The following is a 57,671-nucleotide window of genomic DNA, read 5'->3' on the forward strand; positions in this document are numbered from 1 at the left end:
GCAACCCCACATCCTTTTCCACTTAATAGTTATTTGGGGACCTTAGCTGGTGGTCTGGGCTGTTTCCCTTTCGACTATGGATCTTATCACTCACAGTCTGACTCCCGGATATGAATGAATGGCATTCGGAGTTTATCTGAATTCGGTAACCCGAGATGGGCCCCTAGTCCAAACAGTGCTCTACCTCCATCATTCTCAATTCCGAGGCTAGCCCTAAAGCTATTTCGGAGAGAACCAGCTATCTCCAAGTTCGTTTGGAATTTCTCCGCTACCCACACCTCATCCCCGCACTTTTCAACGTACGTGGGTTCGGTCCTCCAGTGCGTTTTACCGCACCTTCAACCTGGACATGGGTAGATCACATGGTTTCGGGTCTACGACAACATACTCATTCGCCCTATTCAGACTCGCTTTCGCTACGGCTCCGTCTCTTCAACTTAACCTCGCATGCTATCGTAACTCGCCGGTTCATTCTACAAAAGGCACGCTATCACCCATTAACGGGCTCTAACTTGTTGTAGGCACACGGTTTCAGGATCTATTTCACTCCCCTTCCGGGGTGCTTTTCACCTTTCCCTCACGGTACTGGTTCACTATCGGTCACTAGGGAGTATTTAGCCTTGGGAGATGGTCCTCCCGGATTCCGACGGAATTCCTCGTGTTCCGCCGTACTCAGGATCCTCCTAGGTGTTATCCAAATTTCGCCTACGGGGTTTTTACCCTCTTTGACATACTTTTCCAAGTATTTCGACTATCTGAATAGACTACCATATCGGAGTCCTACAACCCCAACAAGCAAGCTTGTTGGTTTGGGCTTTTCCCGTTTCGCTCGCCGCTACTCAGGGAATCGAATTTTCTTTCTCTTCCTGCAGGTACTTAGATGTTTCAGTTCTCTGCGTCTACCTCGACTGCGCTATGTATTTACGCAGACGTAACATCCTATAAAAGATGCTGGGTTCCCCCATTCGGAAATCTCTGGATCATAGCTTACTTACAGCTCCCCAAAGCATATCGGTGTTAGTCCCGTCCTTCATCGGCTCCTAGTGCCAAGGCATCCACCGTGCGCCCTTATTCACTTAACCTTTGACCTTACGGTCGGTTTTGAGTACTTCTTCTAGCGATAGAAGGTTGCTCAAGAAAATAAGCGTTGAACTTATTAAAAAACTCTTTTAACATTTCAACTCGGTGTGTGTTACTTGTTTTGATTATTTCTTCGATATCCAGTTTTCAACGAACAAATTTTGTTTGAGAGTAAACCTCTCAAAACTGAACAAAGGCAAACGATGTGTAGTCTTCCGAAATATTCCTTAGAAAGGAGGTGATCCAGCCGCACCTTCCGATACGGCTACCTTGTTACGACTTCACCCCAATCATCTATCCCACCTTAGGCGGCTGGCTCCAAAAGGTTACCTCACCGACTTCGGGTGTTACAAACTCTCGTGGTGTGACGGGCGGTGTGTACAAGGCCCGGGAACGTATTCACCGCGGCGTGCTGATCCGCGATTACTAGCGATTCCGGCTTCATGTAGGCGAGTTGCAGCCTACAATCCGAACTGAGAGAAGCTTTAAGAGATTAGCTTAGCCTCGCGACTTCGCAACTCGTTGTACTTCCCATTGTAGCACGTGTGTAGCCCAGGTCATAAGGGGCATGATGATTTGACGTCATCCCCACCTTCCTCCGGTTTGTCACCGGCAGTCTCGCTAGAGTGCCCAACTAAATGATGGCAACTAACAATAAGGGTTGCGCTCGTTGCGGGACTTAACCCAACATCTCACGACACGAGCTGACGACAACCATGCACCACCTGTCACTTTGCCCCCGAAGGGGAAGCTCTATCTCTAGAGTGGTCAAAGGATGTCAAGACCTGGTAAGGTTCTTCGCGTTGCTTCGAATTAAACCACATGCTCCACCGCTTGTGCGGGCCCCCGTCAATTCCTTTGAGTTTCAACCTTGCGGTCGTACTCCCCAGGCGGAGTGCTTAATGCGTTTGCTGCAGCACTGAAGGGCGGAAACCCTCCAACACTTAGCACTCATCGTTTACGGCGTGGACTACCAGGGTATCTAATCCTGTTCGCTCCCCACGCTTTCGAGCCTCAGCGTCAGTTACAGACCAGAGAGCCGCCTTCGCCACTGGTGTTCCTCCATATATCTACGCATTTCACCGCTACACATGGAATTCCACTCTCCTCTTCTGCACTCAAGTCTCCCAGTTTCCAATGACCCTCCCCGGTTGAGCCGGGGGCTTTCACATCAGACTTAAGAAACCGCCTGCGCTCGCTTTACGCCCAATAAATCCGGACAACGCTTGCCACCTACGTATTACCGCGGCTGCTGGCACGTAGTTAGCCGTGGCTTTCTGGTTAGATACCGTCAAGGGATGAACATTTCACTCTCATCCTTGTTCTTCTCTAACAACAGAGTTTTACGATCCGAAAACCTTCTTCACTCACGCGGCGTTGCTCGGTCAGACTTTCGTCCATTGCCGAAGATTCCCTACTGCTGCCTCCCGTAGGAGTCTGGGCCGTGTCTCAGTCCCAGTGTGGCCGATCACCCTCTCAGGTCGGCTATGCATCGTTGCCTTGGTGAGCCGTTACCTCACCAACTAGCTAATGCACCGCGGGTCCATCCATCAGTGACGCAAAAGCGCCTTTCAACTTTCTTCCATGCGGAAAATAGTGTTATACGGTATTAGCACCTGTTTCCAAGTGTTATCCCCTTCTGATGGGCAGGTTACCCACGTGTTACTCACCCGTTCGCCACTCTTTTTCTTTCGGTGGAGCAAGCTCCGGTGAAAGAAAAAGCGTTCGACTTGCATGTATTAGGCACGCCGCCAGCGTTCGTCCTGAGCCAGGATCAAACTCTCATAATGATTTGTTTGAATGACCATACGGTCATTAAGCTCATAAAAATTAACTTTGCTAGCTATTGCTTGCATGTATTTGTTTCAATAAATTGAAACGTCCTACACATTGGTTCGTTTGCTTGCTTTGTTCAGTTTTCAAAGGTCTACCGTGCTGTGTTAGCAACTTTTATATCATATCAGAGCGACATTTGATTGTCAACTCTTTTTTAAAAGTTTTTTTCGCTCGTTGTTTTTCAACTTCGTAGCGGCTGTCTCAGCGACTTAATTAGAATAACAAATGATTTGTTATTTGTCAACAACTTTTTTCAATTAATTTCGTTGATGTATCAACATTGATTAACTGTTTTATTATTGCGACTTCGTTATAATATCATCTGTTTCATTTTTGGTCAAGTCTTTTTTGAAGATTTTTCAACTGTTGTTTTGACCCGCTGGCTCAATTGCCAACGTTGAATACTTTATCACTCTATGAATGAAAGAGCAAGCTTTTTTTCTGAAATTTTTCCAATTAACAAAAACAAAGAAAAAAACTACCCAAAAGGTAGTTTAATCAATATCGATCGTACGGAAACGGATTTGATTTTGATCGTCTCGTTTTAAGGTTGTTTCTTCTTTCAAATAAGAGAACTTCTTCTCATCGATCGCTGGATTTTCAAGCATTTCTTCATAACCTGCAAAAATATCATGGATGTATTTTTTATAAGCTTTTTTCTTTTTGATTCTTTTCTTCATTTGGCACCGTCCTTTACGTGCTTATCTTAGCAAGCCGAAAGGATTCTGACAACCATTATCCACATTTTCATACCAAAAATTCACTTTGACACACCTTTTCCATTCTTTCAGCCAAGTGACAAGAATGGAAAAAGAATGTTTAGTTTGTGATCAAACGTTTTTGAAACGCCAATCGCTCTCCATTCGGAAAAGGAAATGTTACCTCTCCTTTATATTGATAGCCAGCTGCTTGGATATTCTTTTGCATCCCAATATTGGCTTTATACGTATCGATACGCAAATCAACGATTCCTTGCTCTAATGCAACCACTTCAAGAGCTTGCAGCAATTTGGCACTTAACTTTTGCCCTTTAAAATGAGAACTGACAACGACGCGATGAATGGATAGATACGGACCGTTTCCATCCCACCCTGCGCCGGTAATTGCGTTGTAGACAGGATCATCACCAGAAACCAGTGCCGCAGACGTTGCGATTTTCCCATCTTTCACTAACACATAGCTTTCGCCTTTTGCAATATCTTCTTTGATTTGAGTTTCTTTTGGGCCATAGCCATTTTGCCATTGTGGTGATCCTTGAGCTTTTAAAAAAGCAATTCCTTCCTCAATCAGCGCCATTAACTCCGTTAAATCGTCCTCAGTTGTTTTACGAAATTTCTCCATTTAACCCCACCTTTCTTCTATCACTTTCTTCTATAAAAAGAAACAGAGGATGATAGAAAGTCGTTTTAATCAATCGTTTTTAGTTTGCCTTGAAATTCACTGATTGATTGATATCCTTTTTCTTTCATGATCGTTTCTAATTCTTTCGTCAATCGTTCAAAGATCGCCGGCCCTTCTTTTTGCAACTCTGTGCCGATCTGCAACATAGAGGCACCACACAACAAATGCTCATACGCATCTTGACCATTACGAATCCCACCTGTACCAATAATTTTGATTTCTGGCTTGAGACGTGTATAGAAAGCCCGCACATTGGCTAATGCCGTTGGTTTCACATATTCGCCTCCGAGACCACCAAAACCACCTTTTGGTTTGATGACTACCGAGTCAGTAGCAGGATCGATGAATAAAGCATTCCCAATACTATTGATTGAATTGATGTAGGTTAACGGATACTTGTTTAATATCTTAGCCATCTCATCAAAGTGAGCCAAATCAAAGTATGGCGGCAATTTGACACCTAAAGGTTTTGTGAAAAAACCAAAGACTGTTTCAAGAATTTGATCGGTCAAAGGAAAATCATAGGCAACTTGTGGTTTTCCTGGCACGTTTGGACAAGAAAGATTCAACTCAGTGATTCCTTCAAAATCACTTTCTTGGATCTTCTTCAATAACTCAATGTTTTCAGCCACACTCATACCAGCGACAGAGAAAAAGAAAGGCGCTTGCTGAGTCATTTCCTGCTGTTTTTTGATGGCATAATCTAAGTAGTAGTCCACCCCTAGATTTGGTAATCCCATCGAATTGATGCTTCCTAAGGGTAAATCGGTATAACGTGGTTCTGGATTTCCGGCACGTGCTTCTAGCGTTGCACTCTTTGTGACAAATGATCCAGCTGCTGATACCGCTAATTCATCTAATTCCTCGATCGTCATACAATGGACTCCTGAGGCGTTCATAAACGGATTTTCGTATGTAAATTTCCCAAAATTCGTAGCTAACATTGATTCATTCCTCCAATCTTTTCAACTAGTTTACCGTTTCATTTCTGAAAATGCAACGGTCCTTTTACAAAGCTCCTCTTTCAATATATTTGTTCATTTTTCGGGATGCTCAGATTGAATGCCTATTTGCAATTCTATTAGTTACACGAGTCGGGTACAGTATCAAACTGTTCGTTACAAATTAAAAACACTTTACTTTTGAGAGTACTTCCATAAATTTGTCTGGTTCATCAATAAATGGCATATGAGCGGAATGAGAAAATGTATAGAAATTTTTTTCATTTGCATCGACACTGTGAAAGAATCGTTTTGCCTCTTTATACGATGTTGAACTATCCAATTCTCCATGAATGATATGAATCGGGATTTCAATATTTCTAACTACCTCTTGAAGTGGTGTATCTAGGATTTGACTGATGAGTTTTTCAGAAGCTTGAAACATTCCTTTAAAGAAGCAGATTTTTTCATTAACAGTATAATACGGAAATAGAAAGACCGCTTTTAACAGCTTACTATTTTGATAGCCTTCACGTGTCACTCCAAATCCATACTTTTCTGTATATTTCATACTGGCACTTCCATAAAGCATACTTTCTTTATTGATTTTATATGTATCGAAAAAGTTGTCTGGCAGATCAAGTTTTTCAAATCGGCGTAACGCTATTTTGTCATTTCTTCTACAAGCCTCTTTTAAAATTGCCTGATATTTTTCTTTTTCTGAATTCCTCATACAATTTATTTGTCCCACACCAATATATGCATAATAATATTCTGGTTTTTCTTGAACAGCGAGACTCGCTATGTAAGATCCCCAAGAATGGCCCAAGACATAAATTTTGTCTTGATTAAACATATACCTCAATTGTTCTGTCACTTTGAGGACATCTGTTGTAAGTATTTCAATATTAAAAGCCGCTTCATCAGGCAAACTACAAGACATCCCTACCCATCTCTGGTCCCAATAGCAAGTATGGAAATCTTGATTGAATTTTACTTGCCGCTTCCATATAAAGGGTAAAATTGGTGCAGTTCCATGAACGAATAATAAAACTGGAGCATTTTTGTTCATATTTCTTTCTACAATTAAGCCTTGCTTCACTCCGTTTATTTCTAAATATATTTTTTCAATCATTAGAACCCCATTTCTCTTTTTCATTTATGAGTACGCTATTTTCGTTTTGATTTTTCCACGCCTTGAATTAAAGTTCTATAAGAACTTATTATAACTGCCTTAGTTCCTACTTTATCATAATTCTAACTATAATATCATTACTTTTTATAAAGTTTAAATACCATAAAATAACTACTAAATTTTCCGATATCCAACTATTCTCTTTTTCATTTTCGTTTATTCACCTTTTTCTGAATAAAAAAAGACACTCAATTTCTTGAGCATCTTCAATGGTTCTTTATTATTTCTATCATTATCATGCTTATTAACGAATCCCCAAAGCAATCCGTGCGTAACGACTCATTTTATCGGTCGTCCAAGCGGGATACCAGACTAATTTTACCTCTGGATTTTTGACTTCTGGAATATCGCTTAGTGCTTCGTGTATCGATTCAGTCAATACGTCGGCTAAGGGACAGCCCATTGTTGTTAAGGTCATTTTGATTACGGTATTGCCTGTTTCTGCATCAAATTCGACTTCATAAACTAAGCCTAGATTCACTATATCAATCCCCAACTCAGGGTCAATCACGGTTTCCAAGGCAGCCAAGACACGCTCTTTGATTGCTTCTGCTTCTACTTCAGTATATGCCACGGTTGAAGACCTCCTTTAATTCTTGTTTCAAATAATACCTTCTTTTGCAAGATTTGTAAATGGACGATCCTTGATTATGGCCGGCTTTTCTTGTGTATTTTCAGTTCTGGGAAGACCCCTGTCGTTTTAAAGGTCCGTTGTTCATCATCTGTCGCAAAACGGCCTGTAATCGATTGGGTCGGCACAAAATTAATAAACGCATTGCCGTCAGCTTCTAAAACGGCTTGTTCTAAATCGTAGATCTCGTAGCGCGTCACGACCATCATGATCATATTGCCAGGTACGCCTGAATACCCTCCGACTGAGGGGAACAAAGTCATGCCGCGAAACACATGCTTAGAAATATTTTTCCCAACAGCTTCCGCATTGGTCGTAATAATCATTGCCGTTACCTTTTGATGACTTGTGTGCAGCATGTCCACAACGTAGCTCATTGCGAAAATCGAAATGATCGTGTACAACGCACTTTCCCAAGAAAAGACGAAACCTGAGACCATGACAATGATGCCGTTTAAAATAAACATATATTTACCGACCGTTTTTCCAGTCGTTTTTGATAATATCAACGAAAGGATGTCCATTCCGCCGGTGGTAAAACCCATTTTCAGTGAAAACGCAACGCCGACGCCTAACAGTACGCCACCTAGCAAAGCGTTAACCAAAATATTGTCAGTGATCGCTCCTTGCGGAAGGATCATCGTTAAGACGGAAACGACTACGACATTGATAAAGCTCAATAGTGTCGATGATTTCCCGAGTTTGATGAACCCGAGAACAAAGATAGGCAAGTTTAAGAGGAAAATAAACAGCCCTGTACTAAGGTGAACGCCAAAATGTTCCAAGGCAAGTGCCACGATCAATTGGGCGACCCCGTTCATCCCAGCAGAAAGAACGTTTGCGGGAATCAAAAAGAAATTTAAAGCAATGGCTGCAGTGATACCTGACAGCAAAATAACCCCTATTTTTTTCAATCGTTCTGATTGTTCGTGCTTCGTTAATAACTTACTCACAATGATCTAGCTCCTTCACTAAAAATCTCCTTCCAAAGAATAGCAGTTTGTGTGAAAAAATGAAACAATTATTTGCAAAAATTTACTTTTCATTCCCGCATCGTTCGCCTCCATGTTAAAATCATAGGTAAGAGATGAGAGGAGTGATTGATTTTGGCAAAAGAAGCAAGTTTTGATGTCGTATCTGAGATCAACACAGAAGAAGTGAAAAACGCCATTCAACAGGCGGAAAAAGAATTGAAAAACCGATTTGATTTTAAAGGCTCCACAGTAGAAATCAAGATGACTGAGGGCAAACTGACGATCGTTGGAGATGACGAATTTAAGCTGGAGCAAATCAAAGATGTGCTCTTTGCGAAGCTGATCAAACGGAATGTACCAACGAAAAATATTCAATTTGGCGAAACGGAGCATGCCTTGGGGGCAAAAGCTCGTCAAACGGCAGAATTGATCAATGGCATCGATAAAGAAAACGCAAAAAAAATAACGACAGCGATCAAAAACGCCAAGCTAAAAGTTAAAACCCAAATTCAAGACAATCAAATTCGGGTAACAGGCAAAAGTCGTGACGATCTGCAAGAGGTGATCCAATTGTTGCGTAAACTGCCCCTGACGATCGATTTACAGTTTACAAATTATCGCTAATCAAAAAAACTAGAACAGAGTTTAACGTGATGGTTAGGCAAAATCAGCTTTATCTACTGATTTTGCGCAACCGCTCTTGAAAGCTCTGCTTCTAGTTTTTTTCTTGCCAAAAATGAGTCAATGCCTTTGATAACTCTTGCGGCCGACGAATCTGCAAGGCATGCTGCCAATGTAGTGGGAAAAGTTCTTGGTAACGCGGTGTCCGAAAGCGCTGATCCAGCAATAACACCACGCCACGATCGCTGACATCCCGAATCACTCGACCGGCTGCTTGCAGGACTTTATTCATCCCTGGCAGCTGATAGGCATACGCAAAGCCAGCTGCCTTTTTCTCATCGTAATATTCCCGAATCAATTCTTGCTCGTGATTGATTTGCGGCAGTCCGACTCCTACCACTGCTGCACCGATCAAGCGATCGCCTTTTAGGTCGATCCCTTCAGAAAAAATTCCTCCAAGGACACAAAATGCCACCAATGTTTTTGGTTGACTCTTTGGTTCGTCTTGACTTTTATCCAGCAAGGATGATTGTTGCGGGTCAAAAGATTGAAACTGCGCAAGAAACGCCTCGCGCTCTGCTTCGTTCATAGCAGTCCCCTGAATCAAGACCTCCACCTCTGGCGCCTGTTGAGAAAATGCTGCCGCCACATCATCCAAGTAACGATAAGATGGGAAAAAGACCATATAGTTTCCCGCTTTCGCTGCCGTCATTTGCTGGATCGCATCAACGATCGCAGGAATGCTGGCTTCACGTTGGCGATACGTCGTTTGGATATAGTCCGCAATAAAAATCCCCTGATTTTTCGGATCAAAAGGACTTGGCAAGCGATAGCGCAAAGCTTCATCGCCGCCACCTAATACTTCTTGATAATACGACAAAGGGGTAAAGCTCGCAGAAAACAACAGGCTGGCCTTGCCCTTATCTAACACGGATTCCAAAAACGGCGCTGGTTCGATGCAAAATTGCCGTAGTTTGATATCATAGCGGTCGATCTCCACCGTCGTTTCGTAGTGATCATCATAAAATTCACTGATCTTCAAATAATGGTTAGCTTCAAAATACACTTGCAGCACTTCTTCTTGCAATTCATGCTCAGGATTTGCCGGCAACCATTCCTTCATCAATTCAGCTAATTTGTATAGCTGATTGACCATTGTTTCATGGGGAGCTGCTTGATGGTGGTATGACCATCCTTCCTCTTTTGCTAATTGGGCTAAAGCCGCAAATTCTTTATCAACTCTGTTTAGTGCGCGTTTTAATTTCTGTTGATCCTTCGGCAGCTTCTTCTTTAATTCCTTAAATGGCTGTCGGGAGATCGTTGCAGAATACATTTCTTTCGAACGGTTGACTAAGTTATGGGCTTCATCCACTAAAAAGAAATACTCTTCGTCTGGCTCTTCAAAAAATCTCCGTAAATAAACGGTTGGATCAAACAAATAATTATAATCACCAATAATGACATCGCAAAAGACACTGACATCCAGTGAAAGCTCAAAGGGACAAACCGTATGCTTCATTCCATAAGTCTCGATTACTTCTCGGGTTATTTGGTTTTCGTGATGCAACAGATCCCACAAAGCTTCGTTGATTCGATTGTAATAACCTTGTGCATAAGGACAATGCTCTGGCGTACAATTTCGTTCATCCAGAAAGCAAATTTTATCTTTGGCAGTGATCGTGACACTCTTGGTTTCACTACCGTTGTCTGCTAACTTGCTCAACGCATCTTCAGCCACTTGTCTGGTGATCGTCTTCGCCGTCAGATAAAAGACCCGATCTGCCCCTTCTTCCCCGAGAACTTTTAATGCGGGAAACAGCGTTGACATGGTTTTTCCAGTTCCCGTTGGCGCTTCCGCAAAAAGTCGCTTGCCATTTTTTAGTGTTTTATACGCCGCTGCTGCTAACTCTCGCTGCCCTTTGCGAAAGGTTTCAAAGGGAAAAGACAGCAGCTGCAAAGACGTATTGCGGACACGGCGCCAATTCTCTTGAAAAACTAACCATTTATGATATTCCTGAAGTAATTCTTCATAAAAAACAGCTAATTCTGAAAACTGAAATGTTCTTCTCGTACGGGTGGTCAGCTTTTCAGTGGTTTGATAATAAGTCAATTGTACGGCGATTCGATCGATGGGTCTCTTCGGATCATTACCTTCAGCAATAGGTTCCGCTTCTGCTTTCTCTTGATTTTCACTGTCACTAAGCGCTGCTTGTTCATTTTCTTGTAGTAAAAACAAATAAGCATAAACCATTCCCTGGGCAAAAAACAAATCGATTTGATCTTCAGGGATATCTTCGAACGCTGGTTCTGAAGTTTTGATCTCATCGATCACCCAAGAATTAAGAGTTGCATCAAAAAAGAGACCATCGGCACGTCCTTCGACAGTGATCGAATCTTTCTCAATTTGGCTTTCTCGTTTGAAAAAGACTTCTTTTTGATACGCATCCCCAGCCTCTTTTTGTAGTTGGCGATGGATACGGGCGCCTTCTTGCGCGGTATGATTACTGACTTTGCGGCTATCAATATCGCCTCGGCGCAAAATAAATTCTACGATTTTTCTAACCGCAACTTTTCCTTTATACACGTGTTCACCTTCTCGTTTGCCATTATAGCGGATAGATTACTTTTGGAAAAGCGAACAGAAACAGCTTTTCATCCTCTGCGGAGAGTATCCTATCCAAACAGGTTTTATCACCATGAAAAAACCACTTGCAACAAAACACCTACTCATCAGATAATTGACTTCATTTTTTCTTCCAGAAAATGGGTTTGGCGAAGGATTTACAAAAAAGCCTACTCTACTCACCTAAGCAAGTAAAGCAGCGCTATTTTTTGAAAGATATTTATTGATCGACTTGAATATCATAACTGACACCATTTTGGTCAAAAGCTTGTTGATTATCTAGATCTAAGGTGAACTCAAAGGTCCGTCCATCTGCTTTGATCGTCAAATGCTTCCCTTCAACCGTGTATGATGCATCTTGATAGGTGATCTCATAAATTTGATAAGGGTCGTTGGACAACTGTACCTCTGAATGGGAAAAATGACGCTGAAAATCACTTTCGATTTGTCCTTCATACAAGGCAACATCACTAGAGCTGGCTGAACTATCTTCTAAGTCTGCCATCGGCAAATACTGCTTAACGATCGTCAACTCATTCTCATGAAAATCATAAACCCCTTGGCTTTGCGGAAAGATGACACTCTCATCTTGGATCAGCATCAAATCAAGGTCGCCATTTTCAACCGTTTTTGAGGCGGAAGTAACAGTTTCAGAAACTTCTTTCGAATCGTTGATGGTTAGCTCCTCTTGGCCACAGCTCACTAAAGCGAGCGCGGCGAAGCATAGAGTGAAAAAAAATTGCAGGGATTTTTTCATAAAAAACACCTTCTTACAAAAAGTTGAGGTATACCAATCAAAACTAACGCAAGATACAGATCACACACTTTCCTCGAAGTTGGTCACGAAGAATGTTCATGCTTTTGTCAAAAACTAGACCCGTTTCAAACGAATCAACGCTTTCTTATTTTAATTAGTATAACAGCAGTTTTTTGCTAATGCGGTTTCTTAGAAAAATTTTCGAATTCCCACAATAATTCTGAGCTTTTCTCTCATCAAACTATTGGTTAGCCTTATCACCTGCCTGCCATAGGGTGGTCACAGCATCTTCACGAAATAAAGCCTATCCGTGCCAAGTACAGGTGTGTCAGAAAGCACAGCAAATTGTTCGAAGCCGACTGCTTGATAGAACTGTGGCGCTTGGTAGTCTTGGGTGGTAACTGTCACGGAACGACACCCCGCTTTTTTACCGTGATCGAAAAGTGCTTCCATCAATTGTTTCCCCACCCCTTGATTCTGATGGTTTGGATCAACTGCAAACAATTGAATATGAATCGTATTACCTGTCCGTTTCCCAATCAACCCACCAAGTTGATCGTGATTGTCAAAAAATGCAAATGAAAGCTGCTCTTGATCGGAAAAGGCACTCACTGCCTCTGTTTTTTTCGTTGAATAATTGAGCCATTGACAGATCGCCTGACGATTGCCTTCTGTGTTCATCGTTTCTATCATTAATTTTTCACTCCTAAAAACCTTTCTTTGTTTCCTCTTATACTTTAAGCTATACTTATAGTCAGACACAAGTATTTGTGATCCTAGGAGGTTTTAGCATGAAAATCATTGGTTTAGTGACAGGACCCGTTCAAGAAAATTGTTACCTTATTTGGAAAGAAGATTTTTTGTTGATTATTGATCCTGGAGCAGAAGCAGCGAGATTGATCGCTGAGATCGAAAAAACAGGCGCAAAACCAGCAGCGATTTTATTGACCCACACTCATTATGACCATATCGGCGCAGTTGACCATTTGCGGGATTATTATCAGATCCCCGTTTACGTTAGTCCACTTGAGCAAGAATGGCTAAGTGATCCTATGAAAAACCTTTCTGGTCGTCATCCTGAATTAGGAACCATCACCGCACGTCCAGCAGAATTCGAGCTAGAATTGAAAGAGTACGAGATAGCTGGCATGTCCTTTAAGGTTGTTGCAACCCCAGGTCATTCCATCGGCAGCGTCAGTTTTATTTTTGACAAGTTTGTCGTTTCTGGAGACGCCTTATTTAAAGGCAGCATCGGTCGGACCGATCTACCAACTGGCAACCTTGAGCAATTGCTGACCAGCATCCAAACGCAACTTTTTGTTTTACCGAATCAGATGGCCGTTTATCCTGGCCACGGGGAACCAACAACGATCGAGATTGAGAAACGGACCAATCCGTTTTTTAACGCATAAACGAATGACGAACCAAAGGAGGAATTACTACTTATGGCAAAAACGGAATTGTATGTCGTGCGTCACGGGAAAACCATGTTCAACACATTGCAGCGTGTGCAAGGCTGGTGCGACACCCCATTGACTCGTACTGGTGAACAAGGCATCCATTATTTAGGACTCGGGTTACGAGATGTGGATTTTGTGGAAGCAGTATCCAGTGACAGCGGCCGCGCGATCGAAACGATGCGTCTGATACTGGGTGAACATGTCAGAGGACCAGAGATCCCTTATCATATCGACAAACGGATTCGTGAATGGTGCTTTGGCTCACTTGAAGGTGCCTATGATGCAGAAATGTGGGGCGTTCTGCCACGGATTCTTGATTTTCCTGATTACGATGATATGATTGCCAATCATGTCTCGTTTGAGGCGATCGCCAATGCGATCTATCACGCAGATACAGCCAATTGGGCGGAAACCTTTGATGTGTTGACCGAACGTGTCAAAACAGGGTTTGAAGATATCGCCTACCGCGTTGAGAAAAAAGGCGGCGGCAATGCGCTAGTTGTGTCTCACGGCTTAACGATCGCTTTTCTTTTGCATCTGATCAATGATGAGAACAATGTTCGCATGGATATTGAAAATGGCTCGGTCACTCGACTGATCTACGAAGATGGCAGCTTTACGATTGCTGAAGTGGGCAGTACCGATTACATCAAAAAAGGCTTAGCACTCTCTCAAGAACTTTTATCCTAAGAGAAACCTTTGGCAGTTGATCAATTTCTTTAAGAAAGGAGCAGTTTTTGTTTTAAAAACTGCCCCCTTTTTTTAGGAAAAAGATTGGTATTCGAATCAGGAAACGGTATACTAAGAGTTGTATTTTGTCATAGAAAGGACTGAACCAATGTTTTTTACAAATTTCATAAAAGCGATTTTATTTGGGATCATTGAAGGGATCACGGAATGGCTGCCAATCAGCAGCACGGGTCACTTGATTCTAGCCAACGAATTTATCGGATTGAATGTAACTCCCGAGTTTATGACGATGTTCAATGTTGTCATACAACTGGGTGCGATTTTAGCAGTCGTCTACTTATATTTCCATAAACTAAACCCTTTTTCACCGCAGAAAAATGAGTTAGAGAAAAAAGATACATGGACGTTATGGTTTAAAGTCGTCGTGGCGGTCTTGCCATCGGTTATTATCGGATTACCGTTAGATGATTGGTTAGATGCGCACTTCTACAACTTTTTCTCCGTTTCGATCGTCTTGATCGTTTATGGGATCGGCTTTATCGTGGTAGAAAAACGCAACAAAAATAAAGCACCAAAATGTACCGATTTGAACAAGTTTACCTACAAAGCGGCATTGATCGTAGGAATGTTCCAAGTATTGGCATTGATCCCAGGAACTTCTCGTTCTGGTGCTACTATCTTAGGTGCTATCATGATCGGCGCTTCTCGTTATGTTGCTGCTGAATTTTCATTTTTCTTAGGTATTCCCACCATGTTTGGTGCCAGTGCCTTGAAAATCTTCAAGTTTTTGAAAGATGGCAATGCCTTTGATTTCCAAGGAACCGTCATCTTATTGACAGGAACCATCGTGTCATTCATCGTTTCGATCATCGCGATCCGTTTCTTGATGAACTACATCAAACGGAATGATTTTACCGTATTTGGATGGTATCGCATCGTTTTAGGAATCATTTTGATCGGCTATTGGCTGATCCAATTATAAGCAAAAAGAGCAACTCTTGGGCAGGTAACTGCCGCAATAGTTGCTCTTTTTTTCGTTTGAATGCTCTCTAGTTCCTCACGTGTTTTTGATCACCATACCATCGATGATATCAACCGCACTTTCGGTGTCGTTGATAATCGATTCAAAGCGATCATAAATATCTTTCCACTTAATAATTTCCAGCACTTCTTTTTCATCCGTAAACAACGCTTTTTTCATTTTTGAATACAAAAGATCTGCTTCTGATTCAATCGTATTTACATCGTTGATCATTTGACGCAATGTTTTTGAATTTTTGAACTTCGGAAACTCTTTTAATGCTGTTTCGACCCCCTGTGTCGCTTGAACGATCATTTCAGCAAATAAGTTCGTCTCAGGGCGAATCTTCGTAATGACCAAATTCTCAAATAAATAAGTCAGTCCCATAATGCCATCCAAAATATCATCTAAACGCTCAGAGATGACCAGGATGTCTTCGCGATCGATCGGTGTGATAAATGAGTCGTACAACTCATTCGTTAACTCAGCGATCACCTGATCGCCTTCCTTTTCTAATCCATGAATCTCAGCTGCCGCTTCACTTAACGCTGTTTCAGAGTAATCATTGATCAACAGCGAAAAACGTTTCGCAGCTAGATGGCCATTTGTTGCCAACTGCTCCATTGCCGCAAAATAATCAAATCCTTTTTTTCGTGCCATTACTTTCTCTCCTCACAAAATTAGCAATAAAATTTTCACCATTAGAAACGCAATCAACCCGCAACCAGGGAACGTTAAAATCCAAGCATAGATCATTTCTTTAACGATGCGCCAATCAACGCTAGAAAAACGTCGAGAAGCCCCTACCCCCATGATGGCAGTCGTTTTTGTATGGGTCGTTGAAACTGGGATACCAAATACGGAAGACAAGAACAAACAGATCGCAGCGGTAACATCTGCAGAAAAGCCCTGGTATTTTTCCAGTTTTACCATATCCATCCCTACTGATTTGATGATTTTCATCCCACCGACAGAAGTACCGATCCCCATGGTCAAGGAACAAAGAACCATCACCCAGAGTGGGATCGAAAAGCCATTGCCGGTCTTTTCAGCAAGATTGTTGTAGAAAAGCCCTAACATGAAGACACCCATAAATTTTTGGCCATCTTGTGCACCATGTAAGAACGCATTGGCACCAGCCGCAATGGCTTGACCAACTGTAAAAATTTTGTTGGCTTTTCGCCGTTGGGTATCGCGAAAGAGCCATACGATCAGTTTCGTGATCAGAAAGCCGCCAATGAAGCCCATCAACGTAGAAACGACAAGACCGATCAAAACTTTCAGCCACTCATCGCCATTGACTGCATGTAACCCACCAAGGGCCATGGCTGCACCAGTCAGTCCTGCGATCAACGCGTGAGATTCACTAGTTGGGATCCCAAAATACCAAGCTGCGACCGTCCAAACAACAATTGAAAACAAGGCAGCGGCTAATGCGATCTGTGAGACCCGAAAACTCCCGCCTGAATCAAAAGTCACAATGTTGCTGATGGTTTCTGCAACTTGTGCATTAAAATACGTCATCACTAGCACACCTAAGAAATTCATGACGACTGCCATGCCAATGGCGATATTCGGGCGTAAGACTCTCGTGGAGACAGCGGTTGCAATAGCATTCGGAGCATCCGTCCAGCCGTTGACGAAAATCACCCCTAATGACAACACAATCGTTAGAAACAAAGCGATATTCACATAGATTCCCCCATTTAAAAATTCCGAAGTAATCATAGCATAGAAAGCTGTTTCTGTGTAAACTTTTTATAACTATTCAGTAAAAAATGTGTAAAGAAGCATTTTTAAAATCCATAAAGCAAAAAATAGCACGGCCAAAAAACAAATTTTTGTGTTAAGTAAAATTTCTTTACAACTTTTATTGCAATCACTCTTGGCATTAGGTATAATGACTAGTGTTGATTTATACGTTTTCTAAACGTAATTGAACTTTTTTTTCGGAGGTGAAATACATGCCAAACATTGAATCTGCAATCAAACGTGTTCGCACAAGCGAAGCGGCTAATGCTAAGAATTCATCTCAAGTAAGCACAATGCGTACAGCAATCAAAAAATTTGATCAAGCTGTTGAAGCTGGTGCTGATAACGTAGATGCGTTATATAAAGATGCTGTTAAAGCAATCGATATGGCTGAGACTAAAGGATTGATCCACAAGAACAAAGCTAGTCGCGACAAATCTCGTTTAAGTAAAAAAATTGCAAAATAAGCAAATTAAGAAAGGCGCAGCAATCATCGATTGCTGCGCCTTTCTTTTTAACTTACTGTTTGCCATGTTTTAAAACAAATAGCTGGAACAAATACTCTTTGTCCATCTGACCACTTTTTACTAAGTAATCATTTTCGATCAATTCACTATATAGTGCCGCTAATTGCTTTTCTCCAAACCCCCGAGCTTGCTGCATCGCTAACTTCACTCGGTACGGATGAATCCCCAACGTTTCTGCTATATTGGCTTGCTGGTAGCCAATTTTCATCAAAATCGCCGCCTGTAACAGCAGACGGACTTGGCTGATCAAGATAGCATTGATCTTGATCGTCTCTTCCCCTTGCAATAATAGATCGTCATACAAGCGCAACGCATCCGATACGTTCCCCTTTAAGACATCGCTGGTTAATTCAAAGACATTGTGTTCCAACGTCTTAGGGATCAACTGCAAGACGATCTCTTTCGTAATTTTATTGCCATTTCCTGCATACAGCCGTAGTTTCTGTAACTCCTGCATCGCTTTTGATAGGTGCAGATCCGTTAACCGTAAAAACAAATCAAACGCCTCTCGGCTCATTTCGATGCCATCATTGGCCAACGACTGTTGGAGATACTGACGCACGTCGGCTTCTTTCATAGGTGCGACATCAATCACAACTGCGGCTTTCTTCAACTGCTTAGTAATTTTTTTCCGTTCATCTAATTTATCGACATCTGCAAAAATCACCATTACCGATGATTCCAATGGGTCTTTGATATAATTCAAAAAATCATCTAGGTCATGCTCAGGTGCATTGCTCTTTTTTTCAGCCGTTAAGAAAAATGGCCGCTCAACGAACAGTAATCGCTGATCGCCAAAAAAAGGCAACGATTGGGCTTCTTGGATCACCATATCAAGGGGATCTTTCTCCATGTCAAAGGAAGCAAAATTCAGATCATCTTTCCCAACGGAAAAACGCTCCAAAAAGGCCGTGCGAACTTGCTCTTGTAAAAACATTTCACTGCCGATGACCAGATAAATCGATTGCAACTCCTTGGTTCGAATTGCTTGCAACGCTTTTTGTAATTCCATCGTTCCCCCCGCTTTCATTCTTATCCTACCATTAGTCAATCGGATAGTCTAGCAGCGTTTTTATCAAAAATGATTGTTGTTTTTCAGACCAAATAAATTGGATCATGCCTTGCTGATCGGTTCGCAAAACGGTCTGATTTACCAACGTTTCAAGCACCTCTTCATGAGGATGCCCGTACCGATTGTTCCGTCCACTTGAAACGATCCCGAATTGGGGATCGATTGCCGCAACAAACTCAGGTGCCATCGAGGTTCGACTGCCATGATGCCCTAGTTTCAATACATCAACCTTTAAATTCGGATAATCATGAATTAACTTTTTTTCCCCTGCCTGTTCGAGATCGCCAGTAAACAAAAATGTTTTATCCCCTACCTTGGTTTTAATCACCAGCGAATCTTCGTTTTGTCCTGCACCTGATTCTGGTGCCAATACTTGCAACTGAAGGAAATCACCCACCACTTGGCCAACCGTCGTCCAAACAACGCTTGTCTGCTTAGGCAGTTCGTTTAAAAGCTTGGCGATGCGGTGATCTTGTTCACTTCCTGGTACAAGATATAACGTTTCAACAGGAATCGCCTTCATCAATGCTAGCGCATCTCCCATATGGTCCGTGTCCCCGTGAGTTAGAAACAAACCAGTAATCTTCCTGACTCCCTCCCCTTTAAAAAAAGGAATCAATGTAGATTCCGCGGCAGCTTGTCGTTTGCGCTCTTGCCAGTTTTCTTTCGGAAAAGATAGAGAACCTCCAGTATCGATCACATAAACTTCGCGATTTTTTTCTGCCTGTAAAACGATACTATCGCCTTGACCAACGTCGACATAACTAATGGTGGGTAAAACGCGATTCTGTTGAAAGACGATTGGTACAACAAGCGAAAAACAGATCACCAGCAGCCACCGTTTCTTTTGGTAACAGAGCAGGCCAAGCAAACAACAACTAGCTGCCAATCCTGCAGGAAGGGCACCCACCGTTATCGATACGCCTCCTACAGCGCCCACGGCAACTTCCATAAGTAATAAAAGCTCTTCAAAAAGGGCAATCAGCCCACTGATTGTTGGGAAAAGCGTCCCAGCAATGAACATTAAGAAACAGGCTGGCAGCAAAACCAATTGAAAAAACGGTAAAAAGACAAACGTCAAAAAGCCCCCAAATAATGGAAATTCATAAAAGAGCGAGACAATGACAGGCGCAGCCAGCACCGTGAGGAGCTGACTGCGCCAAAACCACGTCAATTTGATTGGTCGCTGCATCATTATCAGGAAGGTCATCAAAAGACTTAGTTGCCCCGATGTTTGAAGCAATACTTTGGGATCAACGAATAAAAGAGCCGTTAAGACGATCCCATAATGATCACTTGCCGATAGCCGTCGTTGATAAAGAGTGGTCACTTGAGTAACCGACAATGCCAAGACAGCACGCCAGACACTAATGCCGCCGCCACAAATCCCAATTACGACCAAGAAAAAGACCCCCATTGGCAACAGCATTTCTTGTTGCGTAAACCCCAATCGGCAGAAGCATCCGCGAAACCACTTGAAAAATAAGACGACATGCATTCCTGAGATCGTAAAGAAATGCAATAAGCCACTCGCACGATACATTTGACGTACTTCTTGAAAGTCATGGTCTTTAAAACCAAAGAGCAACGCATTGATATAGGCTGCTGAGCGTTCAGGAAAGATTCGTTGCACAGAAGAAATAACCTCTGCTCGAATTTTTGCAAGCGAAAAGCCTGAGTCTGCTGCTTCCATTCCTACCATTTGCTCGATATGGACTGTGCCAATAATTGATCGACTGGCTAGATAGGCAGAATAGTCAAACCCGTGGCGGTTTCGTGGTTTTTCAGGAAGAGAAAAAAATCCATTCACCAGCAGCTTTCTTCCCCAATCGGATCGATCCTGCCATTGCTGTTTTTCAGTCTCTGAAGAAATCGTGTAACGGCCAATCACTTTACCTGCGGAAGATTTTGCTTCAAACGTAAGCAGATCGCCATTGATTTTGATCGTGTCTGGCAACACATTGACTACCCCTTGATACTCACCTTCTTGTATGTTTCCAGTCCGAGAAAGACAGACGCGGACACTTAACAGCAACAGTCCGACAAAACAAATCATGCACAAAAATGCTTGTCGTCTTAAGACAAGCATCCCGAAATAATAAAGTGCAATGAGTCCCAGTAAGATGGACTGCACATAGTAAGCAGTCACCGAACAAGCGAAGATAATACTAAGAAATAAAAATGAATCAGTTCTCTTTTGTTGGTTGTGCATCATTCAGCACACCAAATGAAAGTTTTTCAAAATACACCGGATCAAGTTCAACTTGGTGGACGGAAGCACCTACTTGTTGAATCAATTCCATTGCATACTGATTGTTACGATAGTCATTCAAATAATGGATCGTTTTGACCCCTGCTTGCAAAATTGCTTTCGTACAGGGAAGGCAAGGAAAATGCGTCACATAGATTTCCGCATTGTCTGTTGACACCCCTAATTTTGCACATTGCAATAAGGCATTCATTTCTGCATGAATCGTCCGAATACAATGGTCATCGACAACATAACAGCCATCGTCGATGCAGTGTACATCGCCACTGACTGACCCATTGTAGCCTCCAGCGATGATTCGGCGATCTTTGACTAATGTAGCGCCGACTTCAAGTCGGGAACACGTACTGCGTAAAGAAAGTAAAACAGCTTGCGCCATAAAATACTGGTCCCAAGGGATTCTCGTATTGCTCATTCATTTGCTCCTTTGCGATTGATTAGTTCTATTCTAATCGAATTTCTTGAATTTTCAACCGTCATTTCTTAGTATTTCTTACTTTTATTTGGTTCAGTCCGTCACTGTAATCATCTCTTTCAAGGACTCAAAGGTCTTCTCTCCGATGCCTGTGATCTTTTTTAGGTCATCAATCTGTTTAAAAAAGCCATATTCTTCGCGGTAAGCGATGATTGCTTCTGCTTTTTTGGCACCCACGCCTGGCAGTTCTTGCAGTTGCTGCGCATTGGCTTGATTCAGATTGATTTGTGTCACTGCTGTCTGGCTGCCACCTACTCCTGAAGCATTCATCTCCGTAAACGCTTGATCCTCTTTATGCGGGACGATCACCATCTGTTGATCTTGCAGCACCTGTGCTAAGTTTATGGCTGTTTCTAACGCCTCTTCTGTCAGACCACCTGCTTGTTCGATCAATTCATACATCCGCGCACCTGATTTTAAACGATAAATGCCCGGTTGGTGCACTTCTCCTTTGACATCGATAACGATCTCATACTCTTCATCGTGAAGACCATCTTCTTGAAGGGTTCCACCTTCCCCCATTTCAGACGATTGACCTTCTGCATCTGCCATTGATTGCCAGTTTGTTTCTTTGTTTTGCGAGAACGGTACAAACCAGATGATCAGCAAAACCATCAAAACAGCACCACCAACTGCAAATCGCCAATAGTCTTTGAGCAGCTTCCATTGATCCATTTTCACCACCTCATAGATGAAATACGCAAAAAGTAATCAAGGACAGAAAAAAAGTCAACACTTTCCACGTGTCGACTTTTTCACCAGCTAAGAAGTAATCGTATAGTGACAGGTAACTTTCTTTTGACTCCTCACATCCTCTATTTTCTCGCTGACTATTCTAAAACCTTTCATCTGACTGATTTCATAGCCACATGTTCGTGGCAACTCCACCGTTAAGCGAACGGTACGATCAGTCTTTTCCCAGCTTAAAGTTACTAGTCCAAACGTACTTTGTAAGGAGCCTTTGACATGGGCTACAGGTACATCGAAGGCTGGTTGTATCAGTATCCCAGCGCTTGTCATCTGAATGCCTAATAAATGACGGACAAACCAATACCCATAAGAAGCAAACATGGCATGATTCAACGAACCCTCGTAAGTGGCTGAATGTTGCGGCGTTGGAAAATGTTCCATCAAAGTGCCGTTTCCGCTTGCCAGCATTGCTGCATAACTAGGTGCAGATTTCCTCGTTAACCAATTAAAAATAATATCATTATAGCCAGCTTCAGCCAGCAACTGATAACTCCATGCCATCCCGAAGATGCCGAAAGAGAAAATCCCCTCTTGCTGCTTGATCCGTTGTACTAATTTTGGCAAGATTTGTTTTTTTTCACTGAGTCCCGTTTTCATTGCAAAGATCATGCTAGACAAGGTGCCCGCACCGTATTGCTCATTTCCTTTAGAAAACTGCTGTTTGATTTGCTGTGTCGTGTACTGGATCGCTGCTGTCACTCGCTGACAATAGTCCTCGTTACCAATGATCCTCGAGTCGATCAATTCTTGGTAACGCTGTAGTAAAAGCAGATACATGCAGGCAGAGCAAAAGGACTGATCTGGCGAAGTAATGACCCCGTTTTGCTGAGTTTCATCAATTGCTCCCCAATCACCGAGGCAGCACTGGGCGATATAATCAAAATCAAAAGCGAGTAAATAGTTGAGGTGCCGTTCCAACTGTGGACGCAGCTTGGCAACCGCTGCTTGTTTCCCATAGGTCTTGACCAATGCCAAAGCAAGCTCTGAAACTACCAATTGCCATCCTAACGCACCACCACCATTTGATGGACCATTTGTCATGATTCCTACAAATGGCGCAGTTGCAGTCATTGCACCATCTGGTCGTTGGTCGTTGGCAAAATCCCACAACACTTTTTCCAACAACGGCTCAATCGCCAGATCTGCCATCTGTGTTGGCAATAAAGCGACGATGTCTCCCCCATATCCGAACCGCTCACGGGTGCAGTCCTCAAAATACGAGTGGATGTTGTTCAACCGCGTGGCTTGGCCAACCGCCCATAACTGATTCAAGAAGGGATCGGAGGTTTCAAGGGTTACCAACGATTTCACATCCGTATGCAGGCGATAGGCTTTGATTGCGCCCACAATCGCTTGAAGCTTGTTAGCAGGTTTCGTCTCGATCAACGCATAGCGAAAGGAATGATACGTGTAGCGATTTTCAAAAACGAACGTCCTCGCTGCCGTTTTCGCAATGATGTCTCGTTGAACGATGGGATCATCTGGCTGCTTCCCTTCATAGGGATCGTATATGCCATAAGTTCCACTGATCGTAGACGTATAATCTGGGTTGCCTTGCTCATCTAATGTTTCTGCATAGCTGATTCTGATCTGACCAATGAAATCTTTCTCAAGTGTACAAGCAAATTGACCGCTGATGATTTGACCGAAGTCAATGAGCAGTCCCGCTGCAGTTTCGGTCATTTTTTGGGGAACGATCGATTGTGTGCGCTTGATTTTAGGAATAAAGCTTGGCTTAAAACGTCCGGCGGGACCAGCAATTTGTACCGTTTTTCCTTCTGATCGAGGATCAGGTACATCGGTAACGATTTCTCCTATATAAAGATTGTTTTGCAAATAAGGCCCAAAACTACTTTGCCACTGATTGTCTGAGTAAATGTAGCGATTCTCTCCTCCGTCATTTAACTGAAGCTCCCCCCAGAAACAAGGTTTACCGATCGCTAGTTGTTTGCGGATGTTATACCGACCTAAAATCTCAATCGGAGCAGGGTTGTACCAGCCATTCGCAAGTTCAACTTCGATCCGATTGTCTCCCTCCTGTAAAAAATCAGTTAACTCATAAGTATCATAGTAGACGACTCGATCATAGTTCGTTACATCACTGTTTAAATAAACATCTGATACGGTTTTACCATTAACAGACAAGCGATAAAAACCAAGCCCGCAGCAATCGATCACTGCATAGGAAGGACACTTTTCCAGTGTGAAGGAGCGGGACAAGCAGCTATTTTTCTCTTCTGAAAAGTAAAACCGTTCTTTTTTAATTGGATCATCTAAGCGAGTGATCCACTTGCCCATGGTTTCTTTAGGTTGCTCACGCTTTTCTATCGTGAAAAACAAACTGCTGTAAACGGTGACATCGCTTCCTGCTCCTGCTGTCAATTTGACTTGATATTTTTTTCGCTGTGGATGCTGTGGTAAGTGGACCGCCATTTTATTCTCAGAAGCGGCTATGTTGGAAACGTCATACACTGCTTGCTGCTGTTCATTGAAAAGTTGCAATCGATAGCCTTGGTGATTGGTCATCGACCACTCAATAAGGACCGGATCATTTAAATCCACTGTTAATGGCTTTGTCTTCCCGTTGATAGTTATCGTTTCTTTCATAGGCTGCTCCTTTCGTGGGTTATTGTGCTTCTTCAATACAGATCTGCTTATCAGCAACTTTGATAAATGGCAACCAAATCACCGTTGCGATCACGATCAAGACGATTTGTAGCAATGCGCCCATGATACTACCAGTGACAAAATAGCCGCTAATGATCGGCGGAGTCGTCCAAGGAATTTGTGCAAGCCCTGTTGGGATCGGGACTAACCCGAAATAAAAGGCAAAGTAAGCGACGGTCGTTGTGACGGCATTCGCAAAAACAAAGGGAATGAGAAAACTGAAATTCAACATTAACGGTATCCCGAACAACGCTGGTTCACCGATATTGAAAATATAAGGAACACTAGCAATTTTTCCAACCTCTTTGTACTGTTTGCTTTTTGCTACGATCAAAATAGCAATGATCGCACCGACGACCCCAATCGAGGCAAAATGATTCCGAAAGCTCATACTGATAATATTCGTTGGAATCTCTCCGGCCACTGATGCCACACGATTTTGATCTTCAAGGACTTGATGGATTGGGTCCATCACTGCTTGAATGATCGAAGTTCCATGAAGGCCAAAAAACCACAAGAATTGCTCGAAAATTTTCACAACGACCATTCCAACTAGGGAGCCACCTAACATAGTTAATGGAATCCCAAGGGTCCCATTGATCAACGTCATGGCATCACTGTTAAATAAGGCTTCGATGATGAGTCGGATGACCCAAATCGTCGTGATGACAAGAAAAGATGGAATCACCGATTCAAATGGTCCAGAAACAGCTGGTGGAACCGCTGCTGGCATTTTGATTTTGATTCCTTTGCCCTCAATTTTTTTATAAAGAACTGTACTAAAAATACCGACAATAATCGCTAAAAACATCGATTGCGCGCTAACGCGGGTGATATCTAAAAAAGCCCCTGCTTCCATTGCATCCAACGGTGTTAATAGTAAAAAGGAAACAAAAGCAGTTAAGACACATTGCAAAACATTTGTTTCAAGTTTTTCTGCCAGTGATTTTGCGAGGGAAATGACAACTAGCAAACCACCGATTGCGAGTGTGGCATTGTTGACATAGAGCAATTTCTCTTGCCAGACACTAGCATCTTCTGTTCGCAACACCATAGTAATAAAATCGGTCACTTGTTGGATCGGAAAAAAAGCAATAATTAAAAAGATCGACGCAATAAAGGTGAATGGCATGTAAGCTAACATTGCATCCCTAACTGAAGTAATATAAATATTCCCATTGACTTTACTTGCAAATGGACCAAGGGTACTTTGGATCTTATCCCCTAATGATGGTTTGTCGTGGTTCATGGTGATTCCCCATTTCTTTCGAATTTGCTGGTACTATTGACTATTATTATCATCCGGATTATGATAATTGATAACGCTACCATACAAGTATTATATACTATCTCTACCTGTCTTCAATGACGATACTCTACTATTTCATTGACTATTTTTTACCTAAGGAGAAAGCTATGGATAAACAAAACATTCTGCAGCAGTTACAACAATTGACGACTACTGAAGAAATAGCCCTTAAAAAGACGCAAACCCTTCCATACAATTATGAGGATTTCAAGAAAGTCTACACTGAGAAAAATGAGCCAATTTACCAATATACCTTCGAAAAACACCTTTCTCGTCTCATACGAAAACGACCGCAGGATAGCGGATTTCTTAAGACAAGCCAGCTATTGATTTTAAAACATGCACGCTTTTCTTCTACACCACTACATCAGCATGATTTTATCGAAATGAATTATGTTTTTTCTGGAACAGTCACGATCATGATCAATGAGAAAAAAGTGATCCTAAAGGCGGGTGACTTTTGCTTACTAGATACTGGGGTGATCCACCAAATTATCGAAACAAATCAAGACGATATTGTTATTAACTTTTTGATCAGCAAAGAGTACTTTTCCACGCAGATGCTCAGTCGGTTGGCCTCCAATAGCATGATCGCCGATTTTGCCATCAATGCGTTATCTGAAAGCCAAAAGCACAATCAATATCTAGTGTTTGAAACGAGTAACAACGACTATTTGATTGATGCGATTTTCGGGGTCTTGGCCCAGTTCTTCAATCCCTCCTTCGGTTCTCATGAGGTCATCCATTCCTATATGATCATTATTTTTTCCGAACTTGTTCGTAATTTCCAAGAAAAACAACGGATCGAGTCGCAAAACAGTGACCAATTGTACCTCGGAGAAGTGTTGGACTATCTGGAGAAACATTTCGCTACTTGCACACTAGCTTCGGTTGCGGAGACATTTGGATACAACCCGAGCTATTTGAGTCGCCGTATCAGTCAGCAGCTTGGTCGATCCTTTGTGACGATCCTTCAAGAATTAAAACTCAATCAAGCCAGTTTATTGTTGAGAAACTCTTCCCTACCTGTGGAACAAATCGCACACCAAGTCGGCTATAAAAATGTCTCATTCTTCTATAAGCTGTTTCAAAAGAAGTATCAGTGCTCTCCTCATGCCTACCGTCAAAACTAAACAATACTGTTGCACACCATTTTATCGACAAAAAAACACTGCTCACTTGATGCTGCTAACGCAGCAATCTCAAATGAGCAGTGTTTTTTAACTAATCAGTTTCACGCAATTCAGGAATTTACGACGCCGATCCTCGGTGATACAACGTTGTATAATATGGCTGTTCGCTAGTATCGATCGCAATACCGATCCCGAGAAATTGATACTCATCGTTTAGAATCGTTGCCCGATGTCCCTCTGAATTCATTAAACCTTGATGGGCGTAAATACTGCTGGCCTGGCCAAATGCCAAATTCTCCCCTGCAGCAGTGAAGCTGATCCCGTCTTCTTGCATCCGATCAAATGGAGTCGATCCATCTAACCCGATATGGTCAAAGTATCGATGTTCTGCCATATCTTGGCTATGCTTCACGGCGGTCTCACTGGTTGCTTCGCTGAAACCAAGGGGTGACAAACCAAATTTCACTCGGGTGGCATTCGTTAATTCAAATAACTGTGTTCGTAAACCGCTTAAAATGGCGGTTTGATTTTGGCGAAAATCATTCGCATGGCGTGTTTCTAGGGAACGATTGATGATTTGGATCGCAGTCACTGTATCTTCGGCATGAACATCATAGAAAAAAGTAATCAATTGATCGTCTTGCAAGAACAGATCATAGTCGGCATCCGAATCGATGCGATACCGTCGTGATCCTCGTTGTAGACTTTCTTGACGCGTCCCCATCTGATTACGAACGCTTGCTTTTGAAGACCCGATACCTAGCGTGTCATCGATAAGAATCGTGTCTTGATTCGTATAGATCCCTTGCGCAATATCATGTTCATCGTACATCACCATCATGAAGTTACGAAAATCATCGTGATAGGAAGTCCAGTTCAGTCCATACCGATTCGCTGATTCATTGATCGCTTCCCCAAAGGTTTCTTCGATCACTTGTCGTGATTCATTATATAAATATGTCTGGGCAGGCGTTTCTGCCGCTGGCCTTGCTGAAGTATCTTGTGAAAGAGATAATTGGGACGAGAGAGATTGAGTGATCTCGTTGAGTCGGGCATCACGAAATGCCAAGCGCCCGTCTTGCCATGTGATCATCTGGCTTGCAAAATAAAGAAGCCCGATGAGAAAAATGCTTTTGATTAAAAATTTTATTTTTTTCATATGACACCTCCGTCAATGAATCTTTATGTGTTAACTTTAGCACGATCGTTTATCCATTCATCCCTAGATTGGATCGCTGATGCACCCTTCCTGTCTTTTCTAAAGACTATCATTCCTGTGGGAAGTTGACCAGCTGCATCATGAAATTTCTTAGATGATCTAGGTCTTTTTAAGCTCCTGTTAAGAAACTTTTTTTACTCACGAAAACTTTGCAGCGCCATCGAACGCTCCATCAAGGGATTGGCGATTTTAGCTAATGTATGTCGATCGTATTCTTCTGGTCGCTTGATGGTGAGGTAAAGAATAAACTGTGGATCATCCGTTGGGTAGATGGAGACCGCCGAATAAATATAATCAAACTCTCCCGTCATGTAGCCTTGACCATTCTCATTGGCGATCTGAGCAGTCCCAGTTTTGACAGAAATCTCATGGTTCGTCAGTTGGTATACATCATAAGCGGTGCCATAACGTTCATCCGTCACTACATCGGTCATGTATTCCAATACAGCATCAGCTGCTGCTTGTGAAATAGGCTGGGAAACGACTTCTGGAAAAACTTGGGTCTCTTCCCCTACTCGCCGAATCAATTGCGGACGTATCATCTCGCCACCATTGGCAAATGCACTAAATAGCTGCATCATCTGCATCTGATTGACGCCGATCGCATGGCCATAGGAACTCATGGCATAATCCACCCGATTTCTTGAAGGTAAGATCCCAGGCACTTCCCCAGGAAGCTCACTTCCTGTAACTTTCCCTAGTCCAAAATCAGTTAAATACTGTGCCCAATGCTCAAAACCGATCCGTTGCTGAAGTCGAACCATCCCTGTGTTGCTTGACCAAGCTAACGCTTGCCGCATCGTCAACTCACCATTTGCTCCTGAGTCGTGGTCATTGATGACTCGATCTTCAATCTGCATACTCACAGGATTGTAGCGTTCCGTCGGATCAAAAACACCTTCATCAATAGCGGCCGCAACGGTTGCCAGCTTCAAGGTCGAACCAGGTTCATACATCTCTTCCGTAAAAAGATTACGCCAAATAAAGTGTTCATCCGCAATTCCTTCTTGGGTCTCTGGATGAAAACTAGGTCTTTGAGCCATCGTTAAAATCTCCCCAGTTTTCGCATCCATCAATAAAGCCGTTAGATTTTCTGGTCGTGTTTGTTCCATAACTTCATCCATCACTGATTCAGTGAATAACTGCAGATGAGCATCTAATGTCGTCCAAACATCATTCCCATCTACTCCTTCTTCTACGGTTTGATTGGTTGCGGGAACAGGATTCCCTGAAGCATTGACTTGAAAGGACTCTCGCCCATTTTGATTCTTCAAAAAGTCGTTGAGTACATATTCTAATCCAGAAACTCCGACTCGGATCTCTTCATCATCTGACGTTGTCCCTATTAAATGTGAAGAAAAGATACCATTCGGATAACTGCGACTTGAACGAGCATCGAAATAGATACCATTGATTCCAGCTGCATCAAACGCCGCTTCGATTTGATTTCGAGTAGTCACACTTAGACCACTGCCAACATTGCCAAATTCCACTTGAAAGACAGGCGGATCTGTTTGATTCGCACCATCTGACAAGATTGACAAAACTTGCTCGTTAGAAATAGGTAAATACTCCGAAAGAATCGCTGCGGTCTCCTCAAAGCGCGCTCTGTCTAGATACATGGGTCGTCCATTATCAATGTAATCTTCAGAAAGAACCGCTCGAACAGTATAGGAAAGAATATCCTGTGCGATCACTGTCCCCTGCCGATCAAAAATCGCCCCTCGACTTGTTTCGATCGATCGTGAACTATAATACAAATTTTCTATTCTTTCAGACAAAGAGACGCCTGCAATCACGCCGACTTGAACAATGTAAATCAAACGTGCAGAAAACCCCATAAAAAGCGCAAGACTGATTATGTATAACCAATGACCGACTAGCTTACGATTTTTCTTTGCTTTTTTCTTTCTCACCATATGATAGTCATACATCGCCAAAGCGCTCCTTTCGATTGAATATACCTCTATAGTATTGGCTATTTGTGATGATCTTGTGAGGGAAAGAACAATTATTTTTCAAAGAGTCATTTTCCTATTAATTCAGCGATTATGCTGTGATATACTTTAAAAAATATAAATTATTTTTAAGGATGTGAATAAAATTGCAAAAAATATTGATCGTTGATGATGACACCCATATGCGTGCCCTAGTGAAAACTTATGCGGAGATCGAAGGGTATCTATGTTTTGAAGCATCAGATGGAAAAGAAACTTTGGAAAAATTAACCAATCATTCATTCGATTTGATCCTCCTAGATGTCATGATGCCGGGAAAAGATGGCTTTCAGACGCTTTCGGAAATCAGAGGAAGCTGTAACACGCCTGTCATTATGATTACCGCTCGAAAGGAAGAGTATGACAAACTCTTTGGCTTCAATCTTGGTGCCGATGATTATATTGCCAAGCCATTTAGCCCTAAAGAGCTGATGGCTCGCATCAAAGCTGTGTTGAAACGAAGCAGTCAGTTTCAGTTCGAAAAGATCGTTTTTGGTGATCTCGAAGTCAATGTTTTTTCTCATACTGTAACGATCAATGGGAATCCTCTGCCGCTTACGCCAAAAGAATTCGATCTGCTGGTCTATTTGACGAAAAATAATCATATCGCTTTGAGCCGAGAATCAATTTTAAAAGGTGTCTGGGGCTTTGATTATTTTGGAGATACCAGAACAGTGGATACACACATCAAGTCCTTGCGAGAGCGTCTAGGGGATTACCGTGAGTTGATCCAAACGGTATGGGGAGTTGGGTATAAATTTGATTATGAAGACTAGTCGGTTAGGTTTTACTTACATCAAAAGTAAATTACTCGTGCGGCTTTGGTCCGCCAATATGCTGCTGGTCATCATTGGCATCGCTTTTTTGTGGACTGTTCAAATTTTGCTCTTTGAACCAAATTATATCAATGTAACGAAAGAATCACTTTTAGAAACAGTTCAGGAAACAGCTGCCGCTATTGAAGAAATGGCAGTAGATCCAGATGATTTACCAGAAGAGCCATTACTTTTCCTCAGTAAAACGATCGTTGGGACTCTTTTCTTAGTCGACGCGGATGGCGAAATTCTGGCGGCATTTAACAATGGCCAACAATTAAACATAGATGGGTTGAGCAACGAATACAACTGGTTGTTATCTCACGCACCAACTGTCCTTGATGGTGAGAGCTTGAGTGCTGTAGAAGACTTTGAAAAGTCTTCTGCCATTCTTATTGGCGTTCCTACCACTCTTTTCCAACGCCCAGCTGCCCTTTTGCTCTCCAATACGATCACTCAAATCGAAGCGCTTCAAAGCTTAAATCGACAGCAACTCTTTCTATTCACCATCATATTAACTATTTTTGCGTCAACGATCTCCTTTTTTTTAGCACAGCATTTTATTCGCCCGATCAAAACCATCAAAGAAGCCATCATCCGCTTAACCAACGGCGAGCTTTATTCCGTACCCAAACTTAACCGTAGTGATGAATTAGGTACACTTTCTGAATCAGTTGCGGACTTAAGCACAGAACTTCAGCGAGTAGACGTGTTGCGCAAAGAAGTGATTGCCAATGTTTCTCATGAACTACGCTCCCCCCTCGCGTTGATCACTGGCTATGGGGAGATGGTACGTGATGTATCTGGAAGCGACGAACGCCTTCGAAAAGAACATATGAACCTAATTATCAGCGAAGCCCACCGCATGAGTGCTATGGTCGATGACATCATGGATTTCTCTATCATGCAAGCAGGCTACACACATCTTAAAAATGAAATCTGGAATACATACGAGGTGGTTTCCTCCGTCGTTGCTTACGCAAGAGGGATCGCCAATCAATATGACATCACTGTAGATTTTGAAGCAGATAGTAAGAATGGAAATGCTCTTTTTGATCGCATCAAAATGGAACAGGTTTTGCGTAATTTAATAAACAACGGCATCAACCATACACCTAAAAATGAACGACTCTTAATCAAATTAACGAATACATCTGCAGGAACAAAAGTTGCTGTCATCAATCCTGGAAAAGATATCCCTCCAGAACAACTCGAACTTATTTGGGAAAGATACCAACGCGTCCAACATCAAGCAGGACATAAAGAAGGAACCGGCATCGGCTTAGCGATCGTAAAAACCATTTTGACTTCTCATGCCTTCGAATATGGTGCTGAGTCGAAAAATGGCGTGACTTGTTTTTGGTTTGTTGTGCCGAGACTAGAAGATCATGCAGTTCTTTAATAAATGCAGCTCTTATATTTTCAGGCACATCTAAAAACCTCTTACAACTCATTTCCTGTAAGAGGTTTTTATAATTCGCTGATTTTCACTGAGTTTCAAGGACCTAACCATGAATAAGAGGTCAGAGTTAAGAATTAAAAGACATCCAACGCTTCCCAGAAATCTTGGGATTTTTTAAACAGATTTTTTGATTACTTATTTTTTCTATGTTCTTCCAGACGAAAGACATTCAACAATGACACAGAAACGGGAGAAGAATCAGGATTTGTTTCCATGATATCCTCCATAAATGCCCACCATTTTTGATTGACCTTCGTCCTTGATGCTTGTGCCCAAAGCTTCTCATCAGTTATTTCTAAAATACCAAACAAATCATTTGTCTTAGGATCTAAGTAGATTTCATAGCTTTGAACACCATGCTGGGAAAGCATATCTACCATTTCAGGCCATAACTCGTCATGACGTTTTTTATAAAGTTCTTGATACCCATCAAGCAATTTCATTCGGATCGCTTTTTTGATCATCACATCTTCACTCCTTCACTATTACCTGTCAATTTTATAATATATGATTCTCATATTCTTTTCGACCATACTTCTTTTTGGGGGATTTTAGCCTCTTGATAACCCTTACATTATCCGTTTACTCTTAAAATAGAAAAAATTAGGAGGAAACTTATGTCCTACTGGCAAAATGATCACCGAAATTGGTCACCAGATTCGCTTTATTTAATAGAAACACCTAGCCAGATGTGTAAAGAACTGCTTTTCTACGTTCAAGAAACTGGTCATTTCAAGGCGTCTAAACCTTATTTTACTGAAAGAGAAAATTACCCTTCCTACCTATTGAAATTTACCCATAGTGGGCAAGGAACGCTTTTTTATGAAGGAAGTACTTATACTCTTGAAAAAAATAGTTTCTTTTTGATCGATTGCAAAAGATACCAGCATTATTTCACCTCCAGTAATGAGCCATGGGAGATGGATTGGATTCACTTTTATGGTCTTGGTACAGAAACTTTTTACAACTATTTTCTTCGATCAGGATCAAATAAATGTCAGTCTGCAAATTCAAAAATTCCAGCCATCATACAAAAAATACAAAACCAGCTCTTGCAAAAAAGTGGTAAGAGCGAATTCAAAGTATCTTTGTTGATCCACGAACTCTTAAATGAGGTTATCCTCAACAAGTATCATTCCAATGATTTTGAGGATGACATTCCTTACCATATAAAAGAGATTCGTGCATATTTAGAAGCAAATCTCACTAGAACCGTTACCCTTGACGAACTAGCCACAGCTTTCAATCGTGATAAATTTCATCTCAGCAAAGAATTTACGAAATTTCAAGGAGTACCGCCAATCGAATACCATCTCTTAGCTAAAATATCTTATGCAAAAGAACTGCTGCGATTTACCTCACTCAGTATGAAAGAAATCAGTGAGGTAATCGGCATCAAAAACTCATCTTACTTCAGTCGTCTCTTCAAAAAAAGAACTGGTATGACTCCATTAAACTACCGTAAATCAGATTAAGATGCAAAAAGGTGCTTGTTTCCCTCAAGCACTCTTTTTGCTATTTTTTTAATAGACTTCTTTCCATTCGTCGATGTTGCTGCTATCAAATCGGAACGGCTCTCCTAGGAAGGACTCTGTGCCGCCATCAGGTGCTTCGGTGATTTCTTTCGTTCCTAAATCTCCTGCTTCAAATGTTTCCCCTACGGAACCGCTAATGTCTTCTTGTGCCAATGCTGTCAACAAATAACCGGTCATATAGCCAATATCGATAGGATTCCAAAGATACATATATGGGCAGACATCATTGTCAATGTATGCTGCCATTTCAGAAGGAAGCCCCAGTCCTGTGACTTTAATATTGTCCGAAACGCCTTTGTCTTGAACAACTTTAGCGGCAGCTGCGATACCGACGGTAGAAGGTGACATGATCACCCTTAAATCAGGAAAAGATTGCAATAATGCCTCTGTTTCAGAAGTAGATTTATCTCTCAGGTCATCTCCATAAGCAATTTTTACAAGCTCAAGTCCGGCATATTTTTCATCTTCTGCCATCAGTTCTTCCATCCCAGCAATCCAAGTATTTTGATTCGTGGCAGTACTGGTGGCGGAAAGAATTGCAAATTGTCCCTCTCCTCCTGCCAGATCTAAGACAGCATCCATCATTGCAACAGCAATCGCTTTCGGGTCGGCTTGATTTACATGAGCCTGTCTTGATTCTTGGTTGACTGCAGAGTCAAAGCTCGTGACAGCAATGCCTTGATCCATTGCTTGCTTTAATGCAGGCTGCAATGCGTTCTCATCGTTTGCTGCGATGGCGATTCCATCCACGCCTTGTGTGATCAACTCTTGAATTATATTGATCTGCTGCTCTGCCGTGGGCTGATCTGGTGTTTTTTCAATGACTTGATACCCTTGCTCTTCAATCGCCATCTTGAAGCCCTCAATCTGTTTCTCATTAAACGGGTTGCCAGCACTTTTAGCCACGATTGCGTAAGTTCCTGATGAATTCTCTACATTTCCAGCACTTTCCTGCCCATCGCCGCAAGCAGCTAAAAACATGACAGCTGTGGCGATTGATAAACCGATCCATTTACTTAGTTTCATTGATTGTCCCTCTTTTCATCCATTTAGTTGAGATTTTTGATAGATCAAACCTAGTAATTAAAACGCTGATAATCAGCAATACACCTAAAATCATCGTAATCGTCTGCGCTCGCAGATTGATGATTCCCAAACCATACCTTAAGAAACCAATGATAAAGGTTCCTAAAATCGGCCCAAAAACTTTTCCTTTGCCTCCACTAGTACTGATTCCGCCAAGGACACACATGGAAATCACTTCCAACTCGTAACCAGAGGCAATATCTGCCCGAACGCTAGACATTCTTGAAGACAAAAATAAAGCGGTGATTCCAGCCATAGCCCCCATTAGTGTATAGACGATTAAAAGATTCTTTTTCGTTTTGATTCCTGAAAACAAACTTGCTTTTTTGTTGCTTCCCATCGCATATAGTTCTCTTCCAAAAGCTGTCTTCGTCATAATCAAACAAAAAACAATTGCTGTAAAACCAAAGGCAAGAGCAATCAGCGGTATCTCCCCTAATTTTCCCCATCCCAATTGTTGGAACCAATCCGGAAAGCCTGAGATCGACTGATTCTCCAATAATATATAAGCAAGCCCTCGGTAAATCGTTAGCGTTGCCAAAGTGATGATCATCGTTGGCAACTCAGGAAATAAATTGACGAGGATCCCGTTAAGCAAACCACAGACAGATGCCAGTATAAGACAGGCAACGATGGCAATTACCATAGATCCGGTCTGCTGATAAACCAGTCCCATGCCGACCGCTGATAAAGCAACGGTTGAACCGATAGAGATATCGATCTCCCCCAGAAGTAAAATCATCGTCATAGGAAAAATCATAAAAGATTTATCAAGGAAATTCATCATCGCTGTACTTATGGAACCTGCGTTTAAATAATTTGGTGAAATCATACTGTTCATTATCTGGATCCCCACCAGTATCAAAAGCAGAATAAATTCCCAAGAAAAAAGAAATCTCATCCATGGGGATTTTTCATAATCTGGAACGGTCTCTTTTCTTTTAGCCATTACAATTCTCTCCTTTTCAGTGCGGCAGCATCCGACCGGCGTTTCATTAATACATTCATTACAATAGCAGCAACGATGACCACTCCTTGAATCGCATCCTCCCAAAAGGTTGACGCATTTAACAACGGCAAAGCATTATTCAAGATACCGAAAAGTAATGCCCCCGTAATCAAGCCAGAAATTTTCCCTACGCCTCCATTAACACTAACACCCCCTAATACGCAAGCTGCAATCACGTTTAATTCATACCCAGAAGCAGTATCTCCTTGTGCAGAAGCAAACTTACTGACCCATAAAACACCCGCTAAGCCAGCAAGCAAACCATTGAGCATGTATACAAGAATCAACGTTCTTTCTTTACTGATCCCTGTGATCGCCGTAGCCTCTTCATTGGATCCCACAGCATACATGCGACGTCCACTTCTAGTAAAATTCAAAATATAATAGAAGACTGCCAGAACGATGAAAGCTGCCCAAATCAAATGATTTATACCTAAAAATGAACCTGTTGCGATCTCTTTAAAAGCATCAGTCATTTGAAAAGCACTGACCCATTGATTATCACCAACGATGTAGGTTAAACCGCGATAGACATTCATCATCCCCAGTGAGGCAATAATCGGCAGGATCCTTCCTTTGGCAATCAAAAGGCCTAAGACCAGTCCTGAGAAAAGCCCCACGAAAAGCCCCACGAGCACGGCAACTATAACCGGGATGTTCGGAAAATCTCGGATAAAAACCGCTGAGGACATCCCAGATAAAGCAACGACTGCCCCCACAGAAAGATCGATTCCGCCTGTGATCAAAACCATCATCATTCCCACAGCCAAAATAGCCAAAATAGAAGTGTTGGTCAACATATCGGTCAAATTGACCATTGTCAGAAAACTGCTGTTTTGAGTTTGGATAAATACTGATGCTACTAAAATAAATAAGATCAATCCAAGTTCCCGTGAATTAGGAAGTTTATCTTTTAATCGCTTGATACCAAATCCGTTTTGCTTTTGCAACTCATTAAGTTCCATTACAAAACCTCCTTTATTTTTTCAGAGTTGCTGGACACCTTCTCAACATCCTGGGCGATCATCGCAAGGGCCAGAATACGTTCTTGTGTGGCTTCTTCCACTGACATCTCGCCAGTGATTTTCCCTTCCTTCATGACATAGATACGATCAGCCATGCCCAAAACTTCAGGCATCTCCGAAGAGATCATTAGAACTGCATAACCTTTAGAAGCAAGATCGCTAACAATTTCATAGATAGCCGCTTTAGCTCCGACATCTACTCCTTTCGTCGGTTCATCGAGAATGATCAGCTTCAAAGAAGAGGTAAGCATTTTTGCAACAACGATTTTCTGCTGATTCCCTCCTGACAACGTGGAAGCTTTATCTGAGATACTTCGACACTTAATTCCCAGCTTATTCGATAACTCCTGAGCCAACTGATTTTCTTTTTTGGGCGCTAGCCAAATTGAATTGCTAATTTTTCGCATGTTGGAAAGAGTAATATTATCACCGATCGAAAAATCTAAAATCAGCCCTTCTTTTTGACGGTCTTCCGGTAGCAGACCGATTCCATGAGAGAGCGCATGGTTTGGATTTTTCGGAACGAATTTTTCCCCATCCAGATAAATCGTTCCCTGATCCGCTTGGCTGATTCCAATAATCGATTCCACTACTTCAGTTCTTCCAGCCCCTACTAAACCGGTCAGAGCTACGATTTCTCCTGCTCGAACACTGAGATTAATATTTTTGTAATAGCCAATCTTCGACAGCTGCTCCACACGAAGTACTTCTTCTTTGGGAGTCAGCGTTTGTTTTGGAAAGAGTTGGTTGATTTCTCTGCCAACCATCGCCACGATTAAATCATGGTTGGCGATTCCGTTCACATCCCAACATCCAATATATTGTGAATCCCGAAAAACGGTGACTTTTGAAGCAAGGCGATACATGTCTTCAAAACGATGAGAGATAAAAATGATCGACTTACCCTCATCTCGCAAGCGTTCCGCCAATTGATAAAGCTCTTCACTTTCAGAAGCAGTCAAAGCTGCAGTAGGCTCATCCATGATAATGATATTGGCCTTCTGCGAGAGCGCTTTTGCTATTTCAACGATCTGCTGCTGGGCGATTGAGAGCTCTCCCATCCGATCTTTTGCAGAAAAATTAGCTTTCAGTCTTTTGAGAAGACGATCCGCCTGCTCATTCATTGCCTTCCAGTTAAGTGTTTTTAGTAAACCGTTCGTCACCTCATGCCCCAAGAAAATATTTTCTGCAGCAGTCAAATCAGGATATGCGACGATGTGTTGGTAAATGGCAGCAATTCCCGCTTCTCTTGACTCGGTGGTATTTTTAAAACATACTTTCTTGCCGTTAAGATAGATATCACCTTCATCCGGCTGGTGGACGCCAGTAATTACTTTGATAAAGGTTGATTTTCCTGCACCATTTTCTCCCATCAGTGCATGAATCTCGCCTTTGCCTAATTTGAAATGGACATTATCAAGTGCTTTGACACCAGGGAATGTCTTAGTGATACCTTTAAGCTCTAAAACTGTTTCTGACATCTTCTTTCATGACCTCCTTTGAAATCGTTTTCTATAACGAAAAGTATAGACTGTATATGGTGAGGAAACGAGGGGGATTCTTTGGTTCAGTGAGTGTTTTTTTTTCGAAAAATCAGCATAAATGACACTTTCTTGGCATCATATGTTCCAATATTGTCAAAGCGCTTTCAACGAAAATTATCCTTTCTAAAATTTGCTATAATTTCACCTGTACTGAGTGGGAGAGATTAGCAAAGGGGTGCATATAATGAACGAGGAGAAAAAAAATCAGCCACAAACCCTTAAAGGCGAACAGTCCTTTAAAATGACTAAATTGAAGGGTTCCCCTACAGTGATTCAAAGAAAATACTACGAGGAGGCCATTTTTATTTATGTAAGAAGTGGTCAGGGTTCGTTATTTATTGAAAATACTTGTATTAAAATCAATCGGTATGACTTCGTAATGATCTCGCCTTCCATTCCTTTTCATATCGATCAGTCAGACAATGATGTGATCATGATTATTCAAGCACCACCTAAATTTATTAAAAAAGATCTTTTTCCAGCCTTAAAAAATAACGAACAAGTAAGTCCTTTTTTCTTTCCATTCGTTTACGAGACACCAATGAAAACACCTTACATATATTTTAAAAGCCGAGACACCTCACCGTTAAACTCTTTCAACAATTTTTACTACGAGTGGCAAAAAAAAGACAAAAACCCTCGAATCATTACTTTGTTTTTGGCAATCATGATTGAAGACATCAGCCAGTCCTACGAGATGATTACATCCTGCAATCTTTTCAAAAAAGAATCGGTGGATATTCAAGGAATCATTGATTATATTGAGCTACACTTAAATTCGATCACACTAAAAAAATTGGCACGTCATTTTCATTACAATCCCACTTATCTATCCACATTTTTCAAAAAGAATACATCCATGAAATTTTCTGATTATGTCAAGATGCAAAAAATGAAAAAAGCTAAGGAATACTTGTTGCATACTGATCATTCGATCGATCAAATTGCTATCTTGTTAGGTTACTCTGATCGCAGTCAATTCTTTCAAGTCTTTAAAGCCTATTATGGTATTTCACCCAGCGATTTTAAAAAAAGTCGACGTTCTCATACCTTTTGTGACAAGTAACTTCATGATCGTTATCAATGAACAGGAAAGAACATTTTTACCACAAAAAAAGCCTTGATTTCTCAAGACTTAATGATTTCTTGTATTTCAGCCATTGATTGGACGGTATGGTCGGCAGATACATCTTTTAAGAGACCTTCTATATCATAAAATATCGTCTTGACACCTGCTCCTTGTCCTGCAAAAACATCCATCGTGCGATCGCCGATCATGACAGTCTGATCTTTATCTAGTTGATACTTTTCAACAAGATAAATCAGGGAAGTTGGATCCGGTTTGCGGGGGAAGTTGTTTTCTGGGCCAACGATCTCAACGATCAGGTCTGCCATCTGTTCTTTTTCTAACAACTCTTTCGTTGAGACGACATCGCGGTGGGTCAAAATGTAGTTCTTGCCCCCAGCAGCAACCACGGCTTCTAATGTTTCTTTGGTTCCTGCAAAGGAAAGCGGCAAACGATCATCCAGCGCTTCATTTGCTTTGAATGCTTTAGTGAACTCTTGAAAATCTAAGTTGTATTTTTCAGCAACTTTTTTGGAAGATGAATCTTTCAATATATAATAAATCTCCGCTGGATCTGGATCGAAGCCATACTCCTTCAATGTCTTGATAAAAGCTTTTAACATGATTGGGTAGCTGTCGTAAAGTGTTCCGTCAAAATCCCATATGTAAGATTGGTACATGATATCCCTCGTTTTCTCCCTTTTTCAAATGAATGAAAGTTCCATTCATTTTCAGTAACTCTAAAAAGTTTACCACACTTTGTTTGGTTTGTCTTATTTATCAAGGGATTTCCTCTACAAGAAAAAACGCCATTGACCATACAATCCTTCCGCTTGCACAAACCTACATGCAAGCGAATGTATTGCAGAACAATGAACGTTCTTCCTTACGAAAAATTACCAGCTACCAGAAACACCGCCACCGCTGCTGCTTCCTCCGCTAAAGCCGCCAAAATCATTCGAAGAACTTTGCGTATCGGCAATGACTTGTTCTTGATGGGTCACATGATTATTCATCATCACAAAGAACAACGCCATATTCATACCATGGGGGTCATACTCTTGGCGAGCATTATTCAAAACGGCTGCTCGATCAGAAGCATCAAATGAGGATAATTTGTTCGCTAAATCTGGGTGATTTTGATAAACCTGTTTCAAGTCAACTTGGAACAAGGCATCTGTTTTCACTTCCGCTAGAACATCAGAAACTTCTTTTGGAATGGCTTGTACCATCTCAGGATAGGTCGCTTTTTCCGTCACAAGTTGAGCTAAGTATCGCCCTTGCTCATTGCGTCTTCTGATCTCTTCTTTGGCTTGCTTGGCTATTTCTGCTCGATAAGCATCTGCTAAAGGCAGATTTTCGGGTAACACCGCATCAGTCAAATCGTAGTCTGCCATCCGTTCAGTCACTTCCCTGCCTAATTGGGCTTCATAGGTTTTTAAGGTGTCATGTTGGGTAAGGATCACCTGACCGAAATGTTTGACCGTGGTTTGTTTCTTCATCAGCAAGTTTGAAAAATAGGCGCCAATTGCTGGATTCGTCAAGCCGTGTTGGATGACTCGTTTATCCGCTGTCGACAATCCAGTGACCGAAGTCAATTTCGCTGGCACATAAGTCCTCGTCACATACTGCGTAAATGCTTGTTGACAATCTTTTGCTGTCTGATACTGATGGTAACGCTGATAGTTCTTTCTATTGCTAGCCCATTTCAAGAAATCTTTCTGTTGGAAGTGACTATCTTCTAACAGATGTTTCGGCAATGGCAGGTGCTCTTCAAAACGCCGTTTGGTTTTAAGATGGCGAAAACTGATGAACCCGACAAGGCCTGCAGCTGCTGCCGCTACGACACCACTGACGATTTTACCAATAGTGAACCACATCTGCTTAGTGGCTTCTGCTTCTTGTGCCTGTTTTTCTGCTAACATTTGCTTGCCATCTTGATAGATCGTCCCTAAACCAATCGTTTCATCCGCTTCTTTCATTCGCTGATAGACTTCATTAGAAGCTGCCAATATCGCTGTATCATAATCTTCATCTCGTAATGCGTCTTTGGCATCTTCATCCACTAAATCATCTTCCGATAGATCACTGAAGACATAGGATAGTCCATCGCCATAACCCAGACGAAATTCACGATCGTCAATGGCAAAGAGAAACAATAGTCCATTATTGTCCTCTGGATTTCCTAAACCATACTCATTGAACAGTTCCAAATTACGCTCTTCAATCGATTGCCCATCTAAAGAAGGGATCGTGATCACAGCATATTCTGGCGCTCCAGTCAATGATTGGAAGCCCTCTTTATTCAAAGCATCGATCTGTTTGATCGTCTCTTGTGAAAGGACCCCGGCATCATCACGAACAAATGTCTGTCCAAAGGCAATTGATGGTTGAAGGACAAAAAATCCCATCAAACCAACAAAAACCAACATCCCAAGTTGGAAGACTTTCTTCATTTTACCACCCCTTTTCATCGTGTTATCTTTCATTGTATTCGATTTCAAATGATAAAACATCCGCCTTAAGCATGAAAAAAATAGTTAGATGACTAAAAAACCTTTAAAAGACAGCATTTTGGTCGGTCTTTTAAAGGTCATTTTATCATATTTTCCTAGTAAAGGAGTACAAATTAATTTTTGAATGAATGGATCGGAGCAGGAATACGTCCCCCACGTAAAATGAAATCAGTAGACTGCGCAGGATTGGTTTTCATCACTGGCGCCGTTCCTAATAATCCACCAAATTCAATGCGGTCGCCGATTTTTTTGTCTTTCGCTGGAATGATTCGGACAGCTGTCGTCTTGTGGTTGATGACACCGATCGCTGCTTCATCCGCAATCATTGCGGCGATCGTCTCAGCAGAAGTATCTCCTGGAATCGCAATCATATCCAAACCGACAGAACAGATCGCCGTCATGGCTTCAAGTTTTTCTAAATTCAATAAACCAGCTTCTACTGCTTTGATCATCCCTGCATCTTCAGAAACGGGGATAAAGGCACCCGACAGACCTCCAACATGGTTACATGCCATTACGCCGCCTTTTTTTACTGCATCATTTAACAAGGCCAAAGCCGCTGTCGTTCCGTGGGTACCGACAGATTCTAGACCCATTTCTTCTAAAATCAATGCCACACTATCGCCGACTGCAGGAGTTGGCGCCAGCGAAAGATCGACGATCCCGAATGGAACGCCCAAGCGCTCTGAAGCCACGCGCCCGACCAATTGCCCCATCCGCGTGATCTTGAAAGCTGTTTTTTTGACTGTTTCCGCCACAACATCAAAGGACTCGCCTTTGACTTTTTCCAAGGCACGTTTGACGACACCAGGTCCGCTGACACCAACGTTGATTTCCACATCAGCTTCACCGACCCCATGAAAAGCCCCTGCCATAAAGGGATTGTCTTCCACTGCATTGGCAAAGACGACGAGCTTCGCACAGCCCATATCTGATGCCTCAGCCGTTTTCTTGACTGTTTCTCCCATCAGACGTACTGCATCCATGTTGATCCCAGCTTTCGTTGATCCAATATTGACCGACGAACAGACAAAATTGGTTTGAGCCAAGGCTTCTGGAATCGATTCGATCAATGCAAGGTCGCCGCCTTGATAGCCTTTTTCTACTAGTGCGCTATAGCCGCCGATGAAATTGACTCCAACTTCTTGCGCCGCTCGATCCAAGGTCTTCGCAACTTTGATACAGTCTGCGGGTGTCGGCTGGCAAGCTGCCACTACGATCGCTACAGGGGTAACCGAAATCCGCTTGTTAATAATCGGAATGCCATATTCACTTTCGATCTCTTCGCCGACTTTGACAAGATCTTTCGCTTTTGTTGTAATTTTTTGAAAAATTTTCTCACAAGTACGATCAATGTCGGCGTCAATACAATCCAATAATGAGATCCCCATTGTGATGGTACGAATATCTAAGTTTTCTTCTTCCACCATGCGAATGGTTTCAAGTATTTGATTTGTCTCCATAGTGCCTCCTATAATTTGTGCATGGTATCAAAAATCTCTTGATTTTGAATGCTGATTTTTACACCTAATGTACGACCAATTTGGTGAAGCTCCTCACGAACACCATCAAAATCCTGATTGGCATCCATGTTTAAAAGCATCATCATCGTGAAGTAATCTTCCATGATCGTTTGGGACACATCTAAAATATTGATTTCTAGTTCTGCTAATTTCTGGCTAACACCAGCAATGATCCCAACCTTGTCTTTTCCAATAACGGTTAATACGGCTTTCATATCCTCCCGCCTTTCATAAAATTTTTCTTATTATAGCACAACAAAACCACATTTTCGATGTAACATCAAACGAAAATGTGGTTTATTCTTTAAATGTTCGTTATTACGCCCGTTCAATCAAGTTTGCTTGGCTATCAAACTCATAAATGATCGGCTGTGCGTTAGGAATATCGATCGTATCCATGGCATCTTTTGGCACGTCTTCCAAGTATTTGACTAACGCCCGCAAGCTGTTCCCATGACCAGTAATGAGAATATTCTTATGATCTTTAAGTAACGGAACCACCTGGTCTTGCCAAAATGGGACTACTCGCGCCACCACCATCCCCAGATTTTCTCCCTTAGGTATCAAGCGAGGGTCTAAAGAATCATAGCGTCGGTCTAAATCATTTTCCTCCACATATAAAGGCGGTTCATCATATCCACGTCGCCATTTTTGCACCTGTTCTTTTCCATACTTTGCCACCATCTCATCTTTATTGACCCCTACTAATTGGCCATAATGACGTTCATTTAGGCGCCATGTTTTTTTCACAGGGACCCAAAGCTGATCGCTGGCTTCCAGAACGGCATCGCAGGTGATGATCGTTCGCTGCAGCACAGATGCAAAGGCAAAATCAAAGGAAATCCCTAATTCTTTGATCTGTTCCCCCGCATCCCAAGCTTGTTGTCGGCCTTTTTCGGTCAGAGAAACATCTAGCCAGCCTGTCCAGTAATTTTCAAAATTTGCTTCGCTTTCACCATGTCGAATCAATACGACCTTCACTCTATCGCCTCCTCTTCTCTTTTATTATCGCAAGAAATCCAAAAAATGTCTTATGTTTCGTTTTTGCCGCTTTGTTTCAGACAACTTTTTATTTTGTCATTGCAGATCCTGTTTCTCGTTTAAGCGAAGCTGCTTTCTTTCTTCACTATCCGTTATTTTCTAAGCATCCTTTCAAATAGATGTGTATAGAAAATGGCTGCTGTTCCTTCTCCACTTTGTTCTTCCTTGGATTGCAAATAATTTGAATAAATGGTTTTACGCTCTACAACAATTTTTGACTTTTTTTCTCTGACTTATTGACTTCAACTGATGTTATGCTATGATAGTTTCTATCACTTATATGTATTTTTATACATTTATTAGTTATTATTTGCATTTTTAATAGATGCACAGAAAAAGTTAAAGGGGCGTTTACATGAAAAGGTTTAGTAAGGGTACTGTTTTATTGGGGATCATCACAGCGTTGCTGCCGTTTTTCTTTGTCGGACAAGCACATGCAGAAGAAACCGATCCAATCTATGAAAAAGTCAAAGAAAATGGTGTATTGGTCGTGGGTTTATCTGCCGATTATGCACCATATGAATTCCGTGCCAATGTTGATGGAAAAAATGAAATCGTGGGGATCGATATCTCGATTGCCCAAAAAATTGCAGATGACTTAGGGGTCGATCTGAAAATTGAGGAGCTTGGGTTCGACGCGCTGTTAGGGGCTCTAAAAACGGGTAAAATCGATGTCGTCATCTCTGGGATGGCTGCTACGGATGAGCGCCGTAAAGAAGTCAATTTCACTGATACCTATATGGAAGTCCAACAGACCGTCCTGGTTCGAGCAGAAGATGCGGATCGTTTCCAATCGACGGCTGATTTTGATGGTGTAGCTGTCGGTGCACAACGACAAACCACACAAGAAGAGCTGGCAAATACAGAATTGACTGGCTCGACCGTCACCTCTTTGCAAAGGGTGCCTGATTTGATCACCAATCTAAAATCACGCAAGATCGATGCGATCGTGATGGAAGGTCCCGTCGCCGAAGCTTATGTGACGGCGAATGATACCTTGGCATTAGCCGAAAATGTCACGTTTGAAAACGGCGTGAAGGAGACCGCGATCGCCATCTCGAAAGAAGCGCCAGTTTTACTGGAAAAACTCAATTCCTCCATTGAAACTATCATTAGTAATGATCTTTTAAGCCAATACAAAGAAGATGCCTATCGATTGATGTTTACCGAAGAAGGCACGATCGATGAAGAGCAAAGCTTTTGGGAAAAATATCTGCCTTTTTACATCACTGGAACTGGCTATACGATCTTCCTAGCCTTGGTTGGGGTATTATTCGGCTCTATCGGTGGCAGCTTGTTAGCCTTTATGAAGCTTTCTAAGTCAAAAGCATTGAAAGTCATTGCCGCTGTCTATATTGAATATGTTCGGGGAACACCTTTGTTAGTACAAATATTTATTGTATACTTTGGAACAGGCGTGTTAGGCTTAGAGCTTTCGAAGTTAGCTGCTGGCTGTATTGCCTTAGCACTAAACAGTGCCGCCTATGTGGCAGAAATCATTCGTGCTGGGATCAATGCCGTCAATAAAGGACAGCTGGAAGCCGCTCGTTCATTAGGCATGAATCAGATCCAAGCGATGCGCTTCATCATTTTCCCGCAAGCCATCAAAAACATCTTGCCTGCTTTAGGAAATGAATTTGTCACGGTCATCAAAGAGTCTTCGGTCGTATCGGTAATCGGTGTGTCTGAACTGATTTTCCAAACAGGCGTCGTTCAAGGGGCCAGCTTCAAACCATTTTTACCATACGTTATCGTATCATTGATCTACTTTGTATTGACCTTCGCCCTCTCACGTCTATTGGGTGTTGCTGAAAGGAGAATGAAAACTAGTGATTAAAGTTGAAAAATTAGTGAAAACATTTGGCGAGAATACCGTCTTAAAAGAAATCGATCTTGAAGTGACACCTGGTGAAGTCGTTGTGATCATCGGACCCTCAGGAAGTGGGAAAAGTACTTTCTTACGCTGCTTGAATCTACTTGAACAGCCGACTGGTGGGAAAATCACCTTCGAAGGCAATGATTTATTGGCAAAAGGGGTGAAAATCGATCAGATTCGTCAAAAAATGGGAATGGTCTTTCAAAGCTTCAATTTATTCCCTCATAAAACGGTGTTAGAAAATCTGACTATCAGCCCGATCAAAGTCAAACAGCAAGAGCAAGCTGCTGCCGAAGAGACAGCGAAAGGATTGCTGGAGCAAGTTGGCTTAGCTGAAAAAGCGGATAGTTACCCCTCTAGCCTTTCTGGCGGGCAGCAGCAACGGGTGGCGATTGCTAGAGCGTTGGCAATGGATCCTGATGTAATGCTCTTTGACGAACCAACCTCAGCATTGGACCCAGAAATGGTTGGAGAAGTGTTGACGGTCATGCAAGCTTTGGCAGAAAAAGGCATGACGATGGTCGTCGTTACCCACGAAATGGGCTTCGCAAAAGAAGTCGCCGATCGTGTCATCTTTATGGCTGACGGTATCATTCAAGAACAAGGAACACCAGAACAGATCTTTGAGCATCCGCAAAATGCGCGGACACAGGATTTTTTAAGCAAAGTTTTATAGAAATTGGAGATGACAAAATGAACCGTCCGTTGATTGCAGAACGTTTTTTACAACCAGAAGAAAATCTTTTAATGGAGATCGCCACTCTTGCGAAGAAAACCCCAAATTTGATTGATTTGTCGATTGGTGATCCTGATTTGATTACAGATGCGACAATCATTGATGCAGCTTTTGCTGACGTCAAAGCGGGTCATACAAAATACACCGCTTCAGACGGCAGTGCTGATTTTATCCAAACCGTCGTTGATTTTTATCAAAAGCAATACCAGCTTACTTTTTCTCCTAGCCAAGTACGAGGAACTGTCGGTGCATTGCATGGCATGTACTTAGCTTTGGCTGCCATCATTGATCCCGGTGATGAAGTGATTATTCACGAACCGTACTTTTCGCCTTACAAACAACAAGTCGAACTAGTCGGTGGTGTGCCAGTCTTTATTCCGACCTTTGAAAAAGATGGCTTTCAAATCGACGTCGAGGTTTTAAAGGCCGCTATCACTGAGAAAACCCGGGCAATCATTATCAATTCACCCAACAATCCTACTGGTGCTGTTTTTTCTCCAGAAACTTTTGAAAAAATCGCAGCAGTTGCCATTGAACATGACTTACTAATCCTCTCAGATGAAGTCTATGAAGCCTTTTGCTTTGATGACACCTTTGTACCGATGGCAGCCTTCGCACCTGAGAACACCATCACATTCAGCAGTTTCTCAAAAGCCTTTGCCATGACAGGCTGGCGGATCGGTTACATGATCGCACCTGAATCGATCAATCTTACGGCAAAACTGATCAATGAGTCGATCGCCTATTCGGCACCAACTCCTTCACAACGGGCAGGTATTTACGCATTGAATCAATATGATACCCTCGTGCCGCAAGTGGTTGCTGTCTTTAAGGAACGACTGACCTACATTGAACAACGGGTTGCTGAGATCCCCTTCCTTTCCTTATCCCCAGTCAAAGGAAGCATGTATGCCTTCATCAACATTAAACAAACGGGGTTGGACTCTGTCAGCTTTGTCGAGAAATTATTAAAGGAAACCAGTGTGCTGATGATCCCTGGGAAAGCCTTTGGAGAAACGACCGGCGATGGCTATGTTCGCTTAGCTGCCACCCAATCGTTGGACTTGTTAAAAGAAGCTTTCGACCGCATTGCCGCGTGCTCATTTGACTAAAGAAAATCCCACTCACTTCTAGTGTGTGGGATTTTTTTTGGTGGTAGCCGTTTTTCAAAAGTATCACGTTCCATATAAAAAGGGACAGAAGAATCCGATTTGATTCTTCCATCCCCTGACTATCTGCTCGTTTTTACTTTTTTGCTTCTTCTAGTAATTTTGCCATCGCTTCTTTTTGATAAGCTTCTGTCAATTCAGCGATTTTTGCTTTTTGGGCTGCCTCATCCATAGTTGGATCAGCCATTAATGCAGCTTGCATTTTTTCTTGGACATAGGCTTGTCCTTGTGTTTTCATAGTGTCTGCTTGTTCTTTCGCTAAAGAAGCCAGTTTTTTTGCTTGATCCACACTCAAGACTTCCCATGAATCTGGCAATGAGAACGTATTGGTACGGCTGACATATTGGCCATCGTTATCAGCGATCCCGAACAAGAAGCGTGATAGGTCACTTTTATAAACCCAGCGCGTCGTTTTTGTTTCTAATTGAGCTGAATCAGCCCCTGTTTCCACAACATTAGTCACTTTATCAGTACCGGTTTGTTTTGGTTCCTCTTGATCAGCATCCGTTTTATATAGGTAGATTTTTTCCGTACCATCTCCTAATGGCTGATACAATAGCAAATCAAAATTCTCGTTATCGGCACTAGAAACCAGTGGGGTTGTTTTAGCAGTCGTTTCTTTTTCCATTCCAAAATGATAGGTCAAATTGGCCATCAGTGCGACGACACTTGCCACGAAGACTAGACCTAAGACCAATGATAAACCTGTTTGCAGCTTGTTTTTGGCAAAGACATTCAGTACCGCAAACCCTAACACGCTAAGAACGATCAAAAGCAAGATCATTTGTCCGCACCTCCTTCAAGAACCGTCAATCGCGGTTCTTTTTTCTTTAAGGAGAAGGCGATCAAGAATCCTAAGAAGCTAAAGACCGCTGCCACATAAAAGGCGGCATGGTAGCCAGATAAAGTCGCTTCGATTGCTTTTTCTTTGTATGCCAAAGGCGTTGCATCCAGCAAAGAATCACTTGGCAAGTTGCCCTTAGTGACGTTTGTCAAGACACTGATCAAGATAGCCGTACCAATTGAGCTGGCTACTTGACGGAACGTATTGTTTACCGCGGTACCGTGACTGATCAAATGACCAGGTAAGGCATTCATTCCTGAAGTCGTTACTGGCATCATCACCATTGAGATCCCGAACATCCGAATCCCATAAAGAATGATGATATGCAAAATCGGTGTATCTTTTGTTAAGAAAGCAAATGGTAAGGTTGCGGCAGTCAAGATAAACATCCCGGTGATAGCTAAACGTTTTGCACCATACTTATCAAAGATCGCACCAGTGATCGGCATCATGATCCCCATGATCAACGCACCTGGCAATAACATCAATCCTGAATGAAACGCTGACTCACCACGAATGTTTTGGATATACAATGGGAGAACCATTTCAGCACCGATCATCGCCATATTCGTGACCCCTGAAAGGATCGACGCCAAGGTAAAGGTCGTTGATTTGAACACGCGCAACTCTAAGAACGGATGCTCAATGTGCAATTGACGCCATGCAAAGAAAGCAATGAAAAAGACACCGGCTGCTAGAAAACCGATTACTTCCATACTGCCCCACCCTTTGTCGCCGACGCTTGAAAAGCCATAGAGCAATGTACCAAAACCAAGGGTTGATAAAATCGCTGAGAACAGATCGATTTTCGGATGCGACAATTCAATCACACTCTTCATTAGAAAGAGCGCTAAGACTAAGACTAAAACGACGATCGGAATGACCATTCCGAACAAATAGCGCCAGTCATAATGATCAATGATCCAACCAGATAACGTTGGGCCTAAGGCTGGTGCTAACCCAATAACGATTCCTGACATGCCCATGGCTGAACCGCGTTTTTCTGGTGGGAAGATCGACAACATGATATTTTGCAAAAGCGGCATCGAGATCCCTACACCGGCAGCTTGCACTAAGCGGCCAATCAATAATGTAGAAAAGTTCGGTGCAGCAAAACAAGCGATCGTTCCTGCAAGGAAGATGCTCATTGCCGTTAAGTAAAGACTTCTCGAGCTGAACTTGTTGATCAGCCATGCGGTGATCGGGATCATGATCCCATTGACCAGCAAGAAACCAGTGGTCAGCCATTGAACATCAGATGCTGAGATGTCAAAGGCATCCATCAAAGTTGGAAAAGCCGTTGTTAACAATGTTTGGTTCAAAACAGTACAAAACGTACCGATCAGCAAAACCATGACCAGTAAGGAACGGTTGTAAGGTTTGCCGTAGATATCTAAAGGACGACTCGTTGACATATTTCACACTCTTTTCAGTATATTTTTCATAAAACCTTCTTTACTTTAAATCTTTCCCTGAAATTTGTCAACCTACTTGACATAAAAGTAAAACAAGTTACAATATTAACAAATACCTTTACAAGAATGGAGTCCGTATGTCTCATCTTTTTCGAAAACTCGTTGATAATGAAAACTTGTTGGTCGGCATCAGCGAACTTAGCCAAATGTGTGATATCTCCCCTCGCCAATTGCGTTATTGGGAACAAAAAGGATTTATTCAATCGGTCCCACAAGAAGAAAATGCCCCACGAAAATACCGACTGCCCACGGTCGTCAAAGTGGAAATAATCAAAACGTTTTTAGATGAAGGCTTTACGTTGGCCAAGGCTGTTGAAAAAGCGGACAAAAAAATCAAAACCGCCCATCATATTCGCAAAGTGTTTTCTGGGGTTTTACAAAATTTAGAAGTCATCAATGAACGCTTTACGATCATCAGTCTGGGACCAGTAGATGACGAAGGAAAAATCCTCCATATCATTCACGATGAAGAAACAGAACGATTGCAATACGAAGTGCTGCCTGCTAATCAAACGATCGATTTTGAAAAGTTCAAGCAATGCACGTCAAAACAAGCAGAATAAAAAATCTGCCTAGCCTATTCGTTACGTGCAGCAAGTATCCATGACAATGATGCTTGCTGCACGTTTTTTGAATGTCTTGCCTTTGATTCAAAGAGGTGTTGATTCATTTACAAGCAAAAAACCTCATGATATAGTCGAAGGGAGAAACGAACCTTTAGTAGAATGGGAAGTGTCATATAAATGGAAAAAGAAGTCTTTACCCAACAAATCAAGGGCGGGTTGATTGTTTCTTGTCAAGCATTGCCTGGAGAACCCTTGTATACCGAAAACGGCGGTGTCATGCCCCTATTGGCAAAAGCAGCTCAAGAAGCTGGAGCTGTTGGCATCCGTGCCAATTCCGTTCGCGATATTCGCGAAATCCAAGCCGCTGTTGATCTGCCGATCATCGGAATCATCAAAAAAGACTATCCACCTGAAGAACCATTTATCACAGCGACCATCAAAGAGGTGCACGAATTAGCAGCTTTACAGATTGCGGTGATCGCTTTGGACTGCACCTTGCGCAAACGTCACGATGGCTTGACGGTCAATGCCTTTATCAAACAAATCAAAACTCTTTATCCCCATCAACTACTCATGGCAGATATCGCCACCTATGAGGAAGGCATCAATGCCTTTGAAGCGGGCGTCGATTTTGTTGGTACAACTTTGTCCGGCTATACGGCGAATAGTCCCACCATTGACGAACCAGATTATCATTTGATCCAGCAATTGGTTGCGGCAAAGGTTCCAGTGATAGCCGAAGGCAAGATCCACACCCCGAAACAAGCAAAGAAAATCCAAGATATGGGTGTGACGGGTATCGTGGTTGGTGGTGCCATCACCCGACCAAAAGAGATCGCCAGCCGATTCGTGCAAGAGCTGCGCAACTGAGTCGTTCATTTCCTAAAATAAGTCTTTCACTGCGCCTTGTGACAGAAGGCGCATTCTTTGTTGTCTTTTTGAGAAACGTTTATACTTAAAAGAGAACGAATGACAACAGAGAAAGCGAGTGAAGAAAATGACAAAAATCAATGCTGGTATAGCAATGATCAAGGTTTTTGAAGCTTGGGGCATCGACCATATCTATGGAATCCCCGGTGGCTCTTTCAACTCAACGATGGATGCTTTGTACCATGAACGGCAATCGGTCAAGTATATTCAAGTACGTCATGAAGAAGCAGGTGCGCTGGCAGCAGCGGCTGATGCCAAGCTAACGGGAAAAGTCGGTGCGGTTTTTGGTTCTGCTGGTCCGGGTGCCACCCATTTGATCAATGGCTTATATGATGCTCAAATGGATAACGTGCCCGTCGTTGCCTTGTTAGGACAAGTAGCTTCGAGCTCGATGAACTACAATGATTTTCAAGAAATGAATGAAAATCCGATGTTCGCTGATGTCAGTATCTACAATCGCACGGTCATGTCCCCTGAAAGTTTGCCCCACGTGGTGGACGAAGCCATTAAAGCAGCCTACAAATTTAAAGGAGTCGCTGTGGTAACGATCCCGGTCGATTACGGGTTTGCAGAAATCGACAAACAGGAGATTGCAACCGCAAAAAATCATAAGACAGGTGTTCTCCAGCCTGATGAAGAGGATTTACAGGCTGCCCTTCCTTATTTTGAACAAGCAAAAAAACCCGTCCTTTATATCGGACAAGGTCTCTTTGGTCATTTTGATGCCATCGATGCTTTTTCTAAGCATTTCTCGATGCCTATCGCATCTTCTGTCTTAGCCAAAGGCATCGTGCCTGATCTTTATGAAAACTTTCTTGGATTTGCTGGACGGGTGGCGACAAAACCTGCCAATGAAGCTTTGGCAGAAGCCGATCTCATCGTTTTTGTCGGCAGTGACTTCCCTTTTGGCCGCCGCTTTTTCAATCCTGGTGCCAACTTTGTCCAAGTTGATATCGACGCCTCGAAATTTGGTCGTCGTCATCAGACGGATGTCTCCGTTTTAGGAGATGGTGCGACCGCTCTTAGAAAATGGACAGAGATGGCAGCCCCTCGTCCTGCAGATGCTTGGTTAAAAGCCAATCAAGAAAACTGTCGCAATTGGCATGAATGGCGCCATCGTTTTTACCATGATTCGCAAGTTCCTTTGCGTCCTGAACCTGTCTATCGAGAAATCAACCGGATTGCAGCTCCTGATGCCCTGTTTGTCACGGATGTCGGTAATGTGACGATTCACAGTATCCGTCATTTAGAAATGACGGGTGAACAGCGTTTCACAACGTCTGGCTGGTTTGCGACAATGGGCAATGGTGTACCTGGTGGGATCGCAGCTCAATTGAGCTATCCGAATCGCCAAGTATTTACCTTTAGTGGGGATGGCGGTTTTGCGATGCAAATGCAAGACATCATCACCCAAGTGAAATATGATTTGCCAATCATCAACGTGGTCTTTTCCAATGACTCATTCGGCTTCATCGAAGCGGAGCAAGAAGATACCGAGCAAACCAAGTTCGGTGTCCAATTAGCCGGTGCTGATTTTGGTAAAGTTGGGGAAGCATTGGGTGCGAAAGGCTTCACGGTAACGAAGGAAGAAGAATTAGCATCCGTCTTTACACAAGCTAAAGAAAGCCACGGACCTGTGGTGATCGATGTCAAGATCGCTAACGAACGCCCTCTTCCTGTCGAAGAACTGAAACTTGATCCGAACCGCTTCAGCGCTGAAGAAATCGCAGCTTTTAAAGCAAAATACCAAGTCCATGATCTGCCAGCTTTGAGTGAGTTGTACGTGGATTCTCAAGAGTAAATAAAAAAGAGAGAAAGACAGAAATCCTGTCCTTCTCTCTTTTTTTCATCAACCATTTCATGTTTCTAATGCATCGCCTTACTTATTATAAATTTTCGGGCCTTTACGCATGTTTTTTCGATCGTTTTTTGGGGATTCCATTTTTTTTGAACGGCCGCCGCCTTGTTTTTTCTTGATTAGTTCTAACATTTTTTCTTTTTGATCCATCGATTCCACCTCTATTTCTTAGCAATACTGTCGGTTGAAAAGAAGTGTTCCTGACTTCTTTTATGTTTGCGAACAACTACCTTCGATCTATGGTAATAGAAAATAAAAGCTGCCTCTTACGATTCAAATCATCTGCAGCTAATTTTGCCTTTTTCTAGTACCCTGATTTAATCTACTTGGATTTTCCTGGTTTGTCAATGGCTGATGAAAAAAAGCTGATTTTTGATTGGCTCTTTCAAAAAAATAAACCTCCCTTTGTTGTACTATTTGTTCAATTTTACTATTTTATTTAATTTTTTTTATTATTTATTGGTATAATTATAACAGAACACCTATTCCGTTCTTTTCCTTCCCTCGTTCTTCTTTCGATTGTTTCTTAGCTTTCATTGTTCTTACAAATCACTCTATTTGAAAGGAGGTGGATACGTGCTGCACACTTACGCACCTGATCAGATTTATTTGTATGTATTGATTGGCTGTGCCATTTTAGCCTTTTTGCTGCTTCTGTTTGGCGATATCTTCGATTTTGATGGTCCAATTGATCCGATGTTGATCATCCCCTGGTTTGCCTTTACGAGTCTTTTCGGTTACTTAGGGGAAACTATTTTCCCAGGCTATTCGATGATGCTTTTCATTGGTAGCGGTTGTCTTTCTACAGGGCTCGTTTTTCTCTTGAATTTTTACGTGCTGATTCCCATGAGGAATGCTGAAGCGACGCTTTCGAGTTCCGAGAAAGACTTTGAAGGTCGAATCGCAACGGTGCTGACGCCGATTCCTTGTGAAGGAATGGGTGAAATTCAACTCACAAGTGTCACTGGTTCAAGTAATCGTCCAGCCTCGGCTTTTCAACCTATCGATGAACCATTAGCAGCAGGATCAAAAGTGTTGATTATTGAAGTCAAAGAGCGTATTTGCTACGTCGTTCCCTATACAGAAAAATTTTTGGGCAACTAAAATAAATCACTAAAGAGGTGCATCTATGGATATTTTCTTATCACCAATTGTCTTTCCGATCGCAATCGTGGCGTTCATTTTACTGATGCTTTTGATCATCTTTGTCACGAAATATCAAACAGCCAAGCCCGATGAAGCGTTGATTATCAGCGGAAGTTACCTTGGCAACAAAAATGTTCATGCGGATGAGAGCAATAACAAAATCAAAATCGTGCGTGGTGGCGGAGCCTTTGTTTTGCCAGTGTTCCAACGATCAAACCGAATCAGCTTACTTTCCAGCAAGCTGGATGTTTCAACACCAGAAGTATATACGGAACAAGGAGTTCCCGTTATGTGTGATGGAACTTCCATTATCAAGATTGGCTCATCCGTAGAAGAAATCGCAACGGCAGCGGAACAGTTTCTAGGAAAAACCCGTGAAGAATTAGAAAATGAGGCACGAGAAGTCTTGGAAGGTCACCTGCGTTCGATCCTTGGTTCGATGACCGTCGAAGAAATCTATCAAAATCGCGACAAATTCAGCCAAAGCGTGCAAGAAGTGGCCTCTGTCGATCTAGCGAAAATGGGCTTGATCATTGTCTCCTTTACGATCAAAGAAGTACGAGACAAAAATGGCTATTTAGATTCTCTTGGAAAACCTAGAATCGCCCAAGTCAAACGGGATGCTGAAATTGCGGAAGCCGAAGCGCTGAAAGAAACCCGCATCAAAAAAGCCCAATCGGAACAAGAATCGCAAACAGCGGAATCAAAACGCATGACCGAAATCGCTGAAGCATTGAAGGAAAAAGAATTGAAGTTGGCGCTTTATAAGAAAGAACAAGACATCGCCAAAGCCGATGCCGATCAAGCCTATCATCTGCAAAGTGCCATCATGAAACAAAAAGTCCGAGAACAAGAGATTGAAGTCGAAGTCGTTGAACGACAAAAACAAATCGAATTGGAAGAAAAAGAAATCTTGCGTCGAGAACGCCAATTTGATTCTGAGATCAAGAAAAAAGCCGATGCCGATCGTTATGCGCTTGAACAAGAAGCATTAGCGAAAAAAGCGTCTGCGTTAGCAACCACTGAAGCTGAGCAGTTTCGAACAGAGTCGTTGGCAAAAGCTGAAGCCGATAAAATTCGTCTGATTGGTTTGGCAGAAGCCGAGACGACCTTGGCGAAAGGAACGGCGGAAGCTGAAACGAAGGAAAAAATCGCTGAAGCCTTCAAGAAATATGATGAAGCAGCGATCCTTAGCATGATCGTTGAGATCATGCCGCAATTAGTCAAAGAGGCTGCCGCCCCATTAGGCAATATCGATAAAATTTCGGTCGTTGATACAGGATCAGGTGAAGGCGGTGGTGCCAATCGTGTCACCAATTACGCCACCAATCTCTTATCGACCACACAAGAGACTTTGAAAGAAACCCTTGGTCTTGATGTGAAATCGTTGATCGAAAACTTCGCCGGTTCCAATACGAGCGAGCCGCCTCAAGAATAAGAAAACTGCTGTTCGTCTTCATCGCTTCAAAAGCGACAAGGCGAACAGCAGTTTTTTTCTTACTCATTGCTATTGTGCTTACTCAGTGACCTCTTTGACATAGTTTGCAGGTACACCAGCCACGATCGTGCGTTCAGCGACATCTTTGGTCACCACTGCCCCAGCAGCAATGATCGCATGGTCACCGACGGTCACACCCGCAACGATCGTTGCATTTGAGCCAATCCAGACATTCTTCCCAATCGTAATGGGTGCTGGATAAAGCGTGCTACGATCTTCAGGGTGAAGGCCATGATTCAAGGTAGCTAGAACAACGTTATGCCCAATTAGGGTACCATCACCGATCGTGATCCCTCCTTGGTCTTGAAAATGACAACCGGCGTTAAGAAACACCCCTTTACCAATTTGGATGTTTTTGCCATAATCTGTATAAAAAGGCGGAAAAAGCGAAAATGTCGGTTCAACTGCTTTCCCAGTCAATTGGGCAAAAAGTTCTTGTAATTCATGAGGTTCATGATAAACCGTATTGATTTTCATGGTCAATTTTCTCGCCTCAGCACTCAAAGCCACCATTTGTTTTGAAGCTTGCGAACCGGCAAGTAAGGGTTCAC

At 42.3% G+C, this 57,671-nt stretch carries 51 protein-coding genes and 2 rRNA genes (2 of these 53 running past the window's edge); 18 read left to right on the forward strand and 35 right to left on the reverse strand.

Annotation, left to right across the window (positions count from 1 at the left end; all coding sequences use genetic code 11):
- From IGJ44_RS09155 to IGJ44_RS09190, 8 genes are all read right to left on the reverse strand, one after another.
- A 23S ribosomal RNA gene (locus tag IGJ44_RS09155) occupies positions 1-1,082 on the reverse strand (it extends 1,833 nt beyond the left edge of the window).
- A 229-nt stretch (positions 1,083-1,311) separates the two neighbouring features.
- Positions 1,312-2,870: ribosomal RNA gene (locus tag IGJ44_RS09160) — 16S ribosomal RNA — on the reverse strand.
- The 16S and 23S rRNA genes sit together here, the layout of an rRNA operon.
- 540 nt (positions 2,871-3,410) lie before the next feature.
- Complete coding sequence (locus IGJ44_RS09165) at positions 3,411-3,596, reverse strand: hypothetical protein (protein WP_005230211.1); 186 nt, start codon at positions 3,594-3,596, stop codon at positions 3,411-3,413.
- 139 nt (positions 3,597-3,735) lie between these two features.
- Complete coding sequence (locus IGJ44_RS09170; RefSeq protein ID WP_074535282.1) at positions 3,736-4,257, reverse strand: GNAT family N-acetyltransferase; 522 nt, start codon at positions 4,255-4,257, stop codon at positions 3,736-3,738.
- 65 nt (positions 4,258-4,322) lie between these two features.
- Positions 4,323-5,261, reverse strand: a complete 939-nt coding sequence (locus tag IGJ44_RS09175) for a dihydroorotate oxidase (RefSeq protein ID WP_074932577.1) — start codon at positions 5,259-5,261, stop codon at positions 4,323-4,325.
- A 181-nt stretch (positions 5,262-5,442) separates the two neighbouring features.
- The gene (locus IGJ44_RS09180; RefSeq protein ID WP_240934879.1) at positions 5,443-6,393 is read right to left on the reverse strand and encodes an alpha/beta fold hydrolase; all 951 of its coding nucleotides are present in this window, start codon (positions 6,391-6,393) and stop codon (positions 5,443-5,445) included.
- 304 nt (positions 6,394-6,697) lie between these two features.
- Positions 6,698-7,027, reverse strand: a complete 330-nt coding sequence (locus tag IGJ44_RS09185; RefSeq protein WP_005231940.1) for a metal-sulfur cluster assembly factor — start codon at positions 7,025-7,027, stop codon at positions 6,698-6,700.
- A gap of 74 nt (positions 7,028-7,101) precedes the next feature.
- Positions 7,102-8,037 (reverse strand): YitT family protein, encoded by a 936-nt coding sequence (locus tag IGJ44_RS09190; protein WP_005230189.1) that lies wholly within the window; start codon positions 8,035-8,037, stop codon positions 7,102-7,104.
- A gap of 153 nt (positions 8,038-8,190) precedes the next feature.
- On the opposite strand from IGJ44_RS09190, the gene IGJ44_RS09195 reads away from it, so the two are divergent.
- The gene (locus IGJ44_RS09195; RefSeq protein WP_005230187.1) at positions 8,191-8,682 is read left to right on the forward strand and encodes a YajQ family cyclic di-GMP-binding protein; all 492 of its coding nucleotides are present in this window, start codon (positions 8,191-8,193) and stop codon (positions 8,680-8,682) included.
- A gap of 91 nt (positions 8,683-8,773) precedes the next feature.
- Here the strand turns inward: IGJ44_RS09195 and IGJ44_RS09200 are convergent, their stop codons facing one another.
- The 3 genes from IGJ44_RS09200 to IGJ44_RS09210 all read right to left on the reverse strand — a co-directional run bounded on the left by IGJ44_RS09200 (position 8,774) and on the right by IGJ44_RS09210 (position 12,752).
- Positions 8,774-11,263 carry an ATP-dependent DNA helicase gene (locus IGJ44_RS09200; protein ID WP_430605650.1) on the reverse strand — a complete coding sequence of 830 codons (2,490 nt, stop codon included), beginning with the start codon at positions 11,261-11,263 and terminating at the stop codon, positions 8,774-8,776.
- Positions 11,264-11,522: 259 nt separating this feature from the next.
- Positions 11,523-12,059: a hypothetical protein gene (locus IGJ44_RS09205; RefSeq protein ID WP_016613385.1), complete on the reverse strand. Its 537-nt coding sequence runs from the start codon at positions 12,057-12,059 to the stop codon at positions 11,523-11,525.
- Between the two features lie 279 nt (positions 12,060-12,338).
- A complete protein-coding gene (locus IGJ44_RS09210; protein ID WP_205821319.1) occupies positions 12,339-12,752 on the reverse strand; it encodes a GNAT family N-acetyltransferase in 414 nt (137 codons plus the stop codon).
- A gap of 98 nt (positions 12,753-12,850) precedes the next feature.
- Between IGJ44_RS09210 and IGJ44_RS09215 the strand changes: the two genes are divergently transcribed.
- The 3 genes from IGJ44_RS09215 (at position 12,851) to IGJ44_RS09225 (ending at position 15,191) form a co-directional block, all read left to right on the forward strand.
- Positions 12,851-13,471 carry an MBL fold metallo-hydrolase gene (locus tag IGJ44_RS09215; RefSeq protein WP_005230178.1) on the forward strand — a complete coding sequence of 207 codons (621 nt, stop codon included), beginning with the start codon at positions 12,851-12,853 and terminating at the stop codon, positions 13,469-13,471.
- Between the two features lie 33 nt (positions 13,472-13,504).
- On the forward strand, positions 13,505-14,209 hold the full coding sequence (locus IGJ44_RS09220) for a histidine phosphatase family protein (protein ID WP_118215872.1): 705 nt from the start codon (positions 13,505-13,507) through the stop codon (positions 14,207-14,209).
- Positions 14,210-14,357: 148 nt separating this feature from the next.
- Positions 14,358-15,191, forward strand: a complete 834-nt coding sequence (locus IGJ44_RS09225) for an undecaprenyl-diphosphate phosphatase (protein ID WP_015509843.1) — start codon at positions 14,358-14,360, stop codon at positions 15,189-15,191.
- A gap of 75 nt (positions 15,192-15,266) precedes the next feature.
- Here the strand turns inward: IGJ44_RS09225 and IGJ44_RS09230 are convergent, their stop codons facing one another.
- Together IGJ44_RS09230 and IGJ44_RS09235 are read right to left on the reverse strand one after the other, a co-directional pair.
- Positions 15,267-15,890 (reverse strand): DUF47 domain-containing protein, encoded by a 624-nt coding sequence (locus IGJ44_RS09230; RefSeq protein WP_005230171.1) that lies wholly within the window; start codon positions 15,888-15,890, stop codon positions 15,267-15,269.
- Positions 15,891-15,902: 12 nt separating this feature from the next.
- A complete protein-coding gene (locus IGJ44_RS09235) occupies positions 15,903-16,958 on the reverse strand; it encodes an inorganic phosphate transporter (RefSeq protein WP_167827040.1) in 1,056 nt (351 codons plus the stop codon).
- Between the two features lie 236 nt (positions 16,959-17,194).
- Between IGJ44_RS09235 and rpsT the strand changes: the two genes are divergently transcribed.
- On the forward strand, positions 17,195-17,449 hold the full coding sequence (gene rpsT / locus IGJ44_RS09240; protein ID WP_005230162.1) for a 30S ribosomal protein S20: 255 nt from the start codon (positions 17,195-17,197) through the stop codon (positions 17,447-17,449).
- A 52-nt stretch (positions 17,450-17,501) separates the two neighbouring features.
- Here rpsT and holA read toward each other — a convergent pair whose 3' ends face one another.
- From holA to IGJ44_RS09270, 6 genes are all read right to left on the reverse strand, one after another.
- A complete protein-coding gene (gene holA / locus IGJ44_RS09245) occupies positions 17,502-18,521 on the reverse strand; it encodes a DNA polymerase III subunit delta (protein ID WP_034869424.1) in 1,020 nt (339 codons plus the stop codon).
- A 31-nt stretch (positions 18,522-18,552) separates the two neighbouring features.
- Positions 18,553-20,796, reverse strand: a complete 2,244-nt coding sequence (locus IGJ44_RS09250) for a DNA internalization-related competence protein ComEC/Rec2 (RefSeq protein WP_430605651.1) — start codon at positions 20,794-20,796, stop codon at positions 18,553-18,555.
- Positions 20,768-21,265 carry a ComE operon protein 2 gene (locus IGJ44_RS09255; RefSeq protein ID WP_005230159.1) on the reverse strand — a complete coding sequence of 166 codons (498 nt, stop codon included), beginning with the start codon at positions 21,263-21,265 and terminating at the stop codon, positions 20,768-20,770. Before IGJ44_RS09255 ends, IGJ44_RS09250 begins: the two co-directional genes overlap by 29 nt.
- A gap of 93 nt (positions 21,266-21,358) precedes the next feature.
- On the reverse strand, positions 21,359-22,000 hold the full coding sequence (locus IGJ44_RS09260; protein WP_167827042.1) for a helix-hairpin-helix domain-containing protein: 642 nt from the start codon (positions 21,998-22,000) through the stop codon (positions 21,359-21,361).
- A gap of 87 nt (positions 22,001-22,087) precedes the next feature.
- Complete coding sequence (locus IGJ44_RS09265) at positions 22,088-24,682, reverse strand: family 78 glycoside hydrolase catalytic domain (protein WP_430605652.1); 2,595 nt, start codon at positions 24,680-24,682, stop codon at positions 22,088-22,090.
- A 19-nt stretch (positions 24,683-24,701) separates the two neighbouring features.
- Positions 24,702-25,991, reverse strand: a complete 1,290-nt coding sequence (locus tag IGJ44_RS09270; RefSeq protein ID WP_167827044.1) for a PTS sugar transporter subunit IIC — start codon at positions 25,989-25,991, stop codon at positions 24,702-24,704.
- 167 nt (positions 25,992-26,158) lie between these two features.
- Between IGJ44_RS09270 and IGJ44_RS09275 the strand changes: the two genes are divergently transcribed.
- Positions 26,159-27,184: an AraC family transcriptional regulator gene (locus IGJ44_RS09275; protein ID WP_010749643.1), complete on the forward strand. Its 1,026-nt coding sequence runs from the start codon at positions 26,159-26,161 to the stop codon at positions 27,182-27,184.
- Positions 27,185-27,302: 118 nt separating this feature from the next.
- Here IGJ44_RS09275 and IGJ44_RS09280 read toward each other — a convergent pair whose 3' ends face one another.
- Positions 27,303-28,343 carry a CAP-associated domain-containing protein gene (locus tag IGJ44_RS09280; RefSeq protein ID WP_167827045.1) on the reverse strand — a complete coding sequence of 347 codons (1,041 nt, stop codon included), beginning with the start codon at positions 28,341-28,343 and terminating at the stop codon, positions 27,303-27,305.
- 194 nt (positions 28,344-28,537) lie between these two features.
- Positions 28,538-30,337 (reverse strand): penicillin-binding transpeptidase domain-containing protein, encoded by a 1,800-nt coding sequence (locus IGJ44_RS09285; protein ID WP_430605653.1) that lies wholly within the window; start codon positions 30,335-30,337, stop codon positions 28,538-28,540.
- A gap of 170 nt (positions 30,338-30,507) precedes the next feature.
- Here IGJ44_RS09285 and IGJ44_RS09290 point away from each other — a divergent pair, with 170 nt between their 5' ends.
- Both IGJ44_RS09290 and IGJ44_RS09295 read left to right on the forward strand, forming a co-directional pair.
- Positions 30,508-31,176, forward strand: coding sequence for a response regulator transcription factor (locus IGJ44_RS09290; RefSeq protein WP_430605654.1), 669 nt, complete (start codon positions 30,508-30,510; stop codon positions 31,174-31,176).
- Positions 31,166-32,617: a sensor histidine kinase gene (locus IGJ44_RS09295; RefSeq protein WP_074535265.1), complete on the forward strand. Its 1,452-nt coding sequence runs from the start codon at positions 31,166-31,168 to the stop codon at positions 32,615-32,617. The genes IGJ44_RS09290 and IGJ44_RS09295 overlap by 11 nt, the downstream gene beginning before the upstream one ends.
- Before the next feature lie 191 nt (positions 32,618-32,808).
- Here IGJ44_RS09295 and rhaM read toward each other — a convergent pair whose 3' ends face one another.
- Positions 32,809-33,141, reverse strand: coding sequence for an L-rhamnose mutarotase (gene rhaM, locus IGJ44_RS09300; RefSeq protein ID WP_074535264.1), 333 nt, complete (start codon positions 33,139-33,141; stop codon positions 32,809-32,811).
- Positions 33,142-33,294: 153 nt separating this feature from the next.
- On the opposite strand from rhaM, the gene IGJ44_RS09305 reads away from it, so the two are divergent.
- Positions 33,295-34,152, forward strand: coding sequence for an AraC family transcriptional regulator (locus IGJ44_RS09305; protein WP_074535263.1), 858 nt, complete (start codon positions 33,295-33,297; stop codon positions 34,150-34,152).
- Between the two features lie 48 nt (positions 34,153-34,200).
- Here the strand turns inward: IGJ44_RS09305 and IGJ44_RS09310 are convergent, their stop codons facing one another.
- From IGJ44_RS09310 to IGJ44_RS09325, 4 genes are read right to left on the reverse strand one after another with little or no spacing between them, the layout of a single operon-like run.
- Complete coding sequence (locus tag IGJ44_RS09310) at positions 34,201-35,238, reverse strand: rhamnose ABC transporter substrate-binding protein (RefSeq protein WP_074535262.1); 1,038 nt, start codon at positions 35,236-35,238, stop codon at positions 34,201-34,203.
- Positions 35,225-36,247 (reverse strand): ABC transporter permease, encoded by a 1,023-nt coding sequence (locus tag IGJ44_RS09315; protein ID WP_074535261.1) that lies wholly within the window; start codon positions 36,245-36,247, stop codon positions 35,225-35,227. Before IGJ44_RS09315 ends, IGJ44_RS09310 begins: the two co-directional genes overlap by 14 nt.
- A complete protein-coding gene (locus IGJ44_RS09320) occupies positions 36,247-37,272 on the reverse strand; it encodes an ABC transporter permease (RefSeq protein WP_270290279.1) in 1,026 nt (341 codons plus the stop codon). Before IGJ44_RS09320 ends, IGJ44_RS09315 begins: the two co-directional genes overlap by 1 nt.
- A complete protein-coding gene (locus tag IGJ44_RS09325) occupies positions 37,272-38,813 on the reverse strand; it encodes a sugar ABC transporter ATP-binding protein (RefSeq protein WP_074535260.1) in 1,542 nt (513 codons plus the stop codon). The genes IGJ44_RS09320 and IGJ44_RS09325 overlap by 1 nt, the downstream gene beginning before the upstream one ends.
- 247 nt (positions 38,814-39,060) lie before the next feature.
- Between IGJ44_RS09325 and IGJ44_RS09330 the strand changes: the two genes are divergently transcribed.
- Positions 39,061-39,942 carry a helix-turn-helix domain-containing protein gene (locus IGJ44_RS09330; protein ID WP_074535259.1) on the forward strand — a complete coding sequence of 294 codons (882 nt, stop codon included), beginning with the start codon at positions 39,061-39,063 and terminating at the stop codon, positions 39,940-39,942.
- Between the two features lie 62 nt (positions 39,943-40,004).
- Here IGJ44_RS09330 and IGJ44_RS09335 read toward each other — a convergent pair whose 3' ends face one another.
- From IGJ44_RS09335 to IGJ44_RS09355, 5 genes are all read right to left on the reverse strand, one after another.
- A complete protein-coding gene (locus IGJ44_RS09335; protein ID WP_005230151.1) occupies positions 40,005-40,622 on the reverse strand; it encodes an HAD-IA family hydrolase in 618 nt (205 codons plus the stop codon).
- Between the two features lie 216 nt (positions 40,623-40,838).
- On the reverse strand, positions 40,839-42,431 hold the full coding sequence (locus IGJ44_RS09340) for a TPM domain-containing protein (RefSeq protein WP_167827115.1): 1,593 nt from the start codon (positions 42,429-42,431) through the stop codon (positions 40,839-40,841).
- A 140-nt stretch (positions 42,432-42,571) separates the two neighbouring features.
- On the reverse strand, positions 42,572-43,921 hold the full coding sequence (locus IGJ44_RS09345) for a PFL family protein (RefSeq protein WP_005230144.1): 1,350 nt from the start codon (positions 43,919-43,921) through the stop codon (positions 42,572-42,574).
- Positions 43,922-43,929: 8 nt separating this feature from the next.
- Positions 43,930-44,196, reverse strand: a complete 267-nt coding sequence (locus IGJ44_RS09350; RefSeq protein ID WP_005230142.1) for an ACT domain-containing protein — start codon at positions 44,194-44,196, stop codon at positions 43,930-43,932.
- A 103-nt stretch (positions 44,197-44,299) separates the two neighbouring features.
- On the reverse strand, positions 44,300-44,962 hold the full coding sequence (locus tag IGJ44_RS09355; RefSeq protein ID WP_074535257.1) for a 2,3-bisphosphoglycerate-dependent phosphoglycerate mutase: 663 nt from the start codon (positions 44,960-44,962) through the stop codon (positions 44,300-44,302).
- A gap of 415 nt (positions 44,963-45,377) precedes the next feature.
- On the opposite strand from IGJ44_RS09355, the gene IGJ44_RS09360 reads away from it, so the two are divergent.
- From IGJ44_RS09360 to IGJ44_RS09370, 3 genes are read left to right on the forward strand one after another with little or no spacing between them, the layout of a single operon-like run.
- A complete protein-coding gene (locus IGJ44_RS09360) occupies positions 45,378-46,859 on the forward strand; it encodes an ABC transporter permease subunit (protein WP_005230136.1) in 1,482 nt (493 codons plus the stop codon).
- On the forward strand, positions 46,852-47,574 hold the full coding sequence (locus IGJ44_RS09365) for an amino acid ABC transporter ATP-binding protein (protein ID WP_005230134.1): 723 nt from the start codon (positions 46,852-46,854) through the stop codon (positions 47,572-47,574). Before IGJ44_RS09360 ends, IGJ44_RS09365 begins: the two co-directional genes overlap by 8 nt.
- A 17-nt stretch (positions 47,575-47,591) precedes the next feature.
- Positions 47,592-48,746: a pyridoxal phosphate-dependent aminotransferase gene (locus tag IGJ44_RS09370; RefSeq protein ID WP_430605655.1), complete on the forward strand. Its 1,155-nt coding sequence runs from the start codon at positions 47,592-47,594 to the stop codon at positions 48,744-48,746.
- Positions 48,747-48,879: 133 nt separating this feature from the next.
- Here IGJ44_RS09370 and IGJ44_RS09375 read toward each other — a convergent pair whose 3' ends face one another.
- Both IGJ44_RS09375 and IGJ44_RS09380 read right to left on the reverse strand, forming a co-directional pair.
- Complete coding sequence (locus tag IGJ44_RS09375; RefSeq protein WP_005230129.1) at positions 48,880-49,587, reverse strand: DUF4811 domain-containing protein; 708 nt, start codon at positions 49,585-49,587, stop codon at positions 48,880-48,882.
- Positions 49,584-51,062 (reverse strand): MDR family MFS transporter, encoded by a 1,479-nt coding sequence (locus IGJ44_RS09380; protein ID WP_010749631.1) that lies wholly within the window; start codon positions 51,060-51,062, stop codon positions 49,584-49,586. The genes IGJ44_RS09375 and IGJ44_RS09380 overlap by 4 nt, the downstream gene beginning before the upstream one ends.
- A 137-nt stretch (positions 51,063-51,199) precedes the next feature.
- Here IGJ44_RS09380 and IGJ44_RS09385 point away from each other — a divergent pair, with 137 nt between their 5' ends.
- The 3 genes from IGJ44_RS09385 to spxB all read left to right on the forward strand — a co-directional run bounded on the left by IGJ44_RS09385 (position 51,200) and on the right by spxB (position 54,419).
- Positions 51,200-51,685 (forward strand): MerR family transcriptional regulator, encoded by a 486-nt coding sequence (locus IGJ44_RS09385; protein ID WP_167827049.1) that lies wholly within the window; start codon positions 51,200-51,202, stop codon positions 51,683-51,685.
- Positions 51,686-51,865: 180 nt separating this feature from the next.
- Positions 51,866-52,558 carry an N-acetylmannosamine-6-phosphate 2-epimerase gene (locus tag IGJ44_RS09390; RefSeq protein WP_074535254.1) on the forward strand — a complete coding sequence of 231 codons (693 nt, stop codon included), beginning with the start codon at positions 51,866-51,868 and terminating at the stop codon, positions 52,556-52,558.
- A gap of 127 nt (positions 52,559-52,685) precedes the next feature.
- A complete protein-coding gene (gene spxB / locus IGJ44_RS09395) occupies positions 52,686-54,419 on the forward strand; it encodes a pyruvate oxidase (protein WP_074535253.1) in 1,734 nt (577 codons plus the stop codon).
- A 78-nt stretch (positions 54,420-54,497) separates the two neighbouring features.
- Here the strand turns inward: spxB and IGJ44_RS09400 are convergent, their stop codons facing one another.
- Positions 54,498-54,626 carry a hypothetical protein gene (locus tag IGJ44_RS09400; protein ID WP_005236316.1) on the reverse strand — a complete coding sequence of 43 codons (129 nt, stop codon included), beginning with the start codon at positions 54,624-54,626 and terminating at the stop codon, positions 54,498-54,500.
- Positions 54,627-55,034: 408 nt separating this feature from the next.
- Here IGJ44_RS09400 and IGJ44_RS09405 point away from each other — a divergent pair, with 408 nt between their 5' ends.
- Positions 55,035-55,580: an NfeD family protein gene (locus IGJ44_RS09405; protein WP_081116908.1), complete on the forward strand. Its 546-nt coding sequence runs from the start codon at positions 55,035-55,037 to the stop codon at positions 55,578-55,580.
- Positions 55,581-55,605: 25 nt separating this feature from the next.
- Positions 55,606-57,060: a flotillin family protein gene (locus IGJ44_RS09410; protein ID WP_005230116.1), complete on the forward strand. Its 1,455-nt coding sequence runs from the start codon at positions 55,606-55,608 to the stop codon at positions 57,058-57,060.
- A 78-nt stretch (positions 57,061-57,138) separates the two neighbouring features.
- On the opposite strand, the gene IGJ44_RS09415 is transcribed toward IGJ44_RS09410, so the two are convergent.
- Positions 57,139-57,671, reverse strand: the 3' portion of a protein-coding gene (locus IGJ44_RS09415) for a sugar O-acetyltransferase (RefSeq protein ID WP_074535251.1). Its footprint extends 37 nt past the window's final position; only the last 533 of its 570 coding nucleotides appear in the window; its start codon lies off the right edge, out of view — the gene reads right to left on this strand; its stop codon occupies positions 57,139-57,141.

This window comes from Enterococcus sp. DIV1368d, from assembly GCF_050542975.1.
GTDB lineage: Bacteria > Bacillota > Bacilli > Lactobacillales > Enterococcaceae > Enterococcus_D > Enterococcus_D casseliflavus.

Bases quoted from the DNA above. Each gene is read 5' to 3' on its own strand.
- IGJ44_RS09165 (WP_005230211.1), bottom strand. From the start codon at position 3,596: ATGAAGAAAAGAATCAAAAAGAAAAAAGCTTATAAAAAATACATCCAT.
- IGJ44_RS09170 (WP_074535282.1), bottom strand. From the start codon at position 4,257: ATGGAGAAATTTCGTAAAACAACTGAGGACGATTTAACGGAGTTAATG.
- IGJ44_RS09175 (WP_074932577.1), bottom strand. From the start codon at position 5,261: ATGTTAGCTACGAATTTTGGGAAATTTACATACGAAAATCCGTTTATG.
- IGJ44_RS09180 (WP_240934879.1), bottom strand. From the start codon at position 6,393: ATGATTGAAAAAATATATTTAGAAATAAACGGAGTGAAGCAAGGCTTA.
- IGJ44_RS09205 (WP_016613385.1), bottom strand. From the start codon at position 12,059: ATGAAAAAATCCCTGCAATTTTTTTTCACTCTATGCTTCGCCGCGCTC.
- IGJ44_RS09210 (WP_205821319.1), bottom strand. From the start codon at position 12,752: ATGATAGAAACGATGAACACAGAAGGCAATCGTCAGGCGATCTGTCAA.
- IGJ44_RS09215 (WP_005230178.1), top strand. From the start codon at position 12,851: ATGAAAATCATTGGTTTAGTGACAGGACCCGTTCAAGAAAATTGTTAC.
- IGJ44_RS09220 (WP_118215872.1), top strand. From the start codon at position 13,505: ATGGCAAAAACGGAATTGTATGTCGTGCGTCACGGGAAAACCATGTTC.
- IGJ44_RS09225 (WP_015509843.1), top strand. From the start codon at position 14,358: ATGTTTTTTACAAATTTCATAAAAGCGATTTTATTTGGGATCATTGAA.
- IGJ44_RS09230 (WP_005230171.1), bottom strand. From the start codon at position 15,890: ATGGCACGAAAAAAAGGATTTGATTATTTTGCGGCAATGGAGCAGTTG.
- IGJ44_RS09235 (WP_167827040.1), bottom strand. From the start codon at position 16,958: ATGATTACTTCGGAATTTTTAAATGGGGGAATCTATGTGAATATCGCT.
- rpsT (WP_005230162.1), top strand. From the start codon at position 17,195: ATGCCAAACATTGAATCTGCAATCAAACGTGTTCGCACAAGCGAAGCG.
- holA (WP_034869424.1), bottom strand. From the start codon at position 18,521: ATGGAATTACAAAAAGCGTTGCAAGCAATTCGAACCAAGGAGTTGCAA.
- IGJ44_RS09250 (WP_430605651.1), bottom strand. From the start codon at position 20,796: ATGATGCACAACCAACAAAAGAGAACTGATTCATTTTTATTTCTTAGT.
- IGJ44_RS09255 (WP_005230159.1), bottom strand. From the start codon at position 21,265: ATGAGCAATACGAGAATCCCTTGGGACCAGTATTTTATGGCGCAAGCT.
- IGJ44_RS09260 (WP_167827042.1), bottom strand. From the start codon at position 22,000: ATGGATCAATGGAAGCTGCTCAAAGACTATTGGCGATTTGCAGTTGGT.
- IGJ44_RS09265 (WP_430605652.1), bottom strand. From the start codon at position 24,682: ATGAAAGAAACGATAACTATCAACGGGAAGACAAAGCCATTAACAGTG.
- IGJ44_RS09270 (WP_167827044.1), bottom strand. From the start codon at position 25,991: ATGAACCACGACAAACCATCATTAGGGGATAAGATCCAAAGTACCCTT.
- IGJ44_RS09275 (WP_010749643.1), top strand. From the start codon at position 26,159: ATGGATAAACAAAACATTCTGCAGCAGTTACAACAATTGACGACTACT.
- IGJ44_RS09280 (WP_167827045.1), bottom strand. From the start codon at position 28,343: ATGAAAAAAATAAAATTTTTAATCAAAAGCATTTTTCTCATCGGGCTT.
- IGJ44_RS09285 (WP_430605653.1), bottom strand. From the start codon at position 30,337: ATGTATGACTATCATATGGTGAGAAAGAAAAAAGCAAAGAAAAATCGT.
- IGJ44_RS09295 (WP_074535265.1), top strand. From the start codon at position 31,166: ATGAAGACTAGTCGGTTAGGTTTTACTTACATCAAAAGTAAATTACTC.
- rhaM (WP_074535264.1), bottom strand. From the start codon at position 33,141: ATGATCAAAAAAGCGATCCGAATGAAATTGCTTGATGGGTATCAAGAA.
- IGJ44_RS09305 (WP_074535263.1), top strand. From the start codon at position 33,295: ATGTCCTACTGGCAAAATGATCACCGAAATTGGTCACCAGATTCGCTT.
- IGJ44_RS09310 (WP_074535262.1), bottom strand. From the start codon at position 35,238: ATGAAACTAAGTAAATGGATCGGTTTATCAATCGCCACAGCTGTCATG.
- IGJ44_RS09315 (WP_074535261.1), bottom strand. From the start codon at position 36,247: ATGGCTAAAAGAAAAGAGACCGTTCCAGATTATGAAAAATCCCCATGG.
- IGJ44_RS09320 (WP_270290279.1), bottom strand. From the start codon at position 37,272: ATGGAACTTAATGAGTTGCAAAAGCAAAACGGATTTGGTATCAAGCGA.
- IGJ44_RS09325 (WP_074535260.1), bottom strand. From the start codon at position 38,813: ATGTCAGAAACAGTTTTAGAGCTTAAAGGTATCACTAAGACATTCCCT.
- IGJ44_RS09330 (WP_074535259.1), top strand. From the start codon at position 39,061: ATGAACGAGGAGAAAAAAAATCAGCCACAAACCCTTAAAGGCGAACAG.
- IGJ44_RS09335 (WP_005230151.1), bottom strand. From the start codon at position 40,622: ATGTACCAATCTTACATATGGGATTTTGACGGAACACTTTACGACAGC.
- IGJ44_RS09340 (WP_167827115.1), bottom strand. From the start codon at position 42,431: ATGAAAGATAACACGATGAAAAGGGGTGGTAAAATGAAGAAAGTCTTC.
- IGJ44_RS09345 (WP_005230144.1), bottom strand. From the start codon at position 43,921: ATGGAGACAAATCAAATACTTGAAACCATTCGCATGGTGGAAGAAGAA.
- IGJ44_RS09350 (WP_005230142.1), bottom strand. From the start codon at position 44,196: ATGAAAGCCGTATTAACCGTTATTGGAAAAGACAAGGTTGGGATCATT.
- IGJ44_RS09360 (WP_005230136.1), top strand. From the start codon at position 45,378: ATGAAAAGGTTTAGTAAGGGTACTGTTTTATTGGGGATCATCACAGCG.
- IGJ44_RS09370 (WP_430605655.1), top strand. From the start codon at position 47,592: ATGAACCGTCCGTTGATTGCAGAACGTTTTTTACAACCAGAAGAAAAT.
- IGJ44_RS09375 (WP_005230129.1), bottom strand. From the start codon at position 49,587: ATGATCTTGCTTTTGATCGTTCTTAGCGTGTTAGGGTTTGCGGTACTG.
- IGJ44_RS09380 (WP_010749631.1), bottom strand. From the start codon at position 51,062: ATGTCAACGAGTCGTCCTTTAGATATCTACGGCAAACCTTACAACCGT.
- IGJ44_RS09385 (WP_167827049.1), top strand. From the start codon at position 51,200: ATGTCTCATCTTTTTCGAAAACTCGTTGATAATGAAAACTTGTTGGTC.
- IGJ44_RS09390 (WP_074535254.1), top strand. From the start codon at position 51,866: ATGGAAAAAGAAGTCTTTACCCAACAAATCAAGGGCGGGTTGATTGTT.
- spxB (WP_074535253.1), top strand. From the start codon at position 52,686: ATGACAAAAATCAATGCTGGTATAGCAATGATCAAGGTTTTTGAAGCT.
- IGJ44_RS09400 (WP_005236316.1), bottom strand. From the start codon at position 54,626: ATGGATCAAAAAGAAAAAATGTTAGAACTAATCAAGAAAAAACAAGGC.
- IGJ44_RS09410 (WP_005230116.1), top strand. From the start codon at position 55,606: ATGGATATTTTCTTATCACCAATTGTCTTTCCGATCGCAATCGTGGCG.